Raw genomic sequence first — 56,812 nt, forward strand, 5'->3', positions numbered from 1 at the left:
TGCGATCATGCGGATCTCGTATTGGAGCCGCAAAAAGAATGCGAGGGGGGTTTCCTGGGCCGCCCTCGCATCCGTTCACGCGCGCAATTCCTCAAGCGCTGCCAAAAAAGATGTCGGTACTCTGTAGATCGACCCCGACCAAGGTGATGGTCGTTGTTTGTCCGCCCGTCTCGGCAACCGTCACGACGCTGTCCGCGCCGGTGTTGTTGATCGATTGGACAACGGCGTTCGGGTCGCCGTTGAACACCAGCTTGTCTTGCACGCCAGGGCCCGTATCGAAGCCGGTGAACTGGTACAGGTTCTCATTGACTGACAGATCGATGTTGAAGGCATCTCGCTCACCGATCGTGCCCACCAACGTGAAGTCGAAGGCTGCGTTGGCCGGGTCGTTGGCGAACAGGTTGGCGTCAAAACTACTCGTCGCCGAGTCTCCGTCCTTGTCCGTCAGCGTCGCGCTGAACGCCAGCTGGACATCGCTGGCCAGGCTCTCGCTCTGCTGGATGAACTGGATCACCGGGATCTTGACATCGCCCCGGCCCATCGTCAGCTGAACAGCGTCGATCAGTGACGCACCCGCCTTCTCGATGAGGAAGGACACCTGTCCGCCAGCCTCCGGCGTCAGGGTGTTCACCTCGGTGAGGCTGGAAAACGTCCCATCGGCGTAGTAGATCCTGTAGTACAGGTCCTCGGTCGCCGTGTTGTAACCCGCCACGGAATTGTCGATGAAGACCTTCATGCCCGTCAGCAGGGTCTCTGGATTGATGACGAAGCTTTCATCGGCGGCGCTGATGGCCGCCAGGTTATCTCCCTGGAACACGTTGTTGGCGACGCCGATGCCGGACGTGCTGACGTTCATGGCTGCCGGGTCGATGTACGACGGCAGAGGGTTGGTCTGCAGCGCGGCTTCGGTGGGGTCGGGTGCTCCGAGCCCGATGCCGCTCAGGATCTCCGCCGTCGACGCCAGTGCCTTCGCGGAAAAGAACACGATCTCCTCGGATGCCGAAGGAATAGTCAGGTCATTCGTCTGCGGAATCAACAGCGTGCGCACCGAATCCGGGCCGCCGGCAGCGAGCGATCCGTCGGCACTGCTGAGCACGATCATCGAACTGAAGCCTTGCACCAGATCCAGTGCATAACGGCCATCGGCAAAGGCGGTCAACGTGTAGTCGACGGTGGTGTTCGCCGTTGCGGCGTTGTTATCGAAGTCACCGGTCAAGGTTCCTGCGAACTGGTACGCGCCATTGGCATCCGGTGATGGCGCCAGCTCGGTGAGCGTGCCGGTCCCGGTCGTGGTCGTGTTGTCGGGCCGGACGAGGGTAAACTGGTTATTGACCAGCGAGATGTCCAGACCGGCCGCACCCAGCCCGTCGGCTCCCGTCGCCATGTTCCAGAACCCGGATTGCGCCAGGACGCTACCGGTCCCGATCAGGTTGCCGAAACTAAGTGCCGGCCCGTCGTCCTTGAACACCAGGTTCTGCCCGATGTTCAGGGTCGCCAAAGCGCTGTCGCCGTCCCCGTCGGTCTTGATCGCGCTCAGTGTCACCAGGTTGTCCGAGGTCAACGACTTCGAATCATCGGGATTGTTTGGGTCGGAATGCACCACGGCGCGGAGCTGGTCGAGCGTGACGCTGCCATTGGCGGCGACGCTGACGGTAAACACCAGCAGATTACCCGTGGCCGTGCGACCTTCGACCACGGTGCCGTTGAGCGACAGGTTCACCGCCTGGCCCGAGGCCGTATCGGTCAACCCGGAAGCTCCCGCCACCACGCCCAGCGCATAGCTCAGCGTGCCGGCCCCATCGGCACCAAACGCCGAGTTGAAGTTGGCGGCGAAGCTCTGGGTGGCGTTGGTCGCCAGTACCGTCTCGTCCACTGTCAGCGTCGGTTCCACGCCGGTGGTGCTGATGCTCGGTCCGTCGTCCTTGAACACCAGGTTCTGCCCGATGTTGAGGGTCGCCTGGGCGCTGTCGCCCTCCTTGTCGGTAATGGTTGCCGTCAGCGTCACCAGGTCGTCCGAGGTCAATGTCTTCGAATCATCGGGATTGGTGGCGTCGGGATGCACCACGGCGCGGAGCTGGTCGAGCGTGACGCTGCCATCGGCGGCCACACTGACCGTGAACACCAGCAGGTTGCCGAGGGCCGTGCGGCCTTCGACCACGGCGCCATTGAGCGACAGGTTCACCACCTCGCCCGAGGCCGTGTCCGTCAACCCGGAGGCTCCCGCCACCACGCCCAGCGCATAGCTCAGCGTGCCGGCCCCATCGGCGCCAAACGCCGAGTTGAAGTTGGCGGCGAAACTCTGGGTGGCGTTGGTCGCCAGTACCGTCTCGTCCACCGTCAACGTCGGCTCCACGCCGGTGCTGGTGATGCTCGGTCCGTCGTCCTTGAACACCAGGTTCTGCCCGATGTTCAGCGTCGCCAGGGCACTGTCGCCGTCCCCGTCGGTCTTGGTCGCGGTCAGTGTCACCAGGTTGTCCGAGGTCAGGCTCGTCGAGTCATCGGGATTGGTTGGGTCGGGATGCACCACGGCGCGGATCTGGTCGAGCGTAACGCTGCCAGTGGCGGCGACGCTGACCGTGAACACCAGCAGGTTGCCGAGGGCCGTGCGGCCTTCGACCACGGCACCGTTGAGCGACAGATTCACCGCCTCGCCCGAGGCCGTGTCGATCAGTCCGGAAGCTCCGGCCACCACGCCCAACGCATAGGTCAGCGTGCCGGCCCCATCGGCGCCAAACGCCGAGTTGAAGTTGGCGGCAAAGCTCTGGGTGTCGTCGGTTGCCAACAGCGTTTCGTCCACCGTCAGCGTCGGTTCCGTACCGGTAGTGCTGATGCTCGGCCCGTCGTCCTTGAACACCAGGTTCTGCCCGATGTTGAGGGTCGCCAGGGCACTGTCGCCGTCCCCGTCGGTCTTGGTCGCGGTCAGCGTCACCAGGTTGTCCGAGGTCAGGCTCGTCGAGTCATCCGGATTGGTTGGGTCGGGATGCACCACGGCGCGGAGCTGGTCGAGCGTGACGCTGCCATTGGCGGCCACACTGACTGTGAACACCAGCAGGTTGTCCGTGGCCGTGCGGCCTTCCACCACAGTCCCGTTGAGCGACAGGTTCACCACGTCGCCCGTGGCAGTGTCCGTCAGCCCGGAAGCCCCGGCCACTATGTCCAGCGCATAGGTCAGGGTGCCTGCCCCATCGGCGCCAAACGCCGAGTTGAAGTTGGCGGCGAAGCTCTGGGTGTCGTTGGTCGCCAGTGCCGTTTCGTCCACCGTCAGCGTCGGTTCCACACCGGTGGTACTGATGCTCGGTCCGTCGTCCTTGAACACCAGGTTCTGCCCGATATTGAGGGTCGCCAGGGCGCTGTCGCCATCCCCGTCGGTCTTGGTCGCGGTCAGCGTCACCAGGTTGTCCGAGGTCAGACTCGTCGAATCATCAGGATTGGTTGGGTCGGGATGCACCACGGCGCGGATCTGGTCGAGCGTGACACTGCCAGTGGCGGTCACACTGACCGTGAACACCAGCAGGTTGCCCGTGGCCGTGCGGCCTTCGACCACAGTGCCGTTGAGCGACAGGTTCACCGCCTCGCCCGAGGCCGTGTCCGTCAGCCCGGAAGCTCCGGCCACCACGCCCAGCGCATAGCTCAGCGTGCCGGCCCCATCGGCGCCAAACGCCGAATTGAAGTTGGCGGCAAAGCTCTGGTTGGCGTCGGTGCCCAGTACTGTCTCGTCCACCGTCAGCGTCGGTTCCACGCCGGTGCTCGTGATGCTCGGCCCGTCGTCCTTGAACACCAGATTCTGCCCGATGTTCAGGGTCGCCAGGGCGCTGTCGCCGTCCCTGTCGGTCTTGGTCGCGATCAGCGTCACCAGGTTGTCCGAGGTCAGGCTCGTCGAATCATCGGGATTGGTTGTGTTGGCATGCACCACGGCGCGGATCTGGTCGAGCGTGACGCTGCCAGTGGCGGCGACACTGACCGTGAACACCAGCTGGCTGGTAAGGGCCGTGCGGCCTTCGACCACGGTGCCGTTGAGCGACAGGTTCACCACCTCGCCCGTGGCCGTGTCGATCAGCCCGGAGGCCCCCGCCACCACGCCCAGCGCATAGGTCAGGGTGCCGGCCCCATCAGCGCCAAACGCCGAATTGAAGTTGGCGGCAAAGCTCTGGGTGGCATTGGTCGCCAGTACCGTTTCGTCCACCGTCAACGTTGGTTCCGTACCGGTGGTGGTGATGCTCGGTCCATCGTCGTCGAAGATGATCCTGGAGCCGATTTCGGCTTTCGAAATAGAGGCCTGGACCAGCGTGAAGCCACCGATATCAAAATCGGCGTGTTCATTGCCCTTGGCATTGACGGCCGCCCCGTTCTCGACGAGCACACGGTTGTGGTCCGCCGCAGTGGTGTATTCAATCTGGTAACCGGCTTTGACGCCGGTGATGGTTGCAACCCCTGCTGCGAAGCTGATGGTAATGGCAGGATCATTCACCGAGCCGTTTGAATTCTCGATCACCTGCCCGATGCTGTTGAAGACACGAACATTGGTGATGGCCACCGGCGAATCATTCCCATACCCATTGATGAAATTCGTGCCAGGTTCAGCAGCGGTGCTGGATGCGCTGACTCTTACCACGGCACTCTTGCCGCTTTGCAACTGCACAACGTCGAAACTGGCCGATTTCGCATTGAAGACACCGGTAAAGTCGACGTTGGATTCAACATCGGCTTCGTTCTGGTCCAGGTTGGGAATGGTCACACTCTGCCTGGCACCCGTGACGAACGAAAAGCGGATGCCTTCTTGCTCCACAATCATCTGATTATTGGTGCCGAAGGTGGTAGGGCCACCCGCCTGGCTGGTATTGATCGTGTCTCCAGTCGTTATATTGGCGCCGCTTGACTGGTCTGCGGGGTCCTTGCCGGTGGCGATGATGGTGGGGTCCGTGATCCGCAACACACCACCGACATCGACAACGTTCGGGTTCGCCTTCGTGAACATCAGGAACAGGTTCTGACCGGAGGGCGCATTGGCCAGGCTGAATTCCATGTCCTGGCTGGCGCCGATGAAAACCTTATCCAGCAGGTTGAGCGAATCATCGGCATTCGTCGTAACGGGGTGTTTAAGCGGTTGGTACTCCACGGTCCAGATTTTGCCGCCCGATCCGGATTCTTCAATATAGGCAGCGAACACGATCGCGCCGGTGGAACTCCCGGCTCGACCCAGAACGATGTTGTTGTTCGTATCCGTATAGAGAAGGATGTCGATGCCATCGAGAGTATCCAGCCCGCTGTCCACGCCATTGAGCGGTGCGCCGGAGATGCCGACGAAGCTGATATCGGTAATGCTTGCTCCGGGGTCAGCGGTAATGGTGAATGCATTGCTGCCAGTGTTGCCCACGGCACCGGTATAGCCACTCAAGGCCGCGCCTGTTGCGGTACCTGCCCCCAGAGCAGTCAATCGGGTAGTGAAGGTCGAAGGCAGGGACGCCACCAGAATATCGTTGTCGTCAGCGTCCCCCGCAGGGGCTGGCGTGGCAGTGGCGTTCTGCAACCCGACCGTTTCGTCCAGCGTGACGTCCTCGCCGGTCGCCACGACGCCCAAAACGCTGTCCGTAAAGGACGTTGTCGCCACGGCGTCGTCACCGGTGCCGACCACTCCATCGGCGCCCGCAGCGGTCGCGGTGAGCAGAAACGTCGCGCCTGCCGAGTCGTCGGGATTCACGTACCACGAAGTGGTGACGCTGCCGTTGACCTGGCCGTCGAGATCGCCAGCGCCGCCGTCGGTCACGGACCAGGGCTCATGCCCCGCGCCGGTGTTGGTGTCGAGCACATCGTCGGGCGTGCCCCACACACCATCCGCGCCAGCACCGATGGCGTGGTCCACTTCGAGTGTCACGGTGCTGCCGGCGGCAAAACCGCTGGCCGTAATGATGGCTGTGCTGCCGGGAGCGTAGTCTTCAAGGTTGGTGGTGACGGTCGGAATGTAGGTAAACGTCCAGTCGTGGTTGACGGGTGAAGGATGGTCACCGGTGTTATTGGTCAGGTCGTTCGTGGGCGATGAGGTTTTCTTGCGCATAGTCATGACTTTCTCCTGAGCGGGGTCCAGTCATCGGGGGTCGACCTTGGACCATTTTCTGATCTATTGGTCTCAACTATGAACAAGCACCGCAGGCGGCACATCGGCGGATACTCCCAGACGGGATGGGAGATTCAGACTACGAGGGGGGAGGAGACGGAAAGTCGCGAAGGTAAAGTTGATGGCTTGGGATAAATCCCGGGCATCTGAATTTGCCGAACTTTATCTACGAGTCGTGAAAGGGAAGCGTTGAAACAGGTGGGGGAGCTGCAAAATATGGTGTCCCAGGGCAGGTTCGAACTGCCAACCTTCCCCTTAGGAGGGGGATGCTCTATCCAATTGAGCTACTGAGACACACGGTGACCACGACGATACGCGGTGCGATGGACGGCGTGCATGTTAACGGCCGGGCTGGCTTTTGTCATGTCGTCCGTAGGCTTTTTAAGTGTAGGCAGACGCCTCGAGCGGGTGCGGACTTGTTTACCGTGCAAATTGCATCACTGCAAAAAGCTATCATTGCAAAATGCAATATCGAGATTTGCCAAAAATAACTTAATTCATTGTTTTTAAAGAATTTAATTGCCGATAGACTCTGGCGTGCAAGCTGCTGGCAACGACAAGCGACCGGCACGGCTTTGTCAGCCAGGAAAACATCCTGGTGCCGGCTCCATCCGCCGAACGATTGGTATTTTGAATGACCTTCACCAGGAGTACAGCATGTCCAGATCAGCCGCGAGTTTCTTCATCCTCGCCTTGTTGAGCGGCATTTTTCATCTGTCATTGACCCAGGACATGGTCGTCACCCTCCCCCTGATCGCCTGTGGCGTATTCAGCGCGCTGTTCGTGCTCGCATTGATCGCCGGGCGCAAGATCAAGTTTGATCCGGTTCTGCGGTGATCCCGACATGGCAGTCCCATTGCAAGGGCCTGCCATCCATCCTTAATTCCCCCCCTCCATGCGACTCCCCTAGTAAATCGGCCATTTGCCACTATTCTGTAAAAGGTAAGGAACAGGGATCGAGTTCACTTTTTCCTGCCCGCCGGAAACCTTTCGTCGGGTGGAGAAAGCACGAAGTGATACGGCCTGGTCGAACTTTTCAAACCAGTCCGCATTTCTGATAATTGGTGCTGGCAGAACGCCTTTATCCAGTTCAATATTTGTCACAGAATTGACGCCAAGGATCTGGCTACTTTGAGGCATGATGCGCGCCTCTATCAATTCAGGTTGAACATTTGGCCAGAGCGCTTGTCCTACCAGACATCCTGCGGCCAATCCCGAAAACCGCTCCCCTGAACTAACCGGTTAAATATATGCGCCCATTGAAACAGGCAATTTATTCCAGCCGTACGGCTGACAAGTTCGTCGTACGTCTGCCAGACGGAATGCGTGAACGCATTGCCGAGGTGGCTCGCAATCATCATCGCAGCATGAACTCCGAAATCATTGCGCGCCTTGAGCAGAGTCTTATTCAGGAAGGTGCACTGGGAGAAGAGTTGAGCATGCGTCTGGACAGCCCCGAGCTTTCCTTACACGAACGGGAGCTGCTGCAGCGCTTCCGCCAGCTCTCCCATCGACAGCAGAACGCCCTGGTTTCGCTGATCGCCCATGACGCTGAAATGGCCGCCGACGCGTCCTGATTCAGCCAGAAAGCCCAAGCCAGCCTGATCGCTGGCTTTTTTTTGCCTGAAATCCGGGCACAAAAAAACCCGCCACGGGCGTAGTGCTAATCACTGTAGGAGCGAGCTTGCTCGCGATGGACTCGCGAGCGCTGCGTTTAGTCAGCAAACACGCGTTATCTTTAGCGACCATCGCGAGCAAGCTCGCTCCTACACAGCATTACGCCATTCAGCGGGTTTTCAACAAGCAGGACTTCAGAGCAGGAAGATTGTCGCCAGCCCCAGGAAGATGAAAAAGCCTCCGCTGTCGGTCACGGCAGTAATCATCACACTGGCCCCCATCGCCGGGTCGCGCCCCATCTTCGCCAGGGTCATCGGAATCAAGACCCCCATCAATGCCGCCAGCAACAGGTTGAGCGTCATCGCGGCGGTCATCACCACGCCCAATGACCAACTGTGATAGAGCATGTAGGCAACCAGGCCAATCACCCCGCCCCAGATCACGCCGTTGATCAGCGCTACCGCCAATTCCTTGCGCATCAGGCGCGAGGTATTGCCGGTGCTCACCTGGTCCAGCGCCATGGCCCGCACAATCATGGTAATGGTCTGGTTACCCGAGTTACCGCCGATTCCCGCCACGATCGGCATCAACGCCGCAAGCGCCACGAGTTTCTCGATCGAACCTTCAAACAAGCCGATCACCCGAGAAGCCACGAACGCGGTAATCAGGTTGATCGCCAGCCAGGCCCAACGGTTGCGCAGGGATTTCCAGACCGACGCAAAAATGTCTTCTTCTTCACGCAGACCCGCCATGTTGAGAACTTCGCTTTCGCTCTCTTCACGGATCAGGTCGACCATTTCATCGATGGTCAGACGACCGATCAGCTTGCCGTTCTTGTCGACCACGGGGGCGGAGATCAAATCGTAACGCTCGAACGCCTGGGCGGCATCGTAGGCGTCTTCGTCCGGGTGGAAACTCACCGGATCGCTGGCCATCACCTCGGAAACCTGTTTGTCCGGGTCGTTGACCAGCAAACGCTTGATCGGCAACACGCCCTTGAGGACGCCGTCGTAATCGACCACGAACAGCTTGTCGGTGTGGCCCGGCAACTCCTTGAGACGGCGCAGATAACGCAAGACCACTTCAAGGCTGACATCCTCGCGGATGGTCACCATCTCGAAGTCCATCAGCGCACCGACCTGCTCCTCGTCGTAGGACAGTGCCGAACGCACGCGCTCGCGTTGTTGCTGGTCGAGGGTCTCCATGAGCTCATGGACGACGTCTCGCGGCAGCTCGGAGGCCAGGTCAGCGAGTTCGTCGGCATCCATGTCCTTGGCGGCTGCCAGGAGCTCGTGATCGTCCATGTCGGCGATCAGCGATTCACGGACCGAATCGGATACTTCAAGAAGGATGTCGCCGTCGCGATCGGCCTTGACCAGTTGCCAGAGCGTCAGACGATCGTCCAGCGGCAAGGCTTCAAGGATGTAGGCGACGTCGGCGGAGTGCAGGTCATCGAGCTTGCGTTGCAGCTCGACGAGGTTCTGCCGGTGGACCAGGTTCTCGACCCGGTCATGATGCGGGCCTTCCTGGCGGTGAGTCAGGTCTTCTACAACTCGCTGGCGCTGCAGCAGCTCAACCACCTGAGCCAGGCGATCCTGCAAGCTTTCCTGCGTTTTCTTTACTTCGATTTCAGACATAGGCGAACTCCACTCCCAGCAGCGGGGCACGCCGGAAGGATCAATCAGTCAATTCATGATTGGTGAAACGGGGTACTGAGTAACTACTGGGTAAGTCCATGGAGGTATTCCACAAGCCCCGGCGGGGCTGACGGGCGCAATGATACACCGCCTGACGGTTTTAAACGTTAAAAAATCTCGGCTGAAACAAGCGCTTGCACAACAATCTTGAGCATCGTCCTGATCCATGAAAATGCGACGACGAATTCTGAAAGGAAAACACACACCCTTCGAAAATTGTAGACGCTCCCCTTGAAAAGGAACGTCACGGAAGACGCTGGAGAGTACGCAGAGAGATCACAGCTAGCGCTACGACACCCGGCGAGGTCGTAGCGCAAACGTGGAGTTCGACGGGAAGGGATGCACGAAAGGAAAAGCCAAATTCCAGACGGCAAAAAGCCCGCATTAAATGCGGGCTTTCTGTTTGTATGGTGCACTCGACAGGATTCGAACCTGTGACCGCTCGGTTCGTAGCCGAGTACTCTATCCAGCTGAGCTACGAGTGCATTTTGTGTTTTTAGACCAGACCACAACTGGCTGAAGCCAAGTTACCTGCATTGCTGCAACTAACTCTTAAATGGTGCACTCGACAGGATTCGAACCTGTGACCGCTCGGTTCGTAGCCGAGTACTCTATCCAGCTGAGCTACGAGTGCATTTGTTGCCGCGCATTATAGGCCGTCTAATCTCTATGTCAAACACTTTTTCTAGTAATTTCAACAACTTACCGAAGAAGCCAGATTACAACGTACTACGCAAATAATGGCGGAGAACGGGGGATTCGAACCCCCGACACCCTTTTGAGGTGTACTCCCTTAGCAGGGGAGCGCCTTCGGCCACTCGGCCAGCTCTCCGCAACACGGGGCGTATATTAACCAGCTTCTTCCCCGTTTGCAAACATAAAAAACGATAAAAATTAATGGCTTGGTTCTTCGTCCTTCTCTTTCTTGATACGCAGGTAAATTTCTTCCCGGTGAACAGCCACCTCTTTGGGGGCATTGACACCGATGCGCACTTGATTTCCTTTGACGCCGAGCACGGTCACGGTGATTTCGCCATCACCGATAATCAGGCTTTCTGCGCACCGACGAGTCAGAATCAGCATACCTTTCTCCTCACGCATTACATTTCAGGGACAACAGTCTGCAAAAAAAAGGCACTCGACCCACAACCGGAGCGGTCGCAGCCCTACATGCCTGAGTATTGACTAGCGCGAGCAAAAGAACAGCCTCGAGGGCCACGCCATTCAAAAAAACAAAAGGCGCGGTCAGACCGCGCCTTTTGGCAAACGCATCACTCGCCCTGGCGGGCCGGTGCGTCCAGTTCGAAAGCCGTGTGCAGAGCGCGCACAGCCAGTTCCAGGTACTTCTCTTCGATCACTACGGAGACTTTGATCTCCGAAGTCGAGATCATCTGGATGTTGATGCTTTCTTTGGCCAGGGACTCGAACATGCGGCTGGCCACGCCTGCGTGAGAGCGCATGCCAACACCGACGATCGACACCTTGGCGATCTTGGTATCGCCCACGACTTCACGGGCACCCAGCTCGCCAGCGGTCTTTTCCAGCACCGCTTGCGCCGCCTGGTAGTCGTTGCGATGCACGGTGAAGGTGAAGTCGGTGGTGTTATCGTGCGCAACGTTCTGCACGATCATGTCGACTTCGATGTTCGCGGCACTGATCGGGCCGAGAATCTTGAAGGCAACGCCCGGGATGTCTGGCACGCCACGGATGGTCAGCTTGGCTTCATCGCGGTTGAAAGCGATACCGGAAATGATCGGCTGTTCCATGGTTTCCTCTTCATCAATAGTAATGAGGGTGCCCGGACCCTCCTTGAAGCTGTGCAGTACGCGCAGCGGAACGTTGTACTTGCCGGCGAACTCGACCGCGCGGATCTGCAGCACCTTGGATCCGAGGCTGGCCATTTCCAGCATCTCTTCGAAGGTGATCTTGTCCAGGCGCTGAGCCACGGACACCACACGCGGGTCGGTGGTGTAGACGCCGTCGACGTCGGTGTAGATCTGGCATTCGTCAGCCTTCAGGGCTGCAGCCAGCGCCACGCCGGTGGTGTCGGAACCGCCACGACCGAGGGTGGTGATGTTGCCATGCTCGTCGACGCCCTGGAAACCGGCGACAACCACCACACGACCGGCCTTCAGATCACCGCGAATCTTCTGGTCATCAATCTGCAGGATACGCGCTTTATTGTGCGCGCTATCCGTCAGGATCCGCACCTGGTTGCCGGTGTAGGACACCGCCGGCACGCCGCGCTTGATCAGCGCCATGGCCAACAGGGCAATCGTCACCTGCTCACCGGTGGAAACGATCACGTCCAGCTCGCGCGGAACCGGTTGACCGTCGCCACTGATTTGCTTGGCCAGATCGATCAGACGGTTGGTTTCGCCGCTCATTGCAGACAGCACAACCACCAGGTCATCGCCGGCGTCGCGGAATTTCTTAACCTTGTCGGCGACCTGCTCGATTCTCTCGACGGTGCCGACCGAGGTGCCTCCAAATTTCTGTACGATCAAAGCCATTTCAAAGCCGCCTCTGCCCATGAAGGGCGCCCAAATAATCACTCAAACAGCGTTGCGGCCCGCCACTAGACTGCGGGCCGCAAGCACTGCCTTATAGACCCTGCTCTACAAACGGAACGGCCAGGGCCAGGGCCGCATCCAGTGCGCCAGCGTCGGTACCGCCGCCTTGCGCCATGTCTGGACGACCACCACCCTTCCCGCCCACTGCCGCAGCGGCTTGCTTCATCAAATCACCGGCTTTGAGTTGGCCAGTCAGGTCTTTGGTTACGCCTGCAACCAGAACGACCTTTTCCTCATGGACACTGCCGAGCAGGATCACTGCGCGGCCGAGTTTGTTTTTCAGTTGATCAACCAGCGCCAGCAGCGCCTTGCCATCCTGACCGTCCAGACGCACGGCCAGCACTTTCACGTCCTTGACGTCCAGCGCCTGGGCCGACAGATCGTCGCCCGCGGCACTGGCAGCCTTGGCTTGCAACTGCTCGAGTTGCTTCTCCAGCAGACGGTTGCGCTCCAGCACAGCCGACAGCTTGTCGATCAGGTTGTCGCGGCTGCCCTTGACCAGGCTGGCCGCTTCCTTGAGTTGTTCTTCCGCCGCATTCAAGTAAGCCAGCGCTTGCGCACCGGTGACTGCCTCGATACGACGCACACCCGACGCCACACCGCCTTCGCTGATGATTTTCAGCAAGCCGATGTCGCCGGTACGGTTGGCGTGGATACCGCCGCACAGCTCGACGGAGAAATCGCCCATGCTCAGCACGCGCACGTTGTCGCCGTATTTCTCGCCGAACAGCGCCATGGCGCCTTTCTGCTTGGCGGTTTCGATATCGGTTTCTTCGGTTTCAACTTCGGAATTCTTGCGAATCTCGGCGTTGACGATGTCTTCCAGCGCTTTCAGTTGTTCAGGCTTGATGGCCTCGAAGTGGCTGAAGTCGAAGCGCAGGCGCTGACTGTCGACCAACGAGCCTTTCTGCTGAACGTGATCGCCCAGCACCTGGCGCAATGCGGCGTGCAGCAAGTGAGTCGCGGAGTGGTTCAACGACGTGGCGTGACGCACCTCGGCGTCAACGTGGGTCTCGACCGGCGTACCGACGATCAGGCTACCCGAATCCAGGATACCGTGGTGCAGGAATGCACCGCCGGTCTTGGTGGTGTCACGCACGTCGAAACGCGCGCTGCCCGCCTGCAGGTAACCGCAATCACCGACCTGGCCACCGGACTCGGCGTAGAACGGCGTCTTGTCGAGAACGATCACGCCCTCATCGCCTTCGCTCAATACGTCGACCGACTGGCCATCTTTATACAGCCCAACGATCTTGGCGGAACCGCTGTGAGCGATGTAACCGGTGAACTCGGTGGCCACGTCGACCTTGACCAGGCTGTTGTAGTCCATGCCGAAGGAACTGGCGGAACGGGCACGGACGCGCTGGGCTTCCATTTCGCGCTCGAAACCTTCTTCGTCGATGGTCAGGCTGCGCTCGCGAGCGATGTCGCCGGTCAGGTCCATCGGGAAACCGTAGGTGTCGTAGAGTTTGAACACTACGTCGCCCGGCACCACGTCGCCCTTGAGTTCAGCCAGATCCTGCTCGAGGATCTTCAGACCCTGCTCCAGGGTCTTGGCGAATTGCTCTTCTTCGGCCTTCAGCACGCGCTCGATGTGCGCCTGCTGGGATTTCAGCTCCGGGAACGCCTCGCCCATCTCGGCAACCAGGGCCGCGACGATCTGGTAGAAGAAGCTGCCCTTGGCGCCCAGCTTGTTACCGTGACGGCAGGCGCGACGGATGATCCGGCGCAGCACGTAGCCGCGACCTTCGTTGGACGGCAGCACGCCGTCGGCAATCAGGAAACCGCAGGAACGGATGTGGTCAGCCACGACTTTCAGCGAAGCCTGGGCGTCGTTGGTGCAGCCGATGGCCTTGGCCGATGCAGTCAGCAGGCTCTGGAACAGGTCGATTTCATAGTTCGAGTGAACGTGCTGCAGCACGGCACTGATCCGCTCCAGGCCCATGCCGGTATCCACCGACGGCGCTGGCAGCGGGTGCAGCACGCCATCGGCGGTGCGGTTGAACTGCATGAACACGTTGTTCCAGATTTCGATGTAACGGTCGCCGTCTTCTTCCGGCGAGCCCGGTGGGCCACCCCAGATGTCGGCGCCGTGATCATAGAAAATCTCGGTGCATGGACCGCACGGGCCGGTATCGCCCATGGTCCAGAAGTTGTCGGAGGCGTACGGCGCGCCCTTGTTGTCGCCGATGCGCACCATGCGCTCGGCCGGAACCCCGATGTCCTTGGTCCAGATATCGTACGCCTCGTCATCGCTGGCGTAGACGGTGACCCAGAGCTTTTCCTTGGGCAGGTTCAACCACTTGTCGGAAGTCAGGAAGTTCCAGGCGTAGCTGATGGCATCACGCTTGAAATAATCACCGAAGCTGAAGTTACCCAGCATTTCGAAGAAGGTGTGGTGACGAGCGGTATAACCGACGTTTTCCAGGTCGTTGTGCTTGCCGCCGGCGCGCACGCATTTCTGGCTGGAAACCGCGCGGGTGTACGCGCGTTTTTCCTGGCCCAGGAAGCAGTCCTTGAACTGGTTCATCCCCGCGTTGGTGAACAGCAGGGTTGGGTCGTTGCCCGGAATCAAAGAGCTGGAGGCTACACGGGTGTGGCCTTGCTCTTCGAAGAAGCGAAGGAAGGCTTCACGGATTTCTGCGCTTTTCATTAGGTTCTTCCACGGAGGCTGCGGCCAAAGGCCTGTTCGAAACGTCAACAGACGAAGCGACGGCAAAGGGCCGCATTATATCGGCCCTGCGCGCGGGGTACAGCGTGTTTATACGATAGAAACACTCAATTGGAGTGCTAACGCTATCACTTGCGCGAAAAGTCGACGAATGTCGCGACGACCTGCTCGATTTGCGCACGACTGACGTCCATGTGCGTGACCATGCGCAGACGCGCGGCGGCGCTGAGCTTGATCCCCCGCTCGGCGGCAAAGGCCTTGATGGCCTCGGCCTGGTCGCCCATCTGCACGTAAACCATGTTGGTCTGCACCGGCTCAACCTCGAAGCCCGCTCCACGCAGACCTTCGGCCAGCCACTGTGCGTTGGCATGGTCATCGGCCAGGCGCTGAACGTTGTTATCCAGCGCATACAGGCCCGCCGCCGCGAGGATCCCGGCCTGACGCATGCCGCCACCGACCATCTTGCGCAGGCGCCGGGCCTTGCCGATCAGCTCCGCCGAGCCACACAGCACCGAACCGACCGGTGCGCCCAGGCCTTTGGACAGGCACACCGAGACGGAATCGAAATACTGGGTGATTTCCCGGGCATCCACCCCCAGTTTCACTGCCGCGTTGTACAAACGAGCGCCGTCCAGGTGCAGTTGCAAGCCGTGTTCGCGGGTAAAGTTTCGGGCCCGGGCCAGGTATTCCAGGGGCAGGACCTTGCCTTGCATGGTGTTTTCCAGCGCCAGCAAACGGGTGCGGGCGAAATGGAAGTCGTCCGGCTTGATCGCCGCCGCAACCTGCGCCAGGTCCAACGAACCATCGGCCTGCACTTCCAGCGGCTGCGGCTGGATCGAGCCAAGCACCGCCGCGCCCCCACCTTCGTACTTATAAGTGTGGGCCTGCTGGCCGACGATGTACTCGTCACCGCGATCGCAATGGGCCATCAACCCCAGCAGGTTGCTCATGGTGCCGGTCGGCACGAACAGTGCCGCGGCAAAGCCCAGGCGCCTGGCCAGTTCGGCTTCCAGGTGATTGACCGTCGGATCTTCGCCATACACGTCATCGCCGGTGGCGGCCTTGGTCATTGCCTCGAGCATGCCGGCGCAAGGTTGGGTGACGGTGTCGCTGCGAAGATCGATAACACTCATGAATCTGGCCTCAGTAAGCAGGGGAAATCCCTTTCAGTCAGGAATTACTGCGGGCATGGCGACGATTAATCAACCCTTGGGCTGGGATAATGCTCACTAATAGAGCGAAATACTCGATAGCAATCATCCAAAAGGGGCCATGCGCACACCGCAAATATGTGATAAAAACGCTGCGCCGCCAAACATTTGGGCGGCAAAAACGTTCTCAGGGCGGGGTGCAACTCCCCACCGGCGGTAATTGCGCGCAAAGCGCATAGCCCGCGAGCGCTTGGCGACGACGCTGCTTCGGCGGTGGTTGGCGGCAAGGTCAGCAGACCCGGTGTGATCCCGGGGCCGACGGTCATAGTCCGGATGAAGAGAGAACGGGATTGACAACAAAGGGCCGTCCGCCAGCATTCGTGCGAGCGTGCGTACCCTCAGATCCCCTTCGATTCATAACGCCCTGTTTTTCACACAAACAGGAGTCAGAACATGCAACCCACCGCAATCGACAGCAAAAGCAAACACCATCACGGCGAGCGCGTAGCGTTCATCCAGGCCTGCTGGCACAAGGATATTGTCGACCAGAGCCGTAAAGGCTTCGTCGCCGAAATGATTGCCCAGGGTTATCAGGAGTCCGACATCGATTTCTTCGAAGTCGGCGGCGCCTTTGAAATGCCCCTGCACGCCAAGTTGCTGGCCAGGACCGGTCGTTATGCCGGCATCGTCGCGGCAGCCTTGGTGGTGGACGGCGGCATCTACCGTCACGAGTTCGTCGCCCAGTCAGTGGTCAGCGGCCTGATGCAGGTGCAACTGGAAACCGAAGTGCCGGTGTTCTCGGTGTCCCTGACCCCGCACCACTTCCATGCCGGTGAAGAACACCAGAAGTTCTTCTTCGAGCATTTCCTGCACAAAGGTCAGGAAGCGGCGAAGACCTGTGCGGATACGCTGATGAAGATCCGTTCGCTGCGTCGCAGTGAACCGCGTGCGCTAGCCGTATAATCACCGCAAAACCTGTAGGAGCGAGCCTGCTCGCGATGGCGGACTGTCAGTCGACATTTATGCTGACTGATACACCGCTATCGCGAGCAGGCTCGCTCCTACATGGGTTCTACGCTGAATTCAGGCCAGGTTTTCGTCGGTCGTCGGCACGACCAGGATGCCGGCACGCAAACCATTCTTCACCCTGGGGTTCGGGAAGATGATTCGGGCGCCCTCCTCCTCGATGATCCAGCGGGTGTTGGCGATGTCTTCCGCCAGCAGGTAACCCACTTCCAGTTCCGAAAAGTTCTCGATATCCGCCGGCAGGTTCAGGCGGAAGCTGTCGCTGTGCTTGATGATTTCCCGCGCCACGCTGTACAGCTGCAAACCGTCCAGTGCCGCTTCAGTCAGTTCCGGCTCGGTGCCTTCGATGATTTGCTTGAGACGGTTTTCCAGCAGGGAAACATTGACCCCGTCGTTCTGCCCGAAAGGCCGTGCCTTGCCCAACTCCAGAGTGAAGGCCTCGGCCCCCAGTTTGTCGTAGGTGTAGGCGCTGAACACGATGGAAGGCTTGTTCTGCAACAACACAGCTTCCATGCCGGCAGCACGCAGGCGCGCCAGTTCCTGACGCGAATGCTGGCGATCTTCCTTCCACGGATACAGGGCGAACTGCTCGATTTTCGAGCCGCGAATCGCCGTGTGCAGGTCGTAATGCAGGCGCTGACGATCCGGCAGGCTGAAGAAGCTGGCAGCCAAACGCTCCAGCTCACAGGCGCGCAGGGCTTCGGAACCGCTGCTTTGTTCGTGACGGCCATTGAACAGCCGATTGACGTCCTGCTCGACGAAACGCTCACCTTTGCGAATCGCTTCCGGGTTGCCGAACAGGAACAGAATACGTGCGCGCGGCTTCAAGTCGCCGCGGGCAATGTCGTGCAACAGGCGATCGAGCAACTCGATCGGCGCTGTTTCGTTGCCGTGGATTCCCGCCGACAGCAGCAGGTCCAGGCCATTGTCACGCGCTTCAGGTGGCCGGACTTCCAGCGCACCTTCGCTCAACCAGCGCATGCGCACGCCTTCGACAGTCAGTTGAGTCTTCTCCGCCGGTTCACGGCCGGCGAGGGTCAGTTCAAGCAGTTTGCCGAGGGCGAGCATAGAGCGGCTTCCTTAGTGATCGTGGTTGCAGTCCGGGCCGTGGACGTGTTCCTCGTCGTCACCGAGGTCAGCGGGTTCCATCTCCAGTTGCAGACTTACCAGATTAGTCGCCAATGGGCGCAGCAGCAGATTGGCGTATTCGGCGTCGCCTTCTTCGACGTCCACGCCGATCAACAGTTGGCCGCGGCCGTCCTGCTGGATCCACAGCTCTTTGCCTTGCCACATGACCGCGACGCGGGTGCAGGAAGTCTCCAGTTGCGTGCCGTCGGTGTCTTCAAGGATCAGCTGCAGGGTATCGCTCATGTCTTTACGCTCTCGTTTGAGATGAAGCAGCGCGCTGCCATACAGGGCGGCGCGCCGTCGATCAATTGATCTGGAATGGATAAACCGCGCCCAGTTTAAGGATTTGCGTCAGTTCATCCAGTGCCGTCCGGCACTCAAGCAGCAATTGCGGGTCCGCCAGATCGTTTTCGGTCATGCGGTCGCGGTAGTGCTTCTCGACCCATTCGGTCAGTGTGCCGTACAACGGTGCCGTCATGATAACCCCTGGATTGACCGCCGCCAGTTCGGTTTCGTTGAGCGCGACGCGCAACCTCAGGCAAGCCGGGCCACCGCCGTTCTGCATGCTTTGCTTGAGATCGAAGACTTTCACTTCGCGGATCAGGCCGCCGGAGCTGGTCAAACCCTGCAGGTATTGCCAGACACGCTCGTTGCCACGGCATTCTTCCGGCACGATCAACAGCATGGAGCCATCAGGACGCGACAGCAGCTGGCTATTGAACAGGTAGGAACGAACCGCGTCTTCCACGCTGACAGCGGAACGCGGAACACAGACAGACTGAAATTTCCCACCGACTTTGGCGAGTTTGCTCTGCAATTCAGCGAGCATCTTCTCGGTCTCGAGGAACGCGTCCTCGTGATAGAACAGCACTTCGCCATTACCCACGGCGATCACGTCGTTGTGGAACACGCCCTGGTCGATCACCGACGGGTTCTGCTGGGCGTAGACCACGCCGTCATCGCTCAAGCCGTGCAAACGGGCTACGGCCTGGGACGCTTCGAGGGTCTGGCGCGCCGGGTACTTCTGCGGTGCCGGGTAGCGGGTGTCGAACGCGCTGCGACCGAACACGAAGAACTCGACACCGGCTCCGCCGTATTCACGGCAGAAACGCGTGTGGTTGGCCGCGCCTTCGTCACCGAACTGCGCCACGGCCGGCAAGGCGGCGTGGTGGGCGAAGTGTTTCTGGTCAGCGAACATCGCACCCAGCACGCGGCTGGTGGTCGGGTGTTCGATGCTGCGGTGGTATTTGCAGTTGAGGTTGGCGGCGGTGAAATGCACGCGGCCATCAGCGGTGTCGGCGCTCGGGCTGACGGTGGCGGCGTTGGCCACCCACATGCTCGAGGCCGAGCAACTGGCCACCAGCAGCGGCATCGCGTCTTTGGCCGCGCGCTCGATCACCTGAGCGTCGGTGCCGCCAAAGCCCAGGCGACGCAGTGCGGCCACATCCGGGCGCTCTTGCGGTGCCAGAACGCCTTGCTGGAAACCCATCTCCATCAACGCTTTCATCTTTGCCAGGCCTTGCAGCGCCGCTTCCTTGGGGTTGGAAGACTGCTGGCTGTTGCTCTGGGACGCGACGTTGCCGTAGGACAGGCCGCCGTAGTTATGGGTCGGCCCCACTAGACCGTCAAAATTGACTTCATAGGATTTCATCAGCGAGGCTCCACGAGAATCTGTTGTTATAGGCTTCAGTAACTAGATTTGAGACCGAGGCGCGGCCATCGCCAGCAGGCTGGCTCCTACAGGGTTTGTGTCGTACACAGAGTGTGTGAACACCACCGAACCTGTGGGAGCCAGCCTGCTGGCGATGGGCATCACGCCATTTTCACGCCAGGCGTCAAGGCTGCTGGCATCACCAGGCTCGGCGTTTCCAGCGAGGCCACCGGGTACGCGCAGTAATCCGCCGCGTAGTAGGCGCTGGCGCGGTGGTTGCCCGAGGCGCCGACGCCACCGAATGGCGCGCTGCTTGCGGCACCGGTCAGTTGCTTGTTCCAGTTGACGATACCGGCACGGCTTTCCAGCCAGAATTGCTGGTAACGCGCCTCGGAGTCCGACAGCAGGCCAGCCGCCAGGCCATAGGCGGTGTCGTTGGCTTCAACGATCGCCGCTGCAAAATCAGCGTAGCGGATCACCTGCAGCAACGGGCCGAACAGTTCTTCGTCAGGACGATCGGCAACGGCAGACACGTCCAGGATACCCGGGGTCAGCAAGGCCGATTGAGCCTGAGGCTGAGTCATTTCCAGCAGCACCACGGCGCCATTGGCCAGCAGGTGCTCCTGAGCATCCATCAACGCTTTCGCAGCGCCAAGGGAAACCACCGAGCCCATGAACGGCGCCGGTTGCTGATCGAAGGCACCGACTTCGATAGTCGCGCTGACCGCCACCAGGCGCGCCAGCAACGAGTCGCCCCAGGCACCTTGTGGCACCAGCAAGCGACGGGCACAGGTGCAACGCTGGCCGGCGGAGATGAACGCCGACTGAATGATGGTGTACACCGCGGCATCGAGGTCGGCGACCTGATCGACCACCAGCGGGTTGTTGCCGCCCATCTCCAGCGCAAGGATCTTGTCCGGACGACCGGCGAATTGCTGGTGCAGGTGATTGCCGGTGCGGCTGGAGCCGGTGAAGAACAGCCCGTCGATACCCGGGTTCGCCGCCAGGGCGATGCCGGTTTCACGAGCGCCTTGCAGCAGGTTCAACACGCCAGCCGGCAGACCCGCCTCGACCCAGCACTTGACCGTCAGCTCAGCGACTTTCGGTGTCAGTTCGCTTGGCTTGAACAGTACGCTGTTACCCGCCAGCAGTGCCGGCACGATGTGGCCGTTCGGCAGGTGACCCGGGAAGTTGTAAGGACCAAATACCGCCACCACACCGTGTGGCTTGTGGCGCAGCACAGCGGTGGCATCGCCCAGCGGGCCGCTCTTTTCGCCGGTACGCTCGCGGTAGCTCTGCACCGAGATGGCAATCTTGTTGACCATGCTGGTGACTTCGGTCGCCGCTTCCCACAGGGGTTTGCCGGTTTCTTCGCCGATGGTATGAGCCAGTTCGTCAGCGTGATTCTTCAGCGCAGCGGCAAAGGCTTCCAGCACCGAAATACGCTCTTCCAGGGTGCGTCGGGCCCAGCCAGGGAACGCCTGACGCGCCGCTTGCACAGCCGACTCGACCTGAGCGGCGGTGGCGCCAACGCCGGACCACAGCACCTGCTGGGTCACCGGGTTCAGCGACTCGAAGGCTTCACCCCCACCTGCCAGCCATTCACCTGCGATGTAAAGCGACTTCATTATTTCGACTCCCGAGCTGCGGACAACGCCACGGCGCGTACTTGGTCGCCAGCGTTGAGTTGAAGACGTTTGGCGGTCTGCGGATCGACCACCAGGGTGCCGGCGGCCAGACGTGCCGGCGCAGCAGTGATACGGCAGTCCTCGCGCTTGCGGTTGTGGATGATGAATGGCGTGGCGTCGTCACCCGGCGTGCCGACGGCCAGCACCAGCGCCTGGCTGTCACGCACGGCGCGGATCTTGCCGGTTTCGCACTCGATCGCCGGGCCGGCGTCGAAAATGTCGACGTAACCCTGGTAGCTGAAACCTTCGCTCTTGAGCATGGCCAGCGCCGGCTCGGTGTCCGGGTGAACCTGCCCGATCACGTTGCGCGCATCCGGCGACAGGAAGCAGGTGTACAGCGGGAATTTCGGCATCAGTTCGGCGATGAACGCCTTGTTGCCCACGCCGGTCAGGTAGTCGGCCTGGCTGAATTCCATCTTGAAGAAGTGCCGACCCAGGCTTTCCCAGAACGGCGAACGCCCGGCCTCGTCGGAAACACCACGCATTTCGGCAATGATCTTGTTGCCGAACAGCTGCGGGAACTCGGCGATGAACAGCATCCGCGCCTTGGACAGCATGCGACCGTTGAGGCCGCTGCGGTAATCGGCGTGCAGGAACAGCGAGCACAGCTCGGAGTTGCCAGTCAGGTCGTTGGCCAGGAACAGCGTCGGGATTTCGCGATAGATGTTCAGCTCTTGCGAAGCGCTGACCGTCAGACCGACCCGGAAATTGTACCAGGGCTCACGCAGGCCGACGGCGCCGGCGATGGCGGAAATACCCACCACGCGACCGTCGTCATCTTCGAGCACGAACAGGTAGTCCGCATCGCCCCGCCCGGCTTCGCCGCGAAAGGTCTTCTCGGCCCAGCCGACCCGATGGGCCAGCCGCTCTTCGTTGGCCGGCAAGGTGGTCAGGCCGGTGCCGGTGCTGCGGGCCAGGTCGATCAGAGCGGGTAAATCGCTGCTGCGTACGGGACGAACGATCATGCTATCTCCTCAAACGGGCCGCTTGCGCCACCCGTGAAACTTCGCTGCTGTCTAAACAAGCAATCAGGCCGGGCAGGCGTTAAACCGCCACCAGGCGCACGCTGGCACCCTCGCCGACGCCCAGGGCTTCGGCCGCTTCCAGGTCCAGGGTCACTGGTTTGCCTGGTGCGTAATCGAGTTCGAGCATGACCGCGCGGTAATCCTGCAACTGGGCATTGGCCACCAGATACTGGCGACCGACGCCTTTGACCGGCTCGCCGATCTTCACCGGCACCACACGGCTCTGGGCGATCGAACGGATCCCCGAAACACGGGCATGCAGGGTCGGGCCGCCGTCGAAGATGTCGATGTAGTGATCGGTCTCGAAGCCTTCGCGCATCAGGATGTCGAAGGTGATCTGCGCCCGCGGGTGTACCTGGCCCATGGCTTCTTGCGCGGAGTCCGGCAGCAATGGCACGTAGATCGGGTAATGCGGCATCAGTTCGGCGAGGAACGTACGGCTTTTCAGCCCGCACAGCCGCTCGGCTTCGGCGTAGTTGAGGTCGAAGAAGTTGCGACCGATGGCATCCCAGAATGGCGAGTCGCCGTTTTCATCGCTGTAACCGACGATTTCGGTCACCACGGAATCGGCAAAACGCTCCGGATGGCTGGCCACGAACAACAAGCGGCCACGGGAGTTGAGCTCCGACCACGGCGAACCCACCAGCTCGCGCTGCACATAGAAGCTGGTCAGCAAGCTGTTGCCGGTCAGGTCGTGGCACTGGGAGAGCACGTGGATCTTGTTGTGAATCTTCAGCTCGCGGGAGGCGTGCACGAAGGTTTCGTTGCGAAAGCTGTAGAACGGCTCGGAGTAACCGGCCGATGCCACGATGGCCGAGCAACCGACCAGCTTGCCGGTGGCAGAGTCTTCAAGGACGAAGAAATAGCTTTCTTCACCGTTGAAACTCACTTCGGCGGCGAACGAGGCTTCGCTTGCGGCGATCTTGTCGCTCAGGCGTTCAACGTCATCCGGCAAGGAAGTGACACCAATCGGACTGTCCGCAGCCAGACGCTGTACCTCGCCCAGATCAGCCATTTGCGCGGGGCGCATCACCAGCATGGTGTCACTCCTTTCTCTTAACTCTTTTGAGGAAAATAAGCCGGCCCCTTGTAGGAGCGAGCCTGCTCGCGATGGTGGATCAGCAACAATGATGTCGCCTGACACACCATCGCGAGCAGGCTCGCTCCTACAGAAAAGCGGGGCCGGCATAAAAAATTCGGTTCGACGCCTGACTTGCAGGCGTCGAAGGGTCTATCAGGCTTGCGTCAGTTTTGCCGCGGCACGTTCGAATCGGTCCAGACCGGCATCGATATCGGCGTCTTCCACCACCAGGCTCGGGGCGAAACGCACCACGTCCGGGCCGGCTTGCAGGACCATCAGGCCTTCTTGCTCAGCGGCATTGAAGATGTCCTTGGCCTTGCCTTTCCAGGCATCGCTCAGCACGCAACCGATCAACAGGCCCATGCCGCGGACCTTGGTGAACAGCCCGTACTTCTCGCCGATCTGCTCAAGGCGGGCCTTGAACTTGTCGTGCTTGGCGTTGACGCCGGCCAGCACTTCAGGGGTGTTGATCACGTCGATCACAGCTTCCGCGACAGCGCACGCCAGCGGGTTGCCGCCGTAAGTGGTGCCGTGGGTGCCGACGACCAGGTGCTTGGCCAGGTCTTCGGTGGTCAGCATCGCCGCTATCGGGAAACCGCCGCCCAGGCTCTTGGCGCTGGTCAGGATGTCCGGGATCACGCCGTAATGCTGGTAGGCGAACAGATGGCCGGTACGGCCCATGCCGGTTTGCACTTCGTCGAAAATCAGCAGCGCGTTGTGCGCGGTGCAAAGCTCGCGGGCACCTTGCAGGTATTCGAGTTCAGCCGGGATCACACCGCTTTCGCCCTGGATCGGTTCCAGCACCACAGCGCAAGTCTTGTCGGAAATGGCAGCTTTCAGTGCAGCCAGATCGTTGTACGGCACATGGGTGATGCCGGTGATTTTCGGACCGAAACCGTCGGAGTACTTCGACTGACCGCCGACGTTCACGGTGAACAGGGTACGGCCGTGGAAACTGTTGAGCGCCGCAATGATTTCGTACTTCTCGCTGCCGAAACGGTCGAAGCCGACGCGACGGGCCAACTTGAAAGCGGCCTCGTTGGCTTCGGCGCCGGAGTTGCAGAAGAAGGCGCGGTCGGCAAAGGTGGCGTCGACCAGTTTATGCGCCAGGCGCAGGGCCGGCTCATTGGTGAACACGTTGGACACGTGCCACAGCTTGTTCGCCTGCTCGGTCAAGGCACCGACCAGCGCCGGATGCGCGTGACCCAATACGTTGACGGCAATCCCGCCGGCGAAGTCGATCAGCTCGCGGCCGGACTGGTCCCAAACGCGGGAACCGGCGCCACGCACAGGAATGAATGCGGCAGGCGCATAGTTGGGAACCATTACCTGATCGAAATCGGCGCGTTGTACCGCAGCGTGCTCAACGGACATCGGAGTCTCCTGAAGAGAAAACACTCGCCTGAAACTGGCGAGCTTGGTGAGGATTGTAAGGACAGTTTTCAGCCCGGCCTTGCCGCCAAGCGACAACTTCTTATAGCGCAAACCCCGGATTTTCCCGGGTTTACGGCAATGCGACATATAGGGTCGCAAAGGCGCAGTTTAACTGGCGACGGGCGTTTGAGGCAGGCTTGCTGCGTTGTAACCCATGGCAATGGTCGGAGTGCGGTAAATATGTACCGCACAGCGTCCAGATTCGCGGGTTTTCCTAGTGGTCTTTCAAAGCCAACGGCCACTGCCCCCATGACTACCGAATCTACTGCCACTGTTGCCTCCGACGCTTTCAGACCCGACGCTCACTTCCAGCACCTGCAGAATGTCATCCCCTCCTGGCTCCGCCAGGCGGCCCCCCACAGACGCAAGGCGCTACGCAACATCACCCCCGCTCTGCCCGCCGGACTAAAGACTGCGTCGAAACATCACCACACGGAACTCACCAGGCTGATCGCCCGACAGGTCGCCAGCCAGAACCAGGTCGACAAGGCGCTGGCCAACCTGCAAAACCCCGCGGATTTCGCCGAACCGCTGCTCAAGGCCGAAATCAAGCGCCGCTTCGGCCTGGATCTGAATGTGCGCGAAACGTTTTTGCGCCTCTACCTACCTGATCACCTGCCGTGGTTACGACTGAAGTCGGGCGCTGCGCGCATCTGGACGGTATCGCTGCTGGACGCCGCACTGCACAATTTCGAAACTGCCGAGACCCGCGTCGATGCCTTCGAGCCTGCCTCGACGTACATCACAGCACCGTCTTCCGACGGGCAATTCCTGACCTTGCCGCAGATCCTGAAAAAAATGCCTGTGACGGTATTTACCGGTATGTGCCGGGAGCTGGACATTGGCCAGCGCTATAAAACCTATCTGGAAGACAATCTGGGCATCAGCAACCCGGTGGTCGCGGCGGTCCTGCAAGGAAAAATCCGCGACAGCCAGAAATCCGCAATCACCGCTGCATTGCACCTGGCACAGATGCAAAAAAACCTGGGCAACGACACCCACAGCCTGATTCTCGGTCTGCTCGACAACCTGCCGCATCTGCGCCTGCACAGGCAGCCATGGCGCTGTCATGACCTGACGATCCTCAACGCGCGCCTGACCGGCATCCTGCTGTTTGCCCCGGACCTGGAGCGCGCCCGGGAAGTGGTTCGCGTGGTGGCTTATATACCGGGCGACCCCGAACAGCCGATCAAGGAATACCCATCGTCCGCAGCCTTCGCCGAGGAACTGGGCCAGCGCCTTCGCGACCCCGCCTATCAACAGTTTTTCAGCCGCTTCATTAACCATGAGGATCGCGGCCACTTTTTCGCTCAGTTGAACAACCTGCTTGCCCCGATCACCTGGCAACCGGTCCAGCCAGGCGATTCTCGTCCGACCTGGCGGGAACAACCCAACCCCCGTGCGGATCTGCAGATCGTGGCAACGCCTGTCACAACAGAACTGTGGACTCACCTCTACCAAAGCAAGCTCGACAAGATCCTCAACGATGCGCGGGTGATCGCGGTGTCCACTGCAACGGTCGACCAGAAAGCCCGCTGGGCGCTGTGGGATTCCTTCACGGAAATCGCCTCGGCGCTGCTGAACATCGCCGCGTTCGTCGCGCTGCCATTCGTGCCGTTTCTCGGCGAACTGATGCTGGGCTACATGGCCTACCAGTTGCTCGACGAAACCTTCGAAAGCGTGGTCGACTGGGCCGAAGGGCAGAGTCGCGAGGCCTTCGGGCACCTGATGGGTGTGGTGGAGTCCGTGGTGCAACTGGGAACCTTTGCCGCAGGTGGCGCGATCGCAGCCGGGGAATTTCGCTCGGTATTGCCTCGGGAGATCGTTGAATTCATCGACCGCTTCAATTCGGTAAAACGGCCTGATGGCGACACCCGCTACTGGCAGCCCGACCTGACCACCTATGAACACCCCGCGGTGTTACCCAAGGATGCAAAACCGGATGAGCTGGGGCTGCACCCGCATCAAGGCCAAACCCTGCTGCCCCTGGAAACCAAACACTACGCCGTGAGCAAGGATCCGCTAACCGGCAAATACCGCATCGACCACCCCACCCGCCCTGACGCCTACAAACCACAACTGCGACACAACGGCAGCGGTGCCTGGCAAACCGAACTCGACCAGCCGTTGAGCTGGAACCAGGCCACCGTATTGCACCGTGTCGGTCCGGACATGCAGCGGTTTCCAGCCAGCACCCGCGAGCGCATCCTCGACATCAGCGGCAGCCACGAAGATGTCCTGCGCAAGATGCACGTGAATGCCGGGCAGGTGCCGCCGCTATTGGCCGACACACTCGTACGCTTCGGGATCGATCAGGACATACAAGCCTTTATCGATCAGATCGGCAGCGACCAGCCGGAACATTTCCTCAAGGCGGATCCCGTGACACAGCTGGAACTGCTTAATGAAAACGGCTACTGGCCAGCAGACAAAGGCCTGCGACTGATCGACGACAATGCGCAAACCCTTTGGCAAAGCCCGGCGCGCGATGTGCCCGTGGTGCAAATCGATACCGCCCGCCTCACCGATGGCGACGTGCTGAAAACCTTTCTCCTGACCCTGTCGGACAGCGAAGCCAGAACGTTGATGGGTGAAGAATTCGGCCACCCCTCCCCGAGCCTGGAAAACCGGACGCAGCGGTTGCGCCAGATACTCTCGCAACTTGCCGAAAAGAAACGGCAACGCCTGTTCGACCAGCGTTACCGCAGACTCGAAGGTGGCGCTCGCGCAGCTGTACAAGTGGTCATGGATGCCGAGCCCGGACTGCCACGCAGCGTTGCACAAGCAATTGTGGACACAGCAAGCGACCTGGAACTGCAGCAGTTGAAAAACGCAACCGTCCCCCCTCGATTAGCCGAGCTGAGCCGGGAGGCCCGCTTGCAAGTGCGCGTGACACGCGCCTACGAGGGGCTTGATTTGCCATCGACCGAGAACAACCTCGACACCGACCGGCTGGCCTTGCACACCCTGGAAAAACTGCCAGGCTGGACGGGACAGCTACGGTTGGAAATCCGCCAGTACTCCCATGAGGGTCTCCTCATTGACAGCCTTGGCAGCGTCGAAGCGCCCGACCGCAAAGTACTGGTGCTCAATGAAGAAGGCTCGTATCAGCCGTTCGATCATGATGGCGAAGAACTCAGCGGCATGGGCTCGCTTTACACCTGCCTGCTACAGGCCATGCCGGACAGCGAACGTACCGCCCTGAATCTTCATATCGGTGAAGGTGAACGGCTCAAACAGTTGATTCGTCAGCACGCCTTGAACCGTGATGCATTGCGCGCGCTGCTGATTCAACACCCCAACCTCAAACCCACCTACGACCCAAAGGTGATGCGCTTGCTCGGTGGCAGTGACGGGTATCGTCGAATCCCAGGCAACACACCCACCTTGCAAACTCGGGCGCAGACACTGTTTCCCCATCTATCCGCCGAAGAACTCGACGCCTTCGTCGAACGCTTGCAGCAACACCCCAACGGGCTGCGAGCAGAGCTGAGTCGGCTCATGACTCAACACGCGCAACTCCTGGAGACACTTTCGTCCTGGCGCAATCAAATTCCACTGTTCATTCCAGACACGCAAATCGGAATCACGCCCGAGCAATTCGCTGCGCAACAGCAGGTCCGCCGTCAATTCACTACCCGTCTGGCCGAGTGTTGGCGCCAGCAATGGACCCTCCCCGAGACCGCTTTTGAAACGGTCGACTTCAACTTTTCCCAACCGATCATCGGCCAATTGCCGACACTGGACGCCGAATTCAGCGGCGTCACCATGCTGACCCTGGATGGCAGTAGTGCCACGCGAGGCGTGCAGGAGTTTCTGCGCAGTTTTACAGGTTTACGCATCCTGAAACTGCGCGATTTCAACCTTGGCCGCTTGCCCGACACCGTTTCCTCGTTGCAACTCGAAGAACTCGTTCTGAGCAATTGCGCGATTACCCTCAGCCCCGAAAGCCAGACCGCACTTGCCGGCCTGCATCAGTTGACTTTTCTGAACTTGTTCAAAAACCCCTTGGGCCTGACACCTGATATCGGCAGCATGCCCGATTTGAATTACATCGATTTATCGCAGACAGGCATCACTGAACTTCCGCGCGACTTGTTGACTCGTCCGCGCCTGCGCACCGCCCTGCTCCATGACAACCAGATCAAGGAGGTACCCGACACCCTGTTCACATTGCAGCGCAGCACCCAGGGAGATATCAACCTGGGCAACAATCCACTTTCAAGCGCAACCCGTGAACGCCACAAACAGCACTTCCAGCAGACCCGTCAGGACTTCGGTATCTACGCCGAAGAAGGAGACATCCACCGCGTGCAAGCGCTGTACCCCATGCTGGACCGTGAGGTTGCCAGCAAATTCGTGTTCCTGTTACCCGGCACACTGGACGAGGGGCGAATCACATTGACCCGCCTGGAAGCCGAACTCACCACCCTTGAAAACGACCTGTCAGCCTGGACCGGCAATATTCCAGCCGTCCACCCTCACAGCAATCAACCGTTCACTGCCCAGCAACTGCTGATCGAACATTCGACGCGGGACGCATTCAGAGAGTCCGTACTACGCTGCTGGCGCCGGGAAACCGATCCGGATGATTTCAACGATACGCTGCAAGCGACTACTTATGACCTGAGTCTGGAGACGCGGATTACCGGTAGCCTGCCGATACTTAGCGCAGATTTCAGCCATGTTTCCATGGTTTACCTGAGCAGCGAGAGCGGCCTGACCACAGGTGTCACGGGGTTCCTGGAGAGCTTCCCCAAACTCAAGACCCTCGTTATCAACGACTTCAGGCTGGGCGATATCCCGGAGGCGATTTTCCGGATGAGCGATTTGAAGTCGCTCAATCTCCTGGACTGCAACGTCACCCTGACCCCGCAGTCGGCCCTGAACCTGGCGGAGATGGCCCGCCTGGAATTCATCGACTTGAGAAACAATCCGCTGGGACTGGCTCCGGATATCAGCCAGATGACAGACCTGGCGACCCTGCAACTGGACAACTGCGGGCTCACCGAACTACCCGCCGGACTGTTGCAACTCAAGAGCCTGGAATCCGTGGACCTGAGCGACAACGCGATCAGCCAGATACCCGCCGACCTCCTCGAACTGCCGCTGGAGGTCGCCGAAAGCATCAGCCTGCGGGGTAATCCGTTCTCTGAAGAAAGCCTGCAAATCCTGCTCGAGTATTTCAGGCTGACCAGCGTCGACTTCGGAGTTCAGGAAGTGATCGAACGGGCAGAATTGGAGATGTCGACTTCCGAGGCGTCCGAACCGGAAGATTGATCGGGATCAGGCGCGGATCAACCGCGCTCCGACGGCACCGATGACAATTCGAACGGGCTGCTGCTGCGCCGCTGGTTGCGATCTTCCCGCGGCGTGGCACCGAAGAAATTGCGATAGGCGCTGGAAAAGTGCGGCCCCGAGGAGAAGCCACAGGACAAGCCGATCTGGATGATCGACTTGCTGGTTTGCATCAACATCTGCCGAGCCTTGTTCAGGCGCAGTTCCAGGTAATACTGGCTCGGCACACGGTTGAGGTATTGCTTGAAAATGCGCTCCAGTTGCCGACGGGACACGCACACGTGCTGGGCGATTTCGTCGGTGGTCAGGGGCTCTTCGATGTTGGCTTCCATCAGCAATACGGCTTGTGTGAGCTTCGGATGGCTGGAACCGAGGCGGTTCTGCAACGGAATACGCTGGCGTTCGCCGCCCTCGCGGATGCGCTCGACCACCAGTTCTTCGGATACCGCACCGGCCAGTTCCGCCCCATGGTCGCGAGCCAGTACGGCCAGCAACAGGTCGAGCACCGACAGGCCGCCGCACGCGGTCAGGCGATCGCGATCCCAATCGAACAGATGACTGGTGGCGATGACCTTCGGAAAGCGCTCGGCGAAATCGTCCTGCCAGCGCCAGTGCACGGCAGCGCGATAACCGTCGAGCAAACCGAGTTGCGCCAACGGATAAACACCGGCCGACAGACCGCCGATCACGCAACCGGAACGCACCAGTTGCTTGAGCGCACTGCTGAGCGCCGGCGCCAATACGGTCGGCGGCTCGTCCGCGAGCAGGAACAGTTTCTGGAAGTTTTCGAGTTTGCCGGTCCACGCTTCACCCGGCAATTGCCAGGCGCTTTCGGCCGGCGGCTCGACCTGCAGGAACGACAACTCGTAAACCACGTCCGGATGCACACGCTGGGCAACACGCAAGGCCTCCTCAGCCAGCGCAAGCGTCAGTGCTTTAGTGCTGGGCCAAATCAGGAAACCAATTCGATGGGCAGTCATGGTGGGCAATCCGAAGCGGAGAACAGTGATGAAGGCATGGGCCAATGCTAGCCCGTAAATGAACGCAAATCTCAAAACCAACAGAGATCTAAATGTGGGAGCGAGCCTGCTCGCGAAAGCGGTGGATCAGTCGACATCTGTGTTGAATGTCACACCGCATTCGCGAGCAGGCTCGCTCCCACAAGGGATCGGGGCCGGCCTCTAAATTGCGAAGCATGCACTATCCCGGTGCACAACGGCAGTCCTGATTACTTCAAGCTACCGGACAGGAATTGCTGCAAACGCTCCGATTGCGGGTTCACCAGCACTTCGCGCGGGTTGCCGCTTTCTTCGACCACACCTTTGTGCAGGAACACCAACTGGTTCGACACTTCGCGGGCGAAGCCCATTTCGTGCGTCACCACGACCATGGTCCGGCCTTCCTGGGCCAGGGCCTGCATGACTTTCAACACATCGCCGACCAGCTCCGGGTCGAGTGCGGAAGTGGGCTCGTCGAACAGCATCACCTCAGGTTCCATCGCCAGCGCACGGGCAATCGCCACACGCTGCTGCTCGCCACCGGACATGTGTCCCGGATACGCGTCTTTGCGATGAGCCACGCCCACCTTGTTCAGGTAGTGTTCGGCTTTCTCGCGCGCTTCAGCCTTGGACATGCCCAGCACATGCACCGGCGCTTCCATGATGTTTTCCAGCGCGGTCATGTGCGACCACAGATTGAAATGCTGGAACACCATCGACAGGCGTGAACGCATGCGTTGCAGCTGTTTCGGGTCGGCCGCCTTCAGCGCGCCGTCCTTGTTCGCCACCAGCTTCAACTCTTCGTTGTTGAGCAGGATCTTGCCCGCGTGCGGCTGCTCCAGCAGGTTGATACAGCGCAGGAAAGTACTTTTGCCGGAGCCACTGGAACCGATGATGCTGATCACATCGCCGGCTGCCGCTTTCAGGGACACGCCCTTGAGCACTTCGTGACTGCCATAGCGTTTATGCAGGTCTTGGACTTCAAGTTTGTACATGCTGTCGGTTCTCACAAAAACAGTCAGTCAGTGGTATTCAGTGCTTGCGCGGGGCCAGGTAGCCCAGCCAGCGGCGCTCGGCCATCTTGAACAGTTTCACCAGGATAAAGGTCAGGCACAGGTAGAACACGCCGGCGGTGATGTACGCCTCGAACGGCAGGTAGAACTGGGCGTTGACCGTGCGCGCGGCACCGGTGATGTCGATCAGGGTCACGATGGACGCCAGACTGGTGGTCTGCAGCATCATGATCACTTCGTTGCTGTACTGCGGCAGCGCCCGGCGCAAGGCCGACGGCAGCAGGATGCGCTTGTACATCTTGACCCGCGACATGCCCATGGCCTTGGCCGCTTCGATCTCACCGTTCGGCGTGGCGCGCAGGCTGCCGGCGATGATTTCGGCGGTGTAGGCGCTGGTGTTGATCGCGAACGCCAGGCACGCACAGAACGTTGCGCTGGACAGCCACGGCCAGAGGAAGCTTTCACGTACCGCTTCGAACTGCGCCAGACCGTAGTAGATCAGGAACAACTGCACCAGCATCGGCGTGCCGCGGATCACGTAGGTGTAGAGCCAGGCCGACATGTTGACGACCGAGTTCTTCGAGACGCGCATCAAGCCCAGCGGCAAGGCGCACAGCAAGCCGAAGAACAGCGACAGCGCGAGCAGTTTGAGGGTGGTCACCAGGCCGCCGAGGTACAGCGGCAAGGCCTCCCAAATGACGTTGTAGTCGAAGATCATAGATCAGCCGCCCTTACGCCTACCGAGTAGCGCTTCTCAAGGTGACGCAATGCCAGCAACGACACACTGGTGATCACCAGGTACATCGCCGCCACTGCGAGGAAGAAGGTGAAAGGCTCGCGGGTGGCATCGGCCGCCTGCTTGGCCTTGAACATCATGTCTTGCAGACCCACCACCGAAATCAGCGCGGTAGCCTTGGTCAATACCAGCCAGTTGTTGGTGAAACCCGGAATCGCCAGACGAATCATCTGTGGCACCAACACCCGGAAGAACACCTGGAAACTGCTCATGCCGTAAGCCATGCCGGCTTCAGCCTGGCCCTTGGGGATCGCCATGAAGGCGCCACGGAAGGTTTCCGACAGGTACGCACCGAAGATGAAGCCCAGGGTGCCGATACCGGCGGCCAACGGGTTCAGGTCGATGTACTCGTCAAAGCCGAGCAGCGGTGCGACGCGGTTGAGCAGGTCCTGGCCGCCGTAGAAAATCAGCAGGATCAGCACCAGGTCGGGAATACCGCGGATCACCGTGGAATACAGGTCGCCCAGCCAGGCCAGCCAGCGCACCGGCGACAGACGCAGTGCCACGCCGATCAGACCCAGAACGATGGCCATGGCCATGGACGACAAGGCGAGCTGAAGCGTCAGCCAAGCGCCATCGAGGATGACAGCCCCGTAGCCTTTCAACATGATTCAGGTCCTCGAAAGTTGGGATGAAAAAATGGCGCAAACCTCAGAGATCCTGTTGCTTGCGCCATTTCGGACTTGTCGCTGGGACGTATTACTTGCCGTAGATATCGAAGGCGAAGTACTTGTCCTGGATTTGCTGGTACTTGCCGTTCGCACGAATAGCGGCGATAGCGTTGTTGAGCTTGTCCAGATCTTCCTTGTCGCCTTTGCGCACCGCGATGCCTACGCCGTCGCCGAAGTATTTTACGTCGGTGAACGCAGGGCCGACGAAGGCGAAACCTTTACCGGCGTCGGTTTTCAGGAAACCGTCATCCAGAAGCGTAGCGTCTGCCACGGTGCCGTCGAGGCGGCCGGCGGCCACGTCGAGGTAAATTTCGTTCTGCGAACCGTAAGGCTTGATCTCGGCACCCAGCGGGGCCAGGACTTCGCGGGCGAAACGCTCGTGGATCGAACCACGCTGCACGCCGATGTTCTTGCCCTTGAGCTCGGTCAGGCCTTCGCTGACCTGAGTGCCGGCCTTCATGACCAGGCGAGCCGGGGTGTTGTAGTACTTGTTGGTGAAGTCCACGGACTTCTTGCGATCTTCGGTGATCGACATGGACGACAGGATCGCGTCGATCTTGCGCACTTTCAGTGCCGGGATCAGGCCGTCGAACTCTTGCTCGACCCACACGCACTTAACCTTCATCTCTTCACACAATGCATTGCCGATGTCGTAGTCGAAACCAACGATGCTGCCGTCCGGAGCCTTGGACGCGAACGGAGGGTAAGCCGCCTCGATACCGATTTTCAGAGGTTTATCATCGGCGAAGGTTGGCATGGACAGCACGGACAGTGCCAGGGCGCCAAGCAGCACGAGTTTCTTCATCTTGGGACTCCATCGGTAAAGGGCAAAAACGGCAGAGTGAGCGACAGCCCAATATGCGAGTGAGTGGAACCAGAAAGCAGTGCTACGTCCTGGGAAGCGGGTGTTGAAATTCAACACGAGCAACGACGAGCGAGTGATCGGCATTCTAACGACAGGCCCGAGGCCGATATTTCTTCAATGCGACAACTAATTACAGAAGCACTGAGAAAGTCGTTTTAGCGCGTTGACAGCCCTGCAAAATCATGCAAGAGCAAAAGACATTGAACCGATCTATATTGCAAATTGCGGGCCTATTATTGGCAAACCCTTCTAATCCGGCAAGCGCAGTGTAGTGGCTTATTTTTTTGAGGCGCATTTCAGGCCCGGATTTACCCCCCGGCGTTTCCCAATGCCCCGTATTGGCGCGATGCGGTTACACATTCAGTAACCTGAAAGAATGTAGGTAACAGTAGGAATTGTCCTGCGGCTGAAGCCGATATTTATTGGCCCGCGTTTAATTGCTGCCTGACAGACCGCCATCGCTAGCAGGCTAGCTCCCACAATGGTTTTGTGTCGTGCCCATAACTTTCATCCCCCCCAATTCCCCTGTGGGAGCTAGCCTGCTAGCGATGAGGCCAGCCCAACCAACCCCCCCCCCAGGCACAAAAAAGCCCCGCCAGGCTCAACACCTGACGGGGCTTTCAGTGACTCAGAGCTGCCGCTTACGCGACATTCATCGTCTTGTGCGTATCAATCAAATGCTGCACCACACTCGGATCAGCCAGGGTGGAGATATCACCCAACCCATCATATTCAGCCGTCGCAATCTTGCGCAGAATCCGGCGCATGATCTTGCCCGAGCGAGTCTTCGGCAGCCCTGGCGCCCACTGGATGACATCCGGCGAAGCAATCGGGCCGATCTCCTTGCGCACCCAGTTTTTCAGTTCCAGGCGCAACTGCTCGTTCGGCTCTTCGCCGTTTTTAAGGGTGACATAGACATAGATGCCCTGCCCCTTGATGTCGTGCGGCACACCGACCACCGCCGCTTCGGCGACTTTCGGGTGAGCGACCATCGCACTTTCGATCTCGGCGGTGCCCATGCGGTGGCCGGACACGTTGAGCACGTCGTCCACGCGACCGGTGATCCAGTAGTAACCGTCCGCGTCACGACGCGCACCGTCACCGGTGAAGTACATGCCACGGAAGGTCTTGAAGTAGGTGTCGACGAAGCGGTCATGGTCGCCAAACAGCGTGCGCGCCTGGCCCGGCCACGAATCGAGAATCACCAGGTTGCCCTCGGCCTCGCCTTCGACGATGTTGCCCAGGTTATCCACCAGTGCCGGCACCACGCCGAAGAACGGACGCGCCGCAGAGCCTGGCTTGAGCGCGTGAGCACCCGGTAGTGGGCTCATCATGTTGCCGCCGGTTTCGGTCTGCCACCAGGTGTCGACGATCGGGCAACGGGACTTGCCGACATTCTTGTAGTACCAGTCCCAGGCTTCCGGGTTGATCGGCTCGCCCACCGAACCCAACAGGCGCAGGCTGCTGCCATCCGCGCCTTCAACAGCGGCGGTGCCCGAGGCCATCATGGCGCGGATCGCGGTCGGCGCGGTGTAGAGGATGTTGACCTTGTGCTTGTCGACGATCTTCGCCACCCGGGTGATGTCCGGGTAGTTCGGCACGCCTTCGAACAGCAGCGTGGTCGCGCCGTTGGCCAGCGGGCCGTAGACGATATAACTGTGGCCGGTGACCCAACCGACGTCGGCGGTGCACCAGTAGATTTCGCCCGGGCGGTAGTCGAACACGCGCTCGTGAGTCATGGCTGCATACAACAAGTAACCGCCGGTGGTGTGCTGCACGCCCTTCGGCTTGCCGGTGGAACCCGAGGTGTAAAGGATGAACAGCGCCTCTTCAGCACCCATTTCTTTCGGCGCGCACACGGTGCCCGCCACTTTCATCAGGTCCTCGAACCAGATGTCGCGATGCTGGTTCCACTTGATGTCGCCACCGGTGCGCTGGCACACGATGACTTTCTGGATGCTGCTGGTTTCCGGGTTGGTCAGGGCGTCGTCGACGTTGGCCTTGAGCGGGATCTTCTTGCCGGCACGAATGCCTTCGTCGGCCGTGATCACCACTTTGGATTTGCAGTCGATGATGCGACCGGCCAGGGCTTCCGGCGAGAACCCGCCGAACACCACCGAGTGAATCGCGCCGATCCGGGTACAGGCCAGCATGGCGACCACGGCTTCGGGGATCATCGGCATATAGATAGTCACCACGTCGCCGCGGTGCACGTCCTGACCACGCAGGGCGTTGGCGAACTTGCACACTTGCTCGTGCAGTTCGCGGTAAGTGATGTGGCGGCTTTCGGCAGGGTCATCACCCTCCCAGATAATCGCGACCTGATCGCCGCGCTCGGCCAGATGACGGTCGAGGCAGTTGTAGGAAACGTTCAGGGTGCCGTCGGCGAACCATTTGATGTCGACGTGGTGATCGTCGAAGGAAGTCTGCTTCACCGTGGTGAAAGGCTTGATCCAGTCGAGGCGCTTGGCTTGCTCGCGCCAGAAGCCGTCGGGGTTGACGACCGACTGCTGGTACATCGCCTTGTAGGTCGCCTCGTCGGTCAGCGTGTTAGCCAGAACCTCGGGACGAACGGGATACAGGGAAGCCGCACTCATCTTTCTTACCTCGGTGGAATAGTTGTTTTTGTATGACCACGTTTTAGCCGGGCCGGGCCTATAGAACCATTCGACGATGGTAGTAACAAGCCCCTACAAATTGTCGTGAAAACCCCCTACTAAACATCGCACGACACCTGTAGGAGCGAGCCCGCTCGCGATGGTCGCCAACGATAACGCGCCCAACCTGACACCCCGCAGTGCTCTCCGGCTCATCGCGAGCAAGCTCGCTCCTACAACGTTATTCGGGGATTGTTACAGGATCTGTCAAAAGTGTTTATCAAAACCACGGCTATATGGACGAGGCGCGCCCACCTAAAATCAGCCACGCCAACAAGGCAACCTGATTAACCCAGTTGCAGCCCCCACGAAGGCAGTTAATCAAACACCCTGGTACTGAAGCTCCACACGCAATCCCAAAAAGATTGCGTGCCCCCTTTCGACCTCTAAAAGGTAAATTTCAAATGAAAGCTTTATTGGTTCTGGCCCTCAGCAGTCTGTGCGCAACCGCCATGGCAAACGAGGTCCCAACTGATGTCGCGCAGCAACAACCAGCAATAGAGGAATACACCTACTCCACCCATCTGGACATCGCCAAAGTGATCTCCATGAGCGAAGCGCCGAATGTGTGTGAAGTTGTGCCGATGAAAATGGAATACGAAGACTCCCACGGCCAACGGCACATCCTGCGCTACAGCATGATGGGCAACGGCTGCTCCAACGGCTGATCTCCTGCTTCACCCCTCCCCTGAAAGGTTCGACCCACCCGCCGCGATCAGGTAGATGAAACGCCGAACCTTAATGATCGATTAAATCGATTATTTTAAGCATTTATTTGCGCTTTTTAATCGAATTCATTGGCGTAGTATTCATTTCAACCCAAGACAAACAACGCTTACAAAACTGGAGCAACAACCATGAAAACCCAACTGATCCTCGCCCTGACCCTCTCCGTACTGGCTGCCAACACCTTCGCCGCCGATGGTTACGACCGCACCGGCTCGGCTGCTTACACCACTGAAGCCGCTGTCGCTTCCGACGGCTCTGACCACACTGGCGCCGCCCGTCTCGCCGCCGATGGTGCCGATCACATTGGCGCAGGCAAACTCGCCTCCGACGGCGCTGACCACACCGGTGCCGCCCGCCTTGCCGCCGATGGTGCAGACCACGTCGGTGCCGCTCGCCTGAGCTGATCCACCAGCGTGACTTCACAGCCCGACTTCGGTCGGGCTTAGTTGTGTCTGGAGCCTGAGAAAACCCCACCGAAACACAAGATGTAGTGAAAAAAGCCTTTTCTGGTCATTTCTTGAGCAAAAATAATCCGGGGCAAAAAATCAGGAAAAAAAATCTTCCCCCGCCAACGCCCTTCAAAGCCCTGTAAACCCTCACTCCAACCGAAAAACGGCCCCCGTCGACCGATCCGTGAGCCATTTCGCCGCACCACAGCACGCAAAACTTCCCTATAATGCGGCCTTAAACGGGCCTGCAATATTCCCTTACAGGGACGAAAAGCCAGTCTGAAGCCCCGCACAAGCGATCAACGCTTGCTGCGCCCATCAGTGGCTCTCGGAACCCCGTACAAAATTCTGTTTGATGCCTGCGTATAGCTGCCGCAAAAAACGATTCCTTTAGATCCAACGCGGCCAGTAAGGCCGTGTGAAAAACCGACCTATCCAATTTCACACGGGCACACTGGCCCTCACGCAGGAGACGACACGTCATGCTGAGCTGGGACGAATTCGACAAAGAAGACACGGAAGTAGCAGTCAAGAGCGCCAACGCTGGCCATGCCACCGAAGCCAACATGGACCGTCTCGACAGCGCCGGCGGTGCCGCCGCCCTGGAAGCCCGTGCCGTGACCGCTTCTGACTCCGCCGCCGTTGCCCGCGCCAAAGCCGCCCTGGATTCCCTCGACGTCGCCGAAGGCCTCGCCGAACTCGAAGGCGCCTCCGCCCGTGTCGCCGTTGACGAAAAGCGCATGATCAACTGCCGCGCCGACCTCAACCAACTCGTACCCTTCAAGTACGACTGGACCTGGCAGAAGTACCTGGACGGCTGCGCAAACCACTGGATGCCGCAAGAAGTCAACATGACCGCCGACATCGCCCTCTGGAAAAACCCGGAAGGCCTGACCGACGACGAGCGCCGCATCGTGATGCGCAACCTCGGCTTCTTCTCCACCGCCGACTCCCTGGTTGCCAACAACCTGGTCCTGGCCGTGTACCGCCTGATCACCAACCCGGAATGCCGCCAGTACATCCTGCGCCAGGCCTTCGAAGAGGCGATCCACACCCACGCCTACCAGTACTGCATCGAATCGCTGGCCATGGATGAAGGCGAAATCTTCAACATGTACCACGAGATCCCATCGGTCGCGAAAAAAGCCACCTGGGGCCTGAAGTACACCCGCTCGATCTCCGATCCGAAGTTCGAAACCGGCACCGTCGAAACCGACAAAGAACTGCTGCGCAACCTGATCGCCTACTACTGCGTTCTGGAAGGCATCTTCTTCTACTGCGGCTTCACCCAGATCCTCTCCATGGGCCGCCGCAACAAAATGACCGGCGTCGCCGAGCAGTTCCAATACATCCTGCGCGACGAATCCATGCACCTGAACTTCGGCATCGACGTGATCAACCAGATCAAAATCGAAAACCCGCATTTGTGGGATGCCGAGATGAAGGAAGAAGCTTCGCAGATGATTCTGCAAGGTACTCAGCTGGAGATCGAATACGCGCGTGACACCATGCCTCGTGGGGTATTGGGCATGAATGCTGCGATGATGGAGGACTACCTGAAGTTCATCGCTAACCGTCGCCTGTCGCAGATTGGTCTTAAAGAAGAGTATCCAGGGACGACTAACCCGTTCCCTTGGATGAGCGAGATCATGGACTTGAAGAAAGAGAAGAACTTCTTTGAGACGAGGGTTATTGAGTATCAGACTGGTGGGGCTTTGAGCTGGGATTGATTTCCAAGCTAGCCGCGATTTGACGAACTGAATCGACGAATCGAAAACCAAAAAGCCCCGATCTGATCGGGGCTTTTTTATGAGGTAGGAAAACTCTTACTCGCAATCTCGGTAGTAGCTAAATCTCCTACATGTATTCCAGCACCATCTGTATTGAGGACCATTCCAAGCAGCCCTAAGCTCTACTGCAGGTGCCTAAGAAACGCCCAACGTAGAAAGCTAGCCAATTGCATAGACGAGCAGTCACCCTTGGTGACCTATCGTACGGCTGTGTGAGGCTTTTGCTCGTTGGAGCTTCTTATGTCCACTCTACGTTGGGGTCAGGCCCGCCAAAGTCCAAACGTAGAGGTAATGGATATGCCTGAACACAACCTTCTCGTCACTCTCCAAACCATGGAGATCGGTCATGTCTGATCTCCTTTCTGCAACAGTCTTCACCCGCCACAACCTCCCTCTACATGCCCTCCTCCTGGAAAACCAACCATGGTTCTGCGCCCGCGATATCGGCCGCTTGATGGGTGTCCATCTAAGTGAACGCATGGTCAACAAACTAGACAAAGACCAGCACCGCTCGTTGTGGATTGAGTATTACCGGCAACCGGAAAAGCAGCTGATGCTCAGTGAGTCCGGTGTTTATGCGCTGTTGGTTTATCACTACGCGCCTGGAAATCGATTACTGCGTGAGTGGGTCACTCATCAAGTGGTGCCGGCCTTACGTGATGCGGAGCAGTCGGACAATTCGGATCGGCCGATGCTGAGCTTGTTGGATTGGCCAGAAATGTCGCTGAGCCTGCTGCACTGGCAGGATGAAGGCTGGATTCGGTTGCGGGATATGCCTTACCTGTTGCTCGATCACACGCAACAGCGGGCGCCGGTCGTTAAACCTTGGTGGCGGAAGGTTGTGCAAGTATTTCAGTCGTCGAAGCATTCGATAGGTTAGGTGACCTGCTTCTTGTAGGACCGTTTGCGAGAACCTTCCCTTCTTTTTGTAGGAATTTTCGTAGACATTCGTAGTGGCCACTCAGTATCGTCCGAGGGTAATTAACCCTCGGCGATTGTATGGATACGGAAAAGAGCAACGGCGATTGGAGTGAGGTAGAGATTCAGGCTGCGGTCGATGCCTATCTCAGCATGCTGTCTCGCGAGCAGAACGGTCAGGCGGTCAACAAGGCTCATGAAAATCGCGTCCTGCGCGAGGGTGCTTTGGCTGGCCGAACCAAAGGTTCGGTTGAGTTTCGGATGCAGAACATTTCTACCGTGTTGGTTGAACTCGGGCGAGACCGCATCGAGGGCTACAAACCCGCCAAAAATGTCGGCGCCAATGTTGCGAAGAGCATTCGTGAAGCACTCAATGCTCCAGGCCCTTTGACTCCCGAAGACTTCGCCCCGACAGCGGACGAGGCGACGCTGGAGCAGCGAGCTGCAAAACTTGAGCGACAACCGATTAAAGCCGAGCCAAAAGGGATTAAGAAACCAGAGCAAACTCAGTCCAGCGGAAAGTCGTACGTTCGCGATCCGGAAGTGAGAGCGTGGGTTCGCCAGCAGGCTGAAGGTAAATGCGAAGGCTGTGGCAACCCTGCTCCGTTTGAAAAGTCGGGCACTCCGTTTCTTGAGGTTCACCACGTTAAGCATTTGGCACAGGAAGGCTCAGACCGTCCGAGCAATGCTGTAGCGCTATGCCCGAACTGTCATCGGCGTTGTCATCATTCGAGTGATCGGGAAGAGTTCACAGCGTTGCTTTATGAAAAGGTTGGGCGATTGATTCCCGAATAGTCAGACAAGCTGGATTTTGTGGCGAGGGAGCTTGTCGGATCGCCGCACCGTCCCGCTCGGCTGCGGAGCAGTCGCCCAGCAAGTTACGTGCTCCGTCTGATTGATCGCGTTTGCTGAGTTGGGGCCGCTTCGCAGCCCCGCGGGAGCAAGCTCCCTCGCCACAGTAAGGTGTTTGTCTGCCAAATCGGTGCAAGGGCTGCCAGCCAGGCTCAACGCCCCACCTTCCCGCCTTCATCCCCCTCCACATAATCCACCCGATAATTCGCCACATAACTATCCACAGCCGTCCCAATCGTTGGAAAAAACGCCGTCTCCCCCAACCGTGCAAACAACCCAAACCGCTTCAGTTTGTCCTTCACCGGGTCCTTCATCTCGGCAATGCACAACTCGATACCCGCCGCATGCAACGCGTCGTCCAGTTCGGCCAACATGTCGGCAGACGTCACATCGACACTGGTGACGGGGCCTGCGGCGACCACCAGTCTGCGCACGGGCGTGGGTGATGCCGCCACGGCGTCCAGCACGCGGTCGCTGAACAGTTCGGCATTGGCGAAAAACAGGGGCGCATCCCAGCGAAACAGGACCAGGCCGGGGATCAGGCGCGCGTCGGGGTAGCGTTTGATGTCGTGGTAGCCCTTGACCCCGTCGGCGCGGCCCAATACCGCGGAGTACGGGCGCCAGCCGTCCCAGAGGAACTCGATGACGGCAATCACGATGGCCAGGCCGATGCCCTCGATCGCGCCGAACACGGCCACGCCGACCGTACAGACAATCGACAGCCCGCACTCCCAGCGCTGGATGCGATAGATCCGGCGCAGGTCGGCGATCTCGATCAGGCCAATGGCCGAGGCGATCACGACGGCCGCCAGGGCGCTGGACGGTAGATGTTGCAGCAGGTCCGGCGCCACCACCAGCAGCAAGGCCACCGCCAGTGCGCCGACGACGCCGGTCATTTGGGTTTTGGCTCCGGCGGCTTCGGCCACGGGTGTGCGTGACGAGCTGCTGCTGATCGGGAAGCCCTGAAAGAAACCGGCTGCGAGATTGGCGATGCCGAGGCCCAGCATTTCCTGGTTCGGGTTGACGTAGGTTCGGGTCCGCGCCGCGTAGACACGGGAGAGCACGCTGGTGTCGGCGAACGAGACCAGTGCCACGGCGCAACCACCGATCACCACCGGGACGATGTCGGCGCGGGTGATCCAGGGGATGGCGAAACCGGGCAAGCCTTGGGGGAGCGAACCGAGGACCGACACGCCGGCGCGTGTCGCCAGGTCGAGTACGCCCACGGCGACTGTCGCGCCTGCCACGGCGATCAGGATGCCCGGCAGTCGCGGCCATCGTTTGAGCAGCAGGATCGCCGCCAGGGTGAGCCCGCCCACCGTGAAGGTGGTCCAGTTGACCTTTCCTTCCATCACCGCTGAGGCGATGGCCCCTATGTTTCTCAATGGGCCGTCGGGTTCAATCGAAAAACCGAACAGCTTGGGCAACTGGCTGATTAATACGGTCAGTGCGATGCCGTTCATGTAGCCGTAGCGGATCGGTTTGGACAGCAGCTCGGTGATAAAACCCAGACGCGCGATACCGGCCAAGATGCACACCGCTCCCGAGACGATCGCCATCATCCCCGCCAGGGCGACGGCACGCTGCGGGTCGCCGCCGGAGAGTGGAATGATGACAGCAAGGATGACGGTCACCAGGGAGGAATCCGGGCCCATCACCAGAATTCGGCTGGGGCCGAACAAGGCATAGGCCAGCAGCGGAACGATGGTCGCGTAGAGGCCATAGATGCCGGGCACGCCCGAGGCCACCGCATAGGCGATACCGACGGGTACCAGCATCGTGGTCAGCACCAGGCCGGCCACGATGTCGTTGCGCAACCATGCCGGTTGGTATTCGCGCAGCATGCCCAGCCCCGGTAGCCAGCGGCGCCAACCGGTCTGTTCATCGCGGCGGGCTATGCGGCCCGGTTCCGGGAGAGGGGGCGAAGCGTCTGAATGGCTCATGAACCGCCCTCGTTGATGTAATGCTGTTCATTTAAAAACTGTAGGAGCGAGCTTGCTCCGGGCGGCGATCCGACGATGGACTCAAGAGCGCTGCGTTTAACCTGTAAACACGCGTAATCGTTAACGACCATCGCGAGCAGGCCCGCTCCTACAGTGGAGCACTCCCTCGTTGATGGGCTGTGCAGGCTCGGCGATATCGAGGTGATCTGAGTGTAGCTATTGCTTCGAATGCGCCATCACTGGAAGCTGGTCACCTAAAGGACTTGGAACCCGACATGAAATTCGACCTCGCCTACTGCCTCAGCCTCAACGACAAGTTGTCGATCTACGACGTTCGGGATCTGAATTTCGACGAGACGATGGATTTCGACTCCGCCAGGGAACACTTCCAGTGCCCCAACGATGCCTGTCGCCTGGCGTTCGATGCAGCCAATGAGTTGGGCACGTTCAACGCCAAGAATGTGAATTACGTGCGCACGCCGCACTTCAAGAACTTGCCGAGTACACGGCATGTCGAGGGCTGCCCTTATGTCAGCGTGAAGACGCCGGCGTCGGGCGCGGATGAGGCGGAAACGGATGACAGTCGCGAGGAACATTTCCCGTCGGAATTGTTACTGACCCGGCGGGAGTATGTGCGTAAGTCGTCCAGCCCGGTGATGATTGCCGATGTGGTTCGGGATGAGCCATTGGCGCCTAAGGCGGCTAGCAATGTCGAACAACCGAGCAGGGAATCGGCCCCGGACAAGACCAGCATCTTCGCCCATCCGGTGGAGTGTTTCGTGTCGAACTTCGACGACAAGGATTTGCTCAAGCGCGTGCCGCTGAAGATTGGCGAGCACACCGCGCCTTACGGGTCGTTTTTCAAGAAGATCGAGTATCTGCAAGACAACAAGGGGCTGATTTACTGGGGCAAGGTCAAGGAGATCAAGGACTACACCCAGAGCTTTCGCATCGACTTCGAGAAAAAGGTCTGGTTCGAGAAGAAGCCTTACTCGGTCAATGTCTACCTGAGCAAGAAACTCATCGACAGCTACCGCAAGCGCAAGGCTTTCCTGGAGGAGATCAAGCACGCCATCGAGAGTGGTCGGGAGTTGTACTGCTTTTTTTATGGGGTGACGCCCGAGTTGAAGCAGGTGCCGAGCAAGAAAAAACCCGAGCAGACGTTCGGGGTGTTCAGTGCCAACATCGAGAATCTGGATCACTTTATCGTGCGGGAAGCGCCGGGGTTGGCGGGCAAGTAATACGAAACGCAGCGTTGGTTCATTGTGCGTCGAGTTGCCTTTGCAATGCCCAGATCTCCCGTTTCACCTCCATGCGTCGATCCAGTGCAGTCAGGATGCCTGTTGCGTCTAGGCCGCAGTATCGACGTAACCAGTGAGCCATCATTTCCGAATCCGGGTAGAAATAGTCTTTATGGCCTTTGCTATTTCTTGGGTAGTCATTCATTTCGCCGTCGAAGCGCTCTGCCGAAAACTCGTCAGGCGGTAAAGAGCCCCGCTCAGCGGCTACATCCTGAAAAATCCAGGCGATTTCATCGATGTGTTTTTGCGCGCTGCGATGGCTGCGCCGGTACAGAGTGAACTGGCCGCAGCTTTCTTGAAAACGTTCCATCATCGGCTCGTCATCGACCCACTGAAGGATGTCGAACTGCCCTGCATGGCGTATCAGACCGCTAATCCAGCGATCAGCAAAACGTCGAACAAACCCCTCGACGTCGGCCTTTTTTGCATCGGCGAAGATCATGCAGTAACGAGTCGGGATGTGGATGGCGAACAGCACATGTTTGCGTTGAACAGTGACGGCGTGGACCAGCCACTGTTCGGCGGACTCATCAGGCTCATCGTCTTCAATGACGGGTGATGGTGGACTTTCCACCCTCGTGATTTTTTTGCCCTTGTGCACACGACTGAAGAATTTACTGGCCGCTTCGGTGCAATTGAAAATCAGCATCCCTGGTTCTCTGGTAAAGGTTGGTCAGTCCTGCGGGACGATCTCATCGACCCATTCAAGTTCGTAGGGCTGGCGAACAACCTCGGCAATGTATCTCAGCGCACCTTCGCTGAGAACCGATAACTCTGCCTCGGTCAGCAAGTCATGCATGACCATCAGCCACAAGCCCCGGAGCGCACTTGAACGGGATTGGCTGTTGTAGTCAAACGCCTGGGCCATGTCCTTGTTTCGATCATGGATCATGCCGTAAAGCATCCCGTAGCGAGCATGAGCCGACAACGCATCATGTTGCGCAATCGCCTTGGCATCGGCAAGAACACCTAGGCAGAAACGGTCGAGCGCAATCTTGCGCAGCTCCTTGAACTTCTTCCAGTCGCTTTCGAGGATCGGCATGAGATTCTCCTGCGTGAAAACCTGAACAGTGTGAAGCGCTATTCTTGCGAAAAAAACCGCCTTTACCAACCCCGGAATCGAGTGGTGATTCGCTGGCGACTTCGACAGTTTCCCCTCGCACCGAGACAGTTACCGTTCGTCTGGCTGAAAAGAAAAATTAAAAAATGAATTTGATCCGGGCCCAAAACAACTGTACAAAAACACAGTATATTTTGACCAACACTCTCGAGCCCGGAGAACACCATGGCCTCTCAAGCGATGAAAATCACCCTGGAACGTATCGCCCTCTTCCAATTCACCCCGGCCCACTGCGCCCAGGCCCGAGCGATGCTGGGCTGGAGTGTGCAAGAGCTGTCGCGGGAATCCCGGGTTTCGGCGGAGGCCATTCAACGCTTCGAGGCGCGACAGGAGGTGCTGGATGTCACGCGCCTGGCTCTGGCCTATCGGTTCGAGTCGGAGGGGTTGGTGTTCTTCCCGGGGTTTGCGCCGGGTCGAGGGATGAATGTGAGAGGGTCGACGCCGAATCCGGTTGGGCGGGCGGATTTTGCGATGGTGGAGTGAGCCAACTCATCGATTGACGATTATCCCCATTTAGGTATATTTTCGCATGAGTACAAGGAAGCCACTCCTGTGGGTTAGCAGCAGCAAAAAAGATCTCAAGCAGATGCCCGCAGATGTACAGGACGTTTTTGGCCACGCGCTTGATCTGGCCCAAAGCAACAAGAAGCACCTAGATGCAAAACCACTAAAAGGCTTTGGTGGTGCCGGAGTCCTTGAGTTGATTGAGGACTTCGATACGAACACCTATCGCGCCGTTTATACCGTTCGTTTTGGCAATGCTGTCTATGTTCTGCACTGTTTTCAGAAAAAGTCGACCACAGGAATCAAAACCGCGCAGTGCGACATCGATTTGATCAGGAAGAGACTTCAAGCGGCGCAGGAACACGCAAAAGGATCAGGACATGATTGAAATCGAAGAAAGCAGTGGCAACGTCTACGAAGACCTCGGGACACCGAACGCCAATGAAATGCGAGTCAAATCCCAATTGGCCGCAAAAATAGGCGAAATCATCAAGGCTCGCCATTTGACCCAGGTTCAGGCGTCCGAAATTTTAGGTCTGTCACAGCCCAAGCTTTCCGAAATGTTGCGCGGAAAGTTTCGTGGGATAAGTGAGGCCAAGATGATGGATTGCCTGTTACTTCTCGGGCGTGATGTGCAAATCGTGGTCAAGTCGGCCCCGCGCTCACGCAAAGAAGGCCGAATTGACGTGGTTTTTAGCTGAGCTCTACAACTCAGCTAATTGCTCTACGCGTTATGAGCGACCACCCGCTCACTCTCCCCTTCCACCGCCAGCCACCACGCCCCACCACGCTGCGGATGCATCAAGTTGAACGCCTCGCCCATCTGCGGTGTGGTGATCGACACGTTGCGTTCCCAGGCCAGGGCCAGGATGCGGTCGAAGGGTTCGTACCAGGCGTGCATCGACAGGTCGAAGGTGCCGTTGTGGATCGGCAGTAGCCAACGGCCCTTGAGGTCGAGGTGGGCTTGCAGGGTTTGTTCGGGTTGCATGTGCACGTGCGGCCAGTCGACGTTGTAGGCACCGGTTTCCATCAGGGTCAGGTCGAAGGGGCCGTATTGTTCGCCGATGCGTTTGAAGCCGTCGAAGTAGCCGCTGTCGCCGCTGAAGAAGAGGCGTGTGTCGCCATCGATCATCACCCACGAGGCCCAGAGGGTGCTGTTGCTGTCGAACAGGCCACGGCCGGAAAAGTGTTGCGACGGGGTGGCGATGAACTGGATGCCATCGACTTCCGTGCCTTGCCACCAATCCAATTGACGGACTTTGCTGGCGTCGATACCCCACTTGATCAGGGTGTCGCCTACGCCCAGTGGGGTCAGGAAATGTTTGGTCTTGTCCGCAAGCTTGAGCACGGCCTGATGATCCAGGTGGTCGTAGTGGTCGTGGGACAGGATCACCGCTTCAATCGGTGGCAATTCTTCCAGGCTGATCGGTGGCTGGTGAAAACGCTTGGGTCCGGCCCATTGCACGGGCGAGGCACGCTCGGCGAAGACCGGGTCGGTGATCCAGAACTTGTCGCGCAGCTTGAGCAGCACCGTGGAGTGGCCCAGGCGATAGACACTGTGGTTCGGCGCTGCGATCAGCGCGGCTTGAGTCAGGGCTTGCACCGGGACGGGCGCACTCGGGCGGGTGTTTTGCGGCTTGTGGAACAGCACGCTCCACAGGATGCCCATGGTTTTGCCAAAGCTTAAACGTTGAACCGGCGTGAAGTTTTGATACTGCCCTTGAGCCTGTCGGGATGCTTCAGGTGTGGAGGCGTTGTCCACCGGGGAGTTTGAATTGGCCATGACTAAATGACTCCAGAAAAACCGCGCATCACGCGACTTTCCGTTTTGGGACGATAAATGGCCAAAGCACGCACGCATCAGCCGGACTTTCTATTTTTGCTGGGCAGGGTTAACAAAACATTACACTGCACAGTGTAGTTTCTAGGTTGCATCAAAGTCGATGACAAGTAAACTGCTGAGTGTAATTCCACCCTTCTCCCCTGCCGAAGCGTATTTATGACAGCTCCTCAGCGCCTCACCGACCGAAAACGCCAAGCGATCATTCAAGCCGCGATCAACGAATTCCGTGAAAACGGTTTCGAGATCACCAGCATGGACAAGATTGCTGCCACTGCCGGTGTGTCGAAGCGCACGGTGTACAACCACTTTCCCAGCAAGGAAGAGTTGTTCGCCGAGATCCTCAATCAGTTATGGATCCGGGTGACGGCAGAACAGGAAGCGACCTACAGCCCCGACCTGCCGTTGCGCGAGCAATTGCGCGGGTTGCTGATGGCCAAGCTGCAAATGTTGGGCGATGACAATTTTCTCGACCTGGCGCGGGTGGCGATAGCGGCGACGATTCATTCCCCGGAGCGGGCGCAGGATATGGTGGCGCGAATGGGCGAACGCGAAGAAGGGCTGACAGTATGGATTCGGGCCGCTCAAACGGATGGCCGATTGAAGGCCGTGGCTCCCGAATTCGCCGCCCAACAGATCCATGGCCTGCTCAAGTCTTTTGCATTCTGGCCACAGATTTCCATGGGGCAACCCAGCTTGTCAGCCGAAGAACAACACCAGGTGGCCGAGTCCGCGCTGGACATGTTTCTGGCCTGCTATCAGTTGCAATAAATGACAAGGTCGACAGCAGTGTCGAAGGATCGATGGCTCTGATTTAAACGACGCGATGTGTTTCAGAATGAAACTGGCGCTGAGGCTATAGTGAGCTTCAGTCCCAGCGCCAGACAGAGGGCATCATGACCACCCGCCACGAAACCACCGCCCACGTCGATCACCTGCGTTTCCATCGTCCCCATGCCCACCTCGCGCCAACATTCGGCAATGACAAGTTTGCCTTGCGCGCCGAAGCCTTTGCGCGGTTCTTCGGCACACCGACTTTTCTCGGTGCACAAACGCTGATCGTGGTGATCTGGGTGTGCCTCAACCTGTCGGGGTTCACCCACTTCGATGCGTACCCGTTCATCCTGCTCAACCTGGCTTTCAGCCTGCAATCGGCCTATGCCGCGCCATTGATTCTGTTGGCCCAGACGCGTCAGGCAGCCCGGGACAAAGCCCAATCCGATGCCGATGCGCAGCACCGCGAAGCGCTGGCGACCGCCAACAGTGAGCGGCAGGCGGAAGCTGCGAAAAACACTGCGCAATTGCTGGAGCTGCTTGAGCAGAACACCCGTCTCACGGAGATGACCAAGACCCTCACCGAGCGCATCGAAAACCTGACCACGGAAATGCACCAACACCTGGTGCGCAAGGATGAGCCTAAGGCCTAAAGGTTTTCACGGCAGTTTCAGCGCCCGCCCCAACTCATCGAACAAGGTGACCACCGAGCGCAAGGCGCGGCAGTCGGGACGAGTCAGCAGCCACAGCGCGGTGTCGAATCCGTGCAGTGGTTCGCTCAGCGGCTGCAATCCGTCGCCGATCAAAAAGTCCGGCAACGCCGCCACGCCCAACCCCGCCCTGACCAGTTCGGTCACCGACAACATGCTGTTGCAGCGATAGCCCAGCGTTACCCCCGGCAAGGCCTGGCGACGCCAGGTAACGGTCGGGTGATCCGGCAGGAAGTCATCCGGGGCGATCCAGGTCAATGCGGCCAGGTCAGTGCTATTGACCGACTGCAGGTATCGCTCGCTGGCACACACGCGGTATGAAATCTCCGCCAGCCGCCGTCCCACCAGATGCTCCGGTGGCGTGCGAGTCAGGCGCAGGGCGATATCGGCATCCCGACGGCTGAGGTTGGCAAAATCATTGGACGTGCTGAGTTCAAGGGTCAGCGCCGGATAATTCGGCATGAACTGCGCCAGCGCCGGCAACAGCAAACCTTGCAGGACTGAATCGGTACAGGTCAGGCGCACGATGCCGCTGATCACGTCACCGCCCTGCTCCACACCGATGCGCGCCGCCTCCAAAGCCTGCTCAGCGCGCTCAGCCTGTTCCGCCAGGGACTGCGCCAGGGTGGTGGGCAGGTAACCGGCGCGGCTTTTTTCGAACAGTTGCTGGCCCAGGGCAGCCTCCAGCCGGCGCACCGCTCGAAACACCGTCGAGACATCCACCTTGAGCAGTTGCGCGGCCCGGGACAGAGAGCCGCCGCGCACCAGCGCGAGGATCAGGGCCAGGTCCGGGTAGTCGAGCCGATAGTGCGTCGCTGCATTGATCACTTGGGAAAACGCCAATATTGAGTGCGTGAACGCCAATTTATAGTGGGCACCGGCAATCAACAAGTGCAGAGGCCCCACATGGAAACCCGCCCGATTCGCATCGCCCTGATCGGCGACCACGACCCGCAAGTCACCGCCCACCAGGCCATTCCCATCGCCCTCGAAATGACCGCTGAACACTCTGGCCTGAACCTGCAATGGCAATGGCTGGCCACCGATGAAATCCACGCCGATGCACCGCTGCATACATTCGATGGCTTCTGGTGCGTACCGGCCAGCCCTTACCGGAGCACGGACGGTGCATTAAAAGCGATTCGTTTTGCCCGCGAACAACGGCGACCTTTCCTCGGCACCTGCGGTGGTTTTCAACACGCGGTGCTGGAATATGCGCGCAACGTGCTGGGCTGGTCGGATGCCGAACATGGCGAGACAAATCCCGATGCGGCACGAGCACTGCTGACACCGCTGTCGTGCGCGCTGGTGGAAGCGGTCGATACCATTCATTTACGTGAAGGCTCGTTGATTGCCCAGGCGTACGAAAGCGCCGAGATTCGTGAAGGCTATCGCTGTCGTTATGGTGTGAATCCGCAGTTCGAAGGGGAGCTGCTCAAGCGCGAACTTCACGCCGTCGGCCACGATTCTGAACACGGAGTACGGGCGGTCGAGCTCAGCGGTCATCCGTTCTTTGTCGCGACCTTGTTCCAGCCCGAGCGGGCGGCGCTCAAGGGCGTCTTGCCGCCGCTGGTTGGCGCCTTTGTCGAAGCCTGTGCGGGGCGCTCGGCATGATCGCCGATACGCCAACTGCGCCCTATTACGCGGTGATTTTTACCTCACTGCGCACCGAGGGTGACCAGGGTTACGCCGAGGCGGCTGCACGAATGCTGGAACTGGCCCGTGAACAGCCGGGGTTTCTCGGTGTGGAGTCGGCGCGGGGCGAGGATGGGTTGGGAATAACCGTGTCGTACTGGGCCAGTGAAGCGGCGATTCTGGCGTGGAAACATCATCCTGAGCACAGTGCGATTCGCGAGCGTGGGCGCTCGACCTGGTATGGGCGGTGTCATACGCGGGTGTGTCGGGTTGAGCGGGCCTACGGGTTTAACCAGTGAGTGATGTAGTGTTTTTCAGATCGCCATCGCGAGCAGGCTCGCTCCCACATTTTGATCCCGGTCGGTCACAACATTTGTGCACGACAAAGATCCACTGTAGGAGTGAGCCTGCTCGCGATGGGGCCAGAACGGTCAGTACAAAAACTCAACCCTTAACCAGACAACGAACCGCCGAAATCTCCGGCACTTCCCGCCGGTTCATGTACACCCGCAACGGCTCGGTGATGTTGATCCGGTCATCGATGTTCTGGTCCAGCAGCAACTGAATCAATTCGCGCTTGAGCGTCATGGTCTGCTCGGGGCCCTCGGCCCAGACGAATTCGCTGGTCGGGATGATGCCGTCGTCCGCCACGTCCATGCCAAACGAGTCTTCGCTGAAACGCACGATGTAGTGGCCGGTCTTGCGGTTGAGGCCGACAAAACCTTTGAGTTGGTCGGCAGCCTGGCAGATGAGCTGGGAAGTGATGCGCATGGTAAACCCCGCAATGGTGATCGTTGGTTTGCACGCAGGGCCCGCGTTTCCCTCTGCCGGGGAAATTGCAGCGCCCCAGCGTACTGCAAACGAGCGCACAAAAGCGCTGACGAAAATCAGCTTTAGACAGCTTTTTGTCGGTCTGGCGATAGCGTCTGCAAAGATGACTTGTTAAAAGGGACCGCCAACTCATTGCGAAAGGATCTCGAGCATGTCCGCAACCTTTACCAAAAGCGCCCTGTTACTGAGCCTGTTGCTCGGCCTCGGCCTCGGCCACGCACAGGCCGCCAGCGAACCAGCACCCTCGGCACTGGCCACCCGCCTGGGCATTCCGCATCCAGCGGTAATCGCCCACCGGGGCGCGTCGTTCGATGCGCCGGAATCCACCGCCGCCGCCTATAAGACTGCCCGCGACCTGGGCGCCGACTACCTGGAACTGGATCTGCAGCGCAGTAAGGATGGCGTGCTGTTTGCCCTGCACGACAACAATCTGCAACGCACCACCGACGTCGCCAGCAAATTCCCCGAGCGCAAGGACAGCCCCGCCAATGCGTTCACCATGGCCGAACTGAAAACCCTGGACGCGGGCAGCTGGTTCAATGCCGCGTACCCGGATCGCGCACGTCCAGCCTTCGCGGGTCTGAAGATTTTGACCCTTGATGAAATCATCGACATCGCCGAGGGCAACAGCCTGCACAAGCCCGGCCTGTACATCGAGACCAAGGAGCCCAAGCAGTTCCCCGGCATCGAACACGACCTCAAGGAAAAACTTCAGGACCGTGGCTGGCTGAGCCCGACCGGTTCGAAACTGGCGAAAAGCGAGTTGGCGGTCGGCCAGGGCAAAGGCAAGGTGGTCCTGCAGACCTTCGAGAGGAGCAGCCTCGAGCTGCTGCAAAAGGAGATGCCGAAGGTGCCGAAGATCCTGCTGCTGTGGGTCGGCGAAGGCAGTATCGAGCCCCAGTCCAAAGTGACATTCGCCGAGTCCGGCGAAAAGGATAAAGCCGCTTACTACGCCAAACAGCAACCGAAGGACAAGGCCGAGTTCCAGAATTGGGTCGACTACGCCAAGGCCCAGGGCGCCATCGGCATCGGCCCGTCCGCCGCACTGACCCAGGGTGGCGACCAGAGCTACTCGGATCTGGTGCAACCCTGGATGAACCAGTACACCCACGACCAGGGCCTGTTGGTGCACGTCTACACCATCGACGATGCGGTGGACTACCGGAAAGTCATGGACGCCGGTGTCGACGGCATCTTCACCAATCGCGCCAGTGAGTTGTTGAAGTTCTATAAACGCCCGGCGGCGAGTGTCGATCAGGTGTTGAAGAACAACGGTTTTTAAATGACCCAAGGTAACGAGTGGACTGGCCAACTGTGGCTCGGGCGTGACTATGCCCTGATCCACGGTCGGTCGGGGCGCACCGCGCCCCACTCTCACTACGCCCATCAACTGATCTTCGCACCCGACAGGCCGGTGACCGTTGAGCTCGACGGCACGCCTGTCACCGCCGCTCGCCTGCTGATTCCTTCACACGTTCGACATGCCATTGTCGAAGCGCCGGACCCGCTGTTCACGCTGTATGCCGAGCCGCTAGTCTTTGATGCGCCGACATTCGGCCAGGCAATGTCGGACGCCGAACTGTCCCTGCAAGGTCTCGATCAGGCAGTACGCAACTGTTCGCGACGCGTTCTGACCGACCCACGAATCGACCGCGCCATCGCCACCATCGATGCATCCCTGGCAAACAAAGTAGCCGCGCATGCGGTCGCCGACACCGCTCATTTGTCCATGAGCCAGCTACAGCGACTGTTCGTCAGCCAGGTCGGCTTGCCGGTGCGCAGGCTGGTGCTGTGGCGCCGCCTGCGACTGGCGATGGAATTGATCCTGGCGGGCGAAGCCGTGACGCTGGCGGCCCATGCGGCCGGGTTTGCCGATTCGGCACACTTTTCCCGCAGCCTGAAAAAACTCTTTGGCGTGACCGCCCGCCAAGCCTTGCGACACCTGGACCTGCTTGTGCTGGACTGACTCAGCGACGCAACGCTGGCGGCACGAGTGGCTCTTCTCCCAACGCTGTTGACTCAAACGGATCGAGCAACTGCGCCACATAATCCACCGGAAAATCCGGACGGCTGCCGATCCCGAGATCGCCTTGGCGAATCTGATAGTCCTGCGTGTAAAAAACGGTCCCCAACAGCCAGTCCCACAGGTTGAAGAACAAGGCGAAATTGACGTCGCCAGCTTTGCCGTACTTCATGTGGTGAAAGCGGTGCATCGGTGCCCAGGCAAAGATCCAGCGCCAGGGACCAGGGCGCATGTCGACATTCGAATGCTGCAACAAAAGCTGAATCGCGATGGAGAACGTCAACAGCGCTGCAACGTCCTGCGGGATGCCAAGCACCAGCAGCGGCAATAGCCCCGCCGAAGCTTCCAGCATTTGATGCAGCGGATGTTTCATCAAGCCGTTGAAGCCATACAGGCGTTGCACGCTGTGATGCACCGCGTGCAATCGCCATAACCAGGGCAGTCGATGACTGGCGTAGTGCATCAGGCTGACCCCGGCGTCTGCCACGAAAATCGCCAGCCCCAGTTGCAGCCATAACGGCCAGCCCCGTGGCCACGCACCCTCAATCGCCAGCAACGCCACCAGAGCCGGCATTGCCAAAAGCCCGAGGGCGCCCAAGGTTTCGTTGATGAGTGCGTTGAGGATGTCCCGTCGACGATCGCCGGCGCTGCGGTTCCAGCAAGCCTCATAGGGCACTGTCCATTCAGCCAGGAACGACACCAGCAAGGCTGCAAAAAACAGCGGCAACAACCACCGCGTCGACAGGCCACCGACACCGATCAACCACACCCCTGCCCCGATGAATCCGCCCCAGAATACCGGTGCGTACAACCCCGCAATGATAGTTTTCATCGCCACCTCCATTGATTGAAGGCAAAGCATGCGAGTTGATCCGGGCACAGAATTGAACAAACGAAGCAATCGAACGCTCAGTTTTAAGGGTGAATTAAGTTGATACGACTAACCTGATCCCACTTGAACAACTATCCCAAGGAAAGAACTCATGAAGACTTTGACTGCCCTCTTCACCGCTGCCGCCCTGACGCTCACCGCTGGTTTGGCCCAGGCCAAAGACGTTCCCGTCGACCAGATCCCTCAGCTGGTGAAGGAGGGCAAGATCAAGCCTATGGAAGAGTTGAACCAGATCGTGTTGAAGCTGCACCCGGGGGCCACCATTACCGACAGCGACCTGGACAAACACTCCACCATCTACGAGTACGAAGTCGAACTGCGTGACGCCAGCAATGTTGAATGGGACGTGGATTTGAACGCCACCACCGGCGAAGTCCTGAAGAACAAAAAAGACGTCTGATGCACAACAAAGAGCCGCACGCTTTTCGGATCGTGCGGCTTTTCTGCGTCTGGATGATTGATCAGGCCGACGTGCTGACCATGGTGTTTTTTCCACTGTGGATTCACGTTCAACCCGTCATCGACACCCTGTATCTGCACTGAGACCGACTGTGTACCGAATCGATAAGGAACCCGGTACACAGTCCGTTTCATCAAGCGCTCAGGCGCGCCGTCACCTCGTTCAACTGCCCCGACAACCCGTGCAGGTTGGTGCTGGCCGCTTCAGTGCGCTGCACGTTGTCCAGGTTGGTGCTGGCGATGCTGGTGATTTCGGTGAGGTTGCGCGAGATGTCTTCAGCCACCGAGGTCTGCTCTTCGGCGGCAGTGGCGATCTGGCGGTTCATGTCACGGATGGCTTCCACGGCCAGGGTGATGCGCTCGAGCATGGCGCCGGCCTCCGTCACTTGCTGCACGCTTTGTTCGCTGCGCGACTGACCGCTTTCAATCGCCTGGGCCGCTTCGATTGCACCGGTCTGCACGGTCTGGATGATCTGGTTGATCTCGATGATCGACGCCGCCGTGCGCTGGGCCAGGCTGCGCACTTCATCGGCCACCACCGCGAATCCGCGTCCGGCCTCACCGGCGCGGGCCGCTTCGATGGCGGCGTTGAGCGCCAGCAGGTTGGTCTGCTCGGCGATGCCGCGAATCACTTCCAGGACTTTGCCAATGCGTCCGCTGTCGGTTTCAAGCTGGCGGATGACCGTGGCGGTGTTGGCGATTTCGCCGCGCATCCGGGTGATGGTGTGGATGGTGCCCTGCATGACTTTTTCGCCCTGCTGGGCGGACTGGTCGGCATCGTCGGCGGCCCGCGCCGCTTCGGCGGCATGACGGGCGACTTCCTGTGCGGTAGCGGACATTTCGTTCATCGCCGTGGCCACCTGATCGGTGCGGTTGAACTGCTCGTTGGT

General features: G+C 59.3%; 50 protein-coding genes, 4 tRNA genes, 1 pseudogene and 1 riboswitch (2 of these 56 only partly in view). Of the genes and pseudogenes, 22 read left to right on the forward strand and 33 right to left on the reverse strand.

Going from position 1 to position 56,812, the window contains the following annotated elements:
• The 3 genes from AC3ITA_RS22165 to AC3ITA_RS22175 form a co-directional block, all read right to left on the reverse strand.
• Positions 1-9, reverse strand: the 5' portion of a protein-coding gene (locus AC3ITA_RS22165; protein WP_489278370.1) for a hypothetical protein. The gene continues 156 nt to the left of window position 1, outside the view; only the first 9 of its 165 coding nucleotides appear in the window; the start codon lies at positions 7-9; its stop codon lies beyond the left edge, outside the window.
• A gap of 82 nt (positions 10-91) precedes the next feature.
• Entirely contained in the window at positions 92-6,058 is a 5,967-nt protein-coding gene (locus AC3ITA_RS22170) for a DUF5801 repeats-in-toxin domain-containing protein (RefSeq protein WP_489278371.1), read from the reverse strand.
• A gap of 271 nt (positions 6,059-6,329) precedes the next feature.
• Positions 6,330-6,406 (reverse strand) — tRNA-Arg (locus AC3ITA_RS22175).
• Positions 6,407-6,769: 363 nt separating this feature from the next.
• Between AC3ITA_RS22175 and AC3ITA_RS22180 the strand changes: the two genes are divergently transcribed.
• Positions 6,770-6,949 carry a PA3371 family protein gene (locus tag AC3ITA_RS22180; protein WP_095944573.1) on the forward strand — a complete coding sequence of 60 codons (180 nt, stop codon included), beginning with the start codon at positions 6,770-6,772 and terminating at the stop codon, positions 6,947-6,949.
• A 69-nt stretch (positions 6,950-7,018) separates the two neighbouring features.
• Here AC3ITA_RS22180 and AC3ITA_RS22185 read toward each other — a convergent pair whose 3' ends face one another.
• Complete coding sequence (locus AC3ITA_RS22185; RefSeq protein WP_414929102.1) at positions 7,019-7,252, reverse strand: hypothetical protein; 234 nt, start codon at positions 7,250-7,252, stop codon at positions 7,019-7,021.
• 110 nt (positions 7,253-7,362) lie between these two features.
• On the opposite strand from AC3ITA_RS22185, the gene AC3ITA_RS22190 reads away from it, so the two are divergent.
• Positions 7,363-7,689, forward strand: coding sequence for an Arc family DNA-binding protein (locus AC3ITA_RS22190; protein ID WP_003178899.1), 327 nt, complete (start codon positions 7,363-7,365; stop codon positions 7,687-7,689).
• 234 nt (positions 7,690-7,923) lie between these two features.
• Here the strand turns inward: AC3ITA_RS22190 and mgtE are convergent, their stop codons facing one another.
• Complete coding sequence (mgtE, locus tag AC3ITA_RS22195; RefSeq protein ID WP_414929088.1) at positions 7,924-9,366, reverse strand: magnesium transporter; 1,443 nt, start codon at positions 9,364-9,366, stop codon at positions 7,924-7,926.
• A 346-nt stretch (positions 9,367-9,712) separates the two neighbouring features.
• On the opposite strand from mgtE, the pseudogene AC3ITA_RS22200 reads away from it, so the two are divergent.
• A pseudogene (locus tag AC3ITA_RS22200) lies at positions 9,713-9,814 on the forward strand (cell envelope protein SmpA); the annotation flags it as partial.
• Between the two features lie 20 nt (positions 9,815-9,834).
• On the opposite strand, the gene AC3ITA_RS22205 reads toward AC3ITA_RS22200, so the two are convergent.
• The 7 genes from AC3ITA_RS22205 to ltaE all read right to left on the reverse strand — a co-directional run bounded on the left by AC3ITA_RS22205 (position 9,835) and on the right by ltaE (position 15,803).
• Positions 9,835-9,911: transfer RNA gene (locus tag AC3ITA_RS22205), tRNA-Arg, on the reverse strand.
• A gap of 72 nt (positions 9,912-9,983) precedes the next feature.
• A tRNA-Arg gene (locus tag AC3ITA_RS22210) sits at positions 9,984-10,060 on the reverse strand.
• 107 nt (positions 10,061-10,167) lie between these two features.
• A tRNA-Ser gene (locus AC3ITA_RS22215) sits at positions 10,168-10,258 on the reverse strand.
• A gap of 62 nt (positions 10,259-10,320) precedes the next feature.
• Complete coding sequence (csrA, locus tag AC3ITA_RS22220; RefSeq protein ID WP_002554426.1) at positions 10,321-10,509, reverse strand: carbon storage regulator CsrA; 189 nt, start codon at positions 10,507-10,509, stop codon at positions 10,321-10,323.
• Positions 10,510-10,697: 188 nt separating this feature from the next.
• Entirely contained in the window at positions 10,698-11,939 is a 1,242-nt protein-coding gene (locus tag AC3ITA_RS22225) for an aspartate kinase (RefSeq protein WP_007971040.1), read from the reverse strand.
• A 91-nt stretch (positions 11,940-12,030) separates the two neighbouring features.
• Positions 12,031-14,652, reverse strand: coding sequence for an alanine--tRNA ligase (gene alaS / locus AC3ITA_RS22230; RefSeq protein WP_489278372.1), 2,622 nt, complete (start codon positions 14,650-14,652; stop codon positions 12,031-12,033).
• Between the two features lie 146 nt (positions 14,653-14,798).
• The gene (ltaE, locus tag AC3ITA_RS22235; RefSeq protein ID WP_489278373.1) at positions 14,799-15,803 is read right to left on the reverse strand and encodes a low-specificity L-threonine aldolase; all 1,005 of its coding nucleotides are present in this window, start codon (positions 15,801-15,803) and stop codon (positions 14,799-14,801) included.
• A gap of 197 nt (positions 15,804-16,000) precedes the next feature.
• Positions 16,001-16,171, forward strand: a riboswitch (FMN riboswitch).
• A 103-nt stretch (positions 16,172-16,274) separates the two neighbouring features.
• Between ltaE and AC3ITA_RS22240 the strand changes: the two genes are divergently transcribed.
• Positions 16,275-16,784 carry a 6,7-dimethyl-8-ribityllumazine synthase gene (locus AC3ITA_RS22240; protein ID WP_095944568.1) on the forward strand — a complete coding sequence of 170 codons (510 nt, stop codon included), beginning with the start codon at positions 16,275-16,277 and terminating at the stop codon, positions 16,782-16,784.
• 120 nt (positions 16,785-16,904) lie between these two features.
• Here AC3ITA_RS22240 and astE read toward each other — a convergent pair whose 3' ends face one another.
• The 7 genes from astE to AC3ITA_RS22275 form a co-directional block, all read right to left on the reverse strand.
• Positions 16,905-17,915, reverse strand: coding sequence for a succinylglutamate desuccinylase (astE, locus tag AC3ITA_RS22245; protein ID WP_095944567.1), 1,011 nt, complete (start codon positions 17,913-17,915; stop codon positions 16,905-16,907).
• A gap of 12 nt (positions 17,916-17,927) precedes the next feature.
• Positions 17,928-18,218 (reverse strand): hypothetical protein, encoded by a 291-nt coding sequence (locus tag AC3ITA_RS22250; RefSeq protein ID WP_045057447.1) that lies wholly within the window; start codon positions 18,216-18,218, stop codon positions 17,928-17,930.
• A 61-nt stretch (positions 18,219-18,279) separates the two neighbouring features.
• Positions 18,280-19,626: an N-succinylarginine dihydrolase gene (gene astB / locus AC3ITA_RS22255; RefSeq protein WP_095944566.1), complete on the reverse strand. Its 1,347-nt coding sequence runs from the start codon at positions 19,624-19,626 to the stop codon at positions 18,280-18,282.
• A 161-nt stretch (positions 19,627-19,787) separates the two neighbouring features.
• The gene (gene astD / locus AC3ITA_RS22260) at positions 19,788-21,257 is read right to left on the reverse strand and encodes a succinylglutamate-semialdehyde dehydrogenase (protein ID WP_489280816.1); all 1,470 of its coding nucleotides are present in this window, start codon (positions 21,255-21,257) and stop codon (positions 19,788-19,790) included.
• The gene (gene astA / locus AC3ITA_RS22265; protein WP_008049558.1) at positions 21,254-22,279 is read right to left on the reverse strand and encodes an arginine N-succinyltransferase; all 1,026 of its coding nucleotides are present in this window, start codon (positions 22,277-22,279) and stop codon (positions 21,254-21,256) included. Before astA ends, astD begins: the two co-directional genes overlap by 4 nt.
• A 79-nt stretch (positions 22,280-22,358) precedes the next feature.
• Positions 22,359-23,378 carry an arginine/ornithine succinyltransferase subunit alpha gene (aruF, locus tag AC3ITA_RS22270; RefSeq protein ID WP_046042322.1) on the reverse strand — a complete coding sequence of 340 codons (1,020 nt, stop codon included), beginning with the start codon at positions 23,376-23,378 and terminating at the stop codon, positions 22,359-22,361.
• A gap of 195 nt (positions 23,379-23,573) precedes the next feature.
• Entirely contained in the window at positions 23,574-24,794 is a 1,221-nt protein-coding gene (locus tag AC3ITA_RS22275) for an aspartate aminotransferase family protein (RefSeq protein WP_095944564.1), read from the reverse strand.
• Positions 24,795-25,103: 309 nt separating this feature from the next.
• Here AC3ITA_RS22275 and AC3ITA_RS22280 point away from each other — a divergent pair, with 309 nt between their 5' ends.
• Positions 25,104-30,134, forward strand: a complete 5,031-nt coding sequence (locus tag AC3ITA_RS22280) for a dermonecrotic toxin domain-containing protein (RefSeq protein ID WP_489278374.1) — start codon at positions 25,104-25,106, stop codon at positions 30,132-30,134.
• A gap of 17 nt (positions 30,135-30,151) precedes the next feature.
• Here the strand turns inward: AC3ITA_RS22280 and argR are convergent, their stop codons facing one another.
• The 6 genes from argR to acs form a co-directional block, all read right to left on the reverse strand.
• Complete coding sequence (argR, locus tag AC3ITA_RS22285; RefSeq protein WP_489278375.1) at positions 30,152-31,132, reverse strand: transcriptional regulator ArgR; 981 nt, start codon at positions 31,130-31,132, stop codon at positions 30,152-30,154.
• A 248-nt stretch (positions 31,133-31,380) separates the two neighbouring features.
• Positions 31,381-32,145, reverse strand: coding sequence for an ABC transporter ATP-binding protein (locus AC3ITA_RS22290; RefSeq protein ID WP_046042317.1), 765 nt, complete (start codon positions 32,143-32,145; stop codon positions 31,381-31,383).
• Between the two features lie 37 nt (positions 32,146-32,182).
• Complete coding sequence (locus AC3ITA_RS22295) at positions 32,183-32,881, reverse strand: ABC transporter permease (protein WP_095944561.1); 699 nt, start codon at positions 32,879-32,881, stop codon at positions 32,183-32,185.
• Entirely contained in the window at positions 32,878-33,567 is a 690-nt protein-coding gene (locus AC3ITA_RS22300) for an ABC transporter permease (protein WP_015096506.1), read from the reverse strand. The genes AC3ITA_RS22295 and AC3ITA_RS22300 overlap by 4 nt, the downstream gene beginning before the upstream one ends.
• A gap of 91 nt (positions 33,568-33,658) precedes the next feature.
• The gene (locus tag AC3ITA_RS22305) at positions 33,659-34,435 is read right to left on the reverse strand and encodes an ABC transporter substrate-binding protein (RefSeq protein ID WP_489278376.1); all 777 of its coding nucleotides are present in this window, start codon (positions 34,433-34,435) and stop codon (positions 33,659-33,661) included.
• A gap of 701 nt (positions 34,436-35,136) precedes the next feature.
• Positions 35,137-37,092 carry an acetate--CoA ligase gene (gene acs, locus AC3ITA_RS22310; RefSeq protein ID WP_095944559.1) on the reverse strand — a complete coding sequence of 652 codons (1,956 nt, stop codon included), beginning with the start codon at positions 37,090-37,092 and terminating at the stop codon, positions 35,137-35,139.
• Positions 37,093-37,556: 464 nt separating this feature from the next.
• Here acs and AC3ITA_RS22315 point away from each other — a divergent pair, with 464 nt between their 5' ends.
• The 5 genes from AC3ITA_RS22315 to AC3ITA_RS22335 all read left to right on the forward strand — a co-directional run bounded on the left by AC3ITA_RS22315 (position 37,557) and on the right by AC3ITA_RS22335 (position 41,833).
• Positions 37,557-37,820, forward strand: coding sequence for a DUF2790 domain-containing protein (locus tag AC3ITA_RS22315; RefSeq protein ID WP_057713604.1), 264 nt, complete (start codon positions 37,557-37,559; stop codon positions 37,818-37,820).
• 189 nt (positions 37,821-38,009) lie between these two features.
• Positions 38,010-38,285, forward strand: a complete 276-nt coding sequence (locus AC3ITA_RS22320; protein ID WP_095944558.1) for a hypothetical protein — start codon at positions 38,010-38,012, stop codon at positions 38,283-38,285.
• 527 nt (positions 38,286-38,812) lie between these two features.
• Complete coding sequence (locus AC3ITA_RS22325) at positions 38,813-40,060, forward strand: ribonucleotide-diphosphate reductase subunit beta (protein WP_489278377.1); 1,248 nt, start codon at positions 38,813-38,815, stop codon at positions 40,058-40,060.
• A gap of 406 nt (positions 40,061-40,466) precedes the next feature.
• Positions 40,467-41,000: a BRO-N domain-containing protein gene (locus AC3ITA_RS22330; protein ID WP_150674252.1), complete on the forward strand. Its 534-nt coding sequence runs from the start codon at positions 40,467-40,469 to the stop codon at positions 40,998-41,000.
• A 119-nt stretch (positions 41,001-41,119) separates the two neighbouring features.
• A complete protein-coding gene (locus AC3ITA_RS22335; RefSeq protein ID WP_150674253.1) occupies positions 41,120-41,833 on the forward strand; it encodes an HNH endonuclease in 714 nt (237 codons plus the stop codon).
• A gap of 209 nt (positions 41,834-42,042) precedes the next feature.
• On the opposite strand, the gene AC3ITA_RS22340 is transcribed toward AC3ITA_RS22335, so the two are convergent.
• The gene (locus AC3ITA_RS22340) at positions 42,043-43,833 is read right to left on the reverse strand and encodes a SulP family inorganic anion transporter (protein WP_489278378.1); all 1,791 of its coding nucleotides are present in this window, start codon (positions 43,831-43,833) and stop codon (positions 42,043-42,045) included.
• Positions 43,834-44,108: 275 nt separating this feature from the next.
• Between AC3ITA_RS22340 and AC3ITA_RS22345 the strand changes: the two genes are divergently transcribed.
• Positions 44,109-45,074, forward strand: coding sequence for a hypothetical protein (locus tag AC3ITA_RS22345; protein ID WP_150674255.1), 966 nt, complete (start codon positions 44,109-44,111; stop codon positions 45,072-45,074).
• A 19-nt stretch (positions 45,075-45,093) separates the two neighbouring features.
• On the opposite strand, the gene AC3ITA_RS22350 is transcribed toward AC3ITA_RS22345, so the two are convergent.
• The gene (locus tag AC3ITA_RS22350) at positions 45,094-45,783 is read right to left on the reverse strand and encodes a DUF6933 domain-containing protein (RefSeq protein WP_095944552.1); all 690 of its coding nucleotides are present in this window, start codon (positions 45,781-45,783) and stop codon (positions 45,094-45,096) included.
• A 24-nt stretch (positions 45,784-45,807) separates the two neighbouring features.
• Positions 45,808-46,176, reverse strand: coding sequence for a hypothetical protein (locus tag AC3ITA_RS22355; RefSeq protein ID WP_095944551.1), 369 nt, complete (start codon positions 46,174-46,176; stop codon positions 45,808-45,810).
• Between the two features lie 243 nt (positions 46,177-46,419).
• On the opposite strand from AC3ITA_RS22355, the gene AC3ITA_RS22360 reads away from it, so the two are divergent.
• The 3 genes from AC3ITA_RS22360 to AC3ITA_RS22370 are packed head-to-tail and all read left to right on the forward strand — an operon-like array spanning position 46,420 to position 47,459.
• Positions 46,420-46,737, forward strand: a complete 318-nt coding sequence (locus AC3ITA_RS22360) for a helix-turn-helix domain-containing protein (protein WP_095944550.1) — start codon at positions 46,420-46,422, stop codon at positions 46,735-46,737.
• Between the two features lie 46 nt (positions 46,738-46,783).
• On the forward strand, positions 46,784-47,146 hold the full coding sequence (locus tag AC3ITA_RS22365; protein WP_095944549.1) for a type II toxin-antitoxin system RelE/ParE family toxin: 363 nt from the start codon (positions 46,784-46,786) through the stop codon (positions 47,144-47,146).
• Positions 47,139-47,459, forward strand: a complete 321-nt coding sequence (locus AC3ITA_RS22370; protein ID WP_095944548.1) for a helix-turn-helix domain-containing protein — start codon at positions 47,139-47,141, stop codon at positions 47,457-47,459. The genes AC3ITA_RS22365 and AC3ITA_RS22370 overlap by 8 nt, the downstream gene beginning before the upstream one ends.
• A gap of 23 nt (positions 47,460-47,482) precedes the next feature.
• Here AC3ITA_RS22370 and AC3ITA_RS22375 read toward each other — a convergent pair whose 3' ends face one another.
• A complete protein-coding gene (locus AC3ITA_RS22375) occupies positions 47,483-48,541 on the reverse strand; it encodes an MBL fold metallo-hydrolase (protein ID WP_150674256.1) in 1,059 nt (352 codons plus the stop codon).
• Positions 48,542-48,757: 216 nt separating this feature from the next.
• Between AC3ITA_RS22375 and AC3ITA_RS22380 the strand changes: the two genes are divergently transcribed.
• Complete coding sequence (locus AC3ITA_RS22380; protein ID WP_095944546.1) at positions 48,758-49,369, forward strand: TetR/AcrR family transcriptional regulator; 612 nt, start codon at positions 48,758-48,760, stop codon at positions 49,367-49,369.
• Positions 49,370-49,494: 125 nt separating this feature from the next.
• Positions 49,495-50,025: a DUF1003 domain-containing protein gene (locus tag AC3ITA_RS22385; RefSeq protein ID WP_150674257.1), complete on the forward strand. Its 531-nt coding sequence runs from the start codon at positions 49,495-49,497 to the stop codon at positions 50,023-50,025.
• Positions 50,026-50,031: 6 nt separating this feature from the next.
• On the opposite strand, the gene AC3ITA_RS22390 is transcribed toward AC3ITA_RS22385, so the two are convergent.
• Positions 50,032-50,973, reverse strand: coding sequence for a LysR family transcriptional regulator (locus AC3ITA_RS22390; RefSeq protein ID WP_095944583.1), 942 nt, complete (start codon positions 50,971-50,973; stop codon positions 50,032-50,034).
• Positions 50,974-50,988: 15 nt separating this feature from the next.
• On the opposite strand from AC3ITA_RS22390, the gene AC3ITA_RS22395 reads away from it, so the two are divergent.
• Together AC3ITA_RS22395 and AC3ITA_RS22400 are read left to right on the forward strand one after the other, a co-directional pair.
• Positions 50,989-51,696, forward strand: coding sequence for a CTP synthase C-terminal region-related (seleno)protein (locus AC3ITA_RS22395; RefSeq protein WP_150674258.1), 708 nt, complete (start codon positions 50,989-50,991; stop codon positions 51,694-51,696).
• Positions 51,693-52,016: an antibiotic biosynthesis monooxygenase family protein gene (locus AC3ITA_RS22400; protein ID WP_095944543.1), complete on the forward strand. Its 324-nt coding sequence runs from the start codon at positions 51,693-51,695 to the stop codon at positions 52,014-52,016. The genes AC3ITA_RS22395 and AC3ITA_RS22400 overlap by 4 nt, the downstream gene beginning before the upstream one ends.
• A 145-nt stretch (positions 52,017-52,161) precedes the next feature.
• Here the strand turns inward: AC3ITA_RS22400 and AC3ITA_RS22405 are convergent, their stop codons facing one another.
• The gene (locus tag AC3ITA_RS22405) at positions 52,162-52,488 is read right to left on the reverse strand and encodes a DUF2025 family protein (RefSeq protein WP_095944542.1); all 327 of its coding nucleotides are present in this window, start codon (positions 52,486-52,488) and stop codon (positions 52,162-52,164) included.
• A 211-nt stretch (positions 52,489-52,699) separates the two neighbouring features.
• Here AC3ITA_RS22405 and AC3ITA_RS22410 point away from each other — a divergent pair, with 211 nt between their 5' ends.
• The gene (locus tag AC3ITA_RS22410) at positions 52,700-53,830 is read left to right on the forward strand and encodes a glycerophosphodiester phosphodiesterase (protein WP_489278379.1); all 1,131 of its coding nucleotides are present in this window, start codon (positions 52,700-52,702) and stop codon (positions 53,828-53,830) included.
• Positions 53,831-54,514, forward strand: coding sequence for a helix-turn-helix transcriptional regulator (locus tag AC3ITA_RS22415; protein ID WP_150674260.1), 684 nt, complete (start codon positions 53,831-53,833; stop codon positions 54,512-54,514). It abuts the gene before it with no gap.
• Between the two features lies 1 nt (position 54,515).
• Here AC3ITA_RS22415 and AC3ITA_RS22420 read toward each other — a convergent pair whose 3' ends face one another.
• The gene (locus AC3ITA_RS22420; protein WP_489278380.1) at positions 54,516-55,403 is read right to left on the reverse strand and encodes a sterol desaturase family protein; all 888 of its coding nucleotides are present in this window, start codon (positions 55,401-55,403) and stop codon (positions 54,516-54,518) included.
• Positions 55,404-55,554: 151 nt separating this feature from the next.
• On the opposite strand from AC3ITA_RS22420, the gene AC3ITA_RS22425 reads away from it, so the two are divergent.
• Together AC3ITA_RS22425 and AC3ITA_RS22430 are read left to right on the forward strand one after the other, a co-directional pair.
• The gene (locus AC3ITA_RS22425) at positions 55,555-55,863 is read left to right on the forward strand and encodes a PepSY domain-containing protein (protein ID WP_150674262.1); all 309 of its coding nucleotides are present in this window, start codon (positions 55,555-55,557) and stop codon (positions 55,861-55,863) included.
• The gene (locus AC3ITA_RS22430; RefSeq protein ID WP_191628444.1) at positions 55,863-56,006 is read left to right on the forward strand and encodes a hypothetical protein; all 144 of its coding nucleotides are present in this window, start codon (positions 55,863-55,865) and stop codon (positions 56,004-56,006) included. Before AC3ITA_RS22425 ends, AC3ITA_RS22430 begins: the two co-directional genes overlap by 1 nt.
• 50 nt (positions 56,007-56,056) lie before the next feature.
• Here AC3ITA_RS22430 and AC3ITA_RS22435 read toward each other — a convergent pair whose 3' ends face one another.
• A protein-coding gene (locus tag AC3ITA_RS22435) for a methyl-accepting chemotaxis protein (protein WP_095944539.1) crosses the window boundary here: on the reverse strand, positions 56,057-56,812 show its final stretch. The gene runs 870 nt beyond the window's last position; only the last 756 of its 1,626 coding nucleotides appear in the window; its start codon lies off the right edge, out of view; it ends in the stop codon at positions 56,057-56,059.

The organism is Pseudomonas sp. GL_090 (genome assembly GCF_057837765.1).

Coding starts and splice junctions, on each gene's coding strand:
- AC3ITA_RS22240 (WP_095944568.1), top strand. CDS start 16,275: ATGCAACCCACCGCAATCGACAGCAAAAGCAAACACCATCACGGCGAG.
- AC3ITA_RS22275 (WP_095944564.1), bottom strand. CDS start 24,794: ATGTCCGTTGAGCACGCTGCGGTACAACGCGCCGATTTCGATCAGGTA.
- AC3ITA_RS22370 (WP_095944548.1), top strand. CDS start 47,139: ATGATTGAAATCGAAGAAAGCAGTGGCAACGTCTACGAAGACCTCGGG.
- AC3ITA_RS22170 (WP_489278371.1), bottom strand. CDS start 6,058: ATGACTATGCGCAAGAAAACCTCATCGCCCACGAACGACCTGACCAAT.
- AC3ITA_RS22315 (WP_057713604.1), top strand. CDS start 37,557: ATGAAAGCTTTATTGGTTCTGGCCCTCAGCAGTCTGTGCGCAACCGCC.
- AC3ITA_RS22180 (WP_095944573.1), top strand. CDS start 6,770: ATGTCCAGATCAGCCGCGAGTTTCTTCATCCTCGCCTTGTTGAGCGGC.
- AC3ITA_RS22385 (WP_150674257.1), top strand. CDS start 49,495: ATGACCACCCGCCACGAAACCACCGCCCACGTCGATCACCTGCGTTTC.
- AC3ITA_RS22395 (WP_150674258.1), top strand. CDS start 50,989: ATGGAAACCCGCCCGATTCGCATCGCCCTGATCGGCGACCACGACCCG.
- AC3ITA_RS22305 (WP_489278376.1), bottom strand. CDS start 34,435: ATGAAGAAACTCGTGCTGCTTGGCGCCCTGGCACTGTCCGTGCTGTCC.
- AC3ITA_RS22380 (WP_095944546.1), top strand. CDS start 48,758: ATGACAGCTCCTCAGCGCCTCACCGACCGAAAACGCCAAGCGATCATT.
- AC3ITA_RS22295 (WP_095944561.1), bottom strand. CDS start 32,881: ATGATCTTCGACTACAACGTCATTTGGGAGGCCTTGCCGCTGTACCTC.
- AC3ITA_RS22365 (WP_095944549.1), top strand. CDS start 46,784: ATGAGTACAAGGAAGCCACTCCTGTGGGTTAGCAGCAGCAAAAAAGAT.
- AC3ITA_RS22375 (WP_150674256.1), bottom strand. CDS start 48,541: ATGGCCAATTCAAACTCCCCGGTGGACAACGCCTCCACACCTGAAGCA.
- AC3ITA_RS22250 (WP_045057447.1), bottom strand. CDS start 18,218: ATGAGCGATACCCTGCAGCTGATCCTTGAAGACACCGACGGCACGCAA.
- alaS (WP_489278372.1), bottom strand. CDS start 14,652: ATGAAAAGCGCAGAAATCCGTGAAGCCTTCCTTCGCTTCTTCGAAGAG.
- AC3ITA_RS22225 (WP_007971040.1), bottom strand. CDS start 11,939: ATGGCTTTGATCGTACAGAAATTTGGAGGCACCTCGGTCGGCACCGTC.
- AC3ITA_RS22290 (WP_046042317.1), bottom strand. CDS start 32,145: ATGTACAAACTTGAAGTCCAAGACCTGCATAAACGCTATGGCAGTCAC.
- astA (WP_008049558.1), bottom strand. CDS start 22,279: ATGATCGTTCGTCCCGTACGCAGCAGCGATTTACCCGCTCTGATCGAC.
- AC3ITA_RS22320 (WP_095944558.1), top strand. CDS start 38,010: ATGAAAACCCAACTGATCCTCGCCCTGACCCTCTCCGTACTGGCTGCC.
- astB (WP_095944566.1), bottom strand. CDS start 19,626: ATGAAATCCTATGAAGTCAATTTTGACGGTCTAGTGGGGCCGACCCAT.
- AC3ITA_RS22360 (WP_095944550.1), top strand. CDS start 46,420: ATGGCCTCTCAAGCGATGAAAATCACCCTGGAACGTATCGCCCTCTTC.
- AC3ITA_RS22330 (WP_150674252.1), top strand. CDS start 40,467: ATGTCTGATCTCCTTTCTGCAACAGTCTTCACCCGCCACAACCTCCCT.
- AC3ITA_RS22400 (WP_095944543.1), top strand. CDS start 51,693: ATGATCGCCGATACGCCAACTGCGCCCTATTACGCGGTGATTTTTACC.
- AC3ITA_RS22325 (WP_489278377.1), top strand. CDS start 38,813: ATGCTGAGCTGGGACGAATTCGACAAAGAAGACACGGAAGTAGCAGTC.
- AC3ITA_RS22340 (WP_489278378.1), bottom strand. CDS start 43,833: ATGAGCCATTCAGACGCTTCGCCCCCTCTCCCGGAACCGGGCCGCATA.
- AC3ITA_RS22430 (WP_191628444.1), top strand. CDS start 55,863: ATGCACAACAAAGAGCCGCACGCTTTTCGGATCGTGCGGCTTTTCTGC.
- AC3ITA_RS22335 (WP_150674253.1), top strand. CDS start 41,120: ATGGATACGGAAAAGAGCAACGGCGATTGGAGTGAGGTAGAGATTCAG.
- mgtE (WP_414929088.1), bottom strand. CDS start 9,366: ATGTCTGAAATCGAAGTAAAGAAAACGCAGGAAAGCTTGCAGGATCGC.
- ltaE (WP_489278373.1), bottom strand. CDS start 15,803: ATGAGTGTTATCGATCTTCGCAGCGACACCGTCACCCAACCTTGCGCC.
- AC3ITA_RS22185 (WP_414929102.1), bottom strand. CDS start 7,252: ATGCCTCAAAGTAGCCAGATCCTTGGCGTCAATTCTGTGACAAATATT.
- AC3ITA_RS22300 (WP_015096506.1), bottom strand. CDS start 33,567: ATGTTGAAAGGCTACGGGGCTGTCATCCTCGATGGCGCTTGGCTGACG.
- AC3ITA_RS22405 (WP_095944542.1), bottom strand. CDS start 52,488: ATGCGCATCACTTCCCAGCTCATCTGCCAGGCTGCCGACCAACTCAAA.
- astE (WP_095944567.1), bottom strand. CDS start 17,915: ATGCTCGCCCTCGGCAAACTGCTTGAACTGACCCTCGCCGGCCGTGAA.
- AC3ITA_RS22415 (WP_150674260.1), top strand. CDS start 53,831: ATGACCCAAGGTAACGAGTGGACTGGCCAACTGTGGCTCGGGCGTGAC.
- aruF (WP_046042322.1), bottom strand. CDS start 23,378: ATGCTGGTGATGCGCCCCGCGCAAATGGCTGATCTGGGCGAGGTACAG.
- AC3ITA_RS22425 (WP_150674262.1), top strand. CDS start 55,555: ATGAAGACTTTGACTGCCCTCTTCACCGCTGCCGCCCTGACGCTCACC.
- AC3ITA_RS22345 (WP_150674255.1), top strand. CDS start 44,109: ATGAAATTCGACCTCGCCTACTGCCTCAGCCTCAACGACAAGTTGTCG.
- AC3ITA_RS22410 (WP_489278379.1), top strand. CDS start 52,700: ATGTCCGCAACCTTTACCAAAAGCGCCCTGTTACTGAGCCTGTTGCTC.
- argR (WP_489278375.1), bottom strand. CDS start 31,132: ATGACTGCCCATCGAATTGGTTTCCTGATTTGGCCCAGCACTAAAGCA.
- acs (WP_095944559.1), bottom strand. CDS start 37,092: ATGAGTGCGGCTTCCCTGTATCCCGTTCGTCCCGAGGTTCTGGCTAAC.
- AC3ITA_RS22280 (WP_489278374.1), top strand. CDS start 25,104: ATGACTACCGAATCTACTGCCACTGTTGCCTCCGACGCTTTCAGACCC.
- AC3ITA_RS22350 (WP_095944552.1), bottom strand. CDS start 45,783: ATGCTGATTTTCAATTGCACCGAAGCGGCCAGTAAATTCTTCAGTCGT.
- AC3ITA_RS22190 (WP_003178899.1), top strand. CDS start 7,363: ATGCGCCCATTGAAACAGGCAATTTATTCCAGCCGTACGGCTGACAAG.
- csrA (WP_002554426.1), bottom strand. CDS start 10,509: ATGCTGATTCTGACTCGTCGGTGCGCAGAAAGCCTGATTATCGGTGAT.
- AC3ITA_RS22355 (WP_095944551.1), bottom strand. CDS start 46,176: ATGCCGATCCTCGAAAGCGACTGGAAGAAGTTCAAGGAGCTGCGCAAG.
- AC3ITA_RS22420 (WP_489278380.1), bottom strand. CDS start 55,403: ATGAAAACTATCATTGCGGGGTTGTACGCACCGGTATTCTGGGGCGGA.